Source organism: Paenibacillus sp. FSL M7-0134 (assembly GCF_038007865.1).
Taxonomy (GTDB): Bacteria; Bacillota; Bacilli; order Paenibacillales; family Paenibacillaceae; genus Paenibacillus; species Paenibacillus polymyxa_B.
The window spans coordinates 1,903,157-1,960,827 of sequence record NZ_JBBOXV010000002.1 but is presented as its reverse complement, the minus strand read 5'-3'; the positions used below and the strand labels follow the sequence as shown (position 1 = coordinate 1,960,827).

Genomic DNA, 57,671 nt, shown 5'->3' with positions numbered 1-57,671 from the left:
CGCCTTGTTAAAGCTCCCATAATGATTCACGTATACAAAGGCTTCCATATTCTCGATATTCATACGTAAGTCCCCCAGTAAGTTTTATATACATTTATCCAATATGTTAACTTGGTTTTTTTGTATCATAAAACTCACTGAACGACCTGTCAATGGAAATATTGAAAATATCTATAATTTTAATAGCTCATTTAGTTCTTTAACAGAACGTTCCAACCGTGCAACCAATTCTTCGGACAACCCGTATGCTCCATCTGGTAGACGTTCGACCCACTGATCCACTGCATACACCCCGCCAAGAATATGTCTTCCGCCCAGTGCATTAATAACCGGCTTCAAGGCATAGTCAATGACCAGCAGATGAGCCAGCGTACCTCCGATAAATAAAGGCAGGACAGGTTTCCCTCTTAGCCCCTCCTGCGGAACCAAATCCAGGAATATTTTCAATAATCCTGAATAGGACGCCTTATAGACTGGAGAAGCCACAATAACGGCATCCGCTGCTGCAATCAATGCAAGTGATGCTGTGACGTCGGGGCTGTTAAAGTTAGCTGTGACCAGATCCTCCGCCGGCAAGTCGACCACATTCAGCAGTGTGACCTCCGCTCCAGCCTGCTGCAACTGCTCCGTTGTATAGTTAATCAAGCCGTATAAACGGGATTGTGTAGACGGACTGCCTGATAGGATGACAACCTTGGACATATTTTTTCCTCCTTCTGTTATGCGTCAACCTTCACTTTAGATTTGGCTGCTGTATAGCGGTTCTCAGGAATAGGCACGCCCAGGTTTTCACGTAGTGTGCTAAATTCATAATCCTGACGGTAAATACCGCGTTCCTGCAAAATAGGCACAACCAGATTTACGAAGTCATGCAGACCCGAGGGTACATCAGAACCAATGATGAATCCGTCTGCTCCTTTTCTTTCAAACCACTCCTGCACTCGATCCGCCACCTGCTCAGCGGTTCCGATAAAAGAGGTTCTCGGCGTAGCTGAACGCAACGCAACCTCGCGTAAGGTCAAATTTTGTTCCTTGGCTACTCGTTTGATTTTATCTGTACCGCTGCGGAACGCATTGCTGCCAATACCATCAAGCTCAGGGAATGGCTCATCCAGCGGATATTGTGAGAAATCATGATGATCGAAGAAACGTCCCAAATATTTTAACGCAGCCTCAATCGTCACCAGATTAGTGATCTCTTCATACTTACGTTCCGCTTCCTCCGTCGTGCTGCCAATAATCGGCGATATGCCCGGCAAAATGACAATATCCTCTTCGGATCTACCATAGCGTACCGCACGTTCTTTCACATCACGATAAAACTGCTGCGCTTCCTCTAACGTTTCATGTCCTGTAAATACAGCATCCGCTTCCTTGGCGGCCAGGTTTTTGCCATCCTCCGAGGAACCTGCCTGAAAAATAACCGGCTGTCCCTGCTTGGATCGTCCAATGTTCAGTGGGCCCTGCACAGAGAAAAACTCACCTTTATGGTTCAATGTATGCAGCTTTTCAGGATCAAAGAATACGCCGGCTTCCTTATCACGAACGAACGCATCCTCTTCCCACGAGTCCCACAGTCCTTTGGTAACCTGTAAATATTCCTCTGCAATTTTATAGCGCTGCGGATGCGACGGGTGCTCGCCTTTGCTAAAGTTAAGGGCAGAGCCTTCCAGCGGAGAAGTTACCACATTCCAGCCTGCACGACCTCCGCTAATATGATCAATGGAAGAAAACTGGCGTGCTACCGTGAACGGTTCGCTATAGGAAGTCGACAGTGTGCCGACCAGTCCGATATGCTTCGTCACCCCAGCCAAAGCGGACAGAATCGTAATTGGTTCAAAACGGTTCAGAAAGTGGGGAATAGATTTTTCGTTAATGAACAGGCCATCTGCGATAAATACGAGGTCAAACTTTCCTTCCTCTGCCTTTTGCGCCTGCGTTTTATAAAATTCAAAGTTAACACTCGCATCCGCAGGTACTTCAGGGTGACGCCAAGTCGTCATGCTTCCCCCAACACCGTGAATAATCGCACCAAATTTAATTTGTCTATTCTTAGCCATAACTCTTCCACCTCTCTTGAACATAATTGTTATCCTACGGCTATCATTTTTTTAGGGCAGCTAGGCTGCTAATGGTTTGTAGGGCAGTCTCCGCTACTTATTTTGTATAGGCAGCGGAGTAACTGATCCTTTTCCTATTGGCCTATACTACTTGATTGTAACTTTCCAGCACTTTACCCAACTCTTCCAGATCCGGGTTGAGCAGTGCTTCATATTTATTATCCCCGCCTACCTCGACGACAGGGACATAACGAATACCATATTTGGTCTCCAGCACGTCACGCAGCGCATCATTTCCGTCCACTTGGATATTTTCATACGGCTGATTTTGGGATTCCAGGTACGATTTGATCTCTCCACAAAAATGACAGCCGGTTTTACTCCACAATACAACTTTAGGTTTGGACGACATATACATACCTCCGTGAGCTTAATGTTTATAATCCCGATGAATTAAATAAGAATTATATCTATAATGTATCCTCCCCCCTCCTTTCCGTCAATCGCTTGTGCAATAGACAATGATAATTCATCGATAGAAAATTTTAATTATATATTGTATTTCATCGCTTATTGGCAGCTTGGTTATTTAAATTTAGGGGAATTGGAGTTTAAATGTGCCTTGACGCGGATATCCTTGGAATAGTAGCGTCCTTGTGGCGAAATGAAATGAGGTTGAGCAAATGCAGGATTGGGCCGAGGTTGCTATACGCACATTAATGGCTGTCGCTATATTATTTTTAATCACCAAAATTCTTGGAAAACGTCAGGTATCCCAGCTTTCCTTGTTCGAATATATAACAGGAATCACGATAGGTAACCTGGCTGCTACCATTCCTATGGAGCGTGAATCCACCTGGTATCTAGGCCTCATAGCCTTGTCAGTATGGGTACTGACAACACTTGGCATTGAATATTTGCAAATTAAAAGCAAGAAAATCAGAGATATAACAGATGGAAGGACAACAATCCTGATCAAAGACGGCAAAATTTTAGAGGATAATCTGAGAAAAGAACGGCTCACCCTGGATGAACTCATGGAGCAGCTTCGAAGCAAAAATGTATTCAAAGTATCTGACGTGGAATTTGCTCTTATGGAAACCAGTGGCGAAGTCAATGTGCTGTTAACCAAAGACAAGCAGCCTGTGACACTTAAGGATTTGAATATGCAGCAATTACCGGAGAAGGAACCAACAGCAGTCATTATGGATGGACAACTTATGGAGCAACAAATGGCATATATGGGGATCACTCAACAATGGCTGGATGCCAAGCTAAAGGAAAAGAGTTTAACAGTCAAAGATGTGTTTTTCGCGCAGGTGGATCCGCAAGGAGAACTGTACATTGACCAATATAGTGACAATGTACAGCTAAACAAGGTGCAGGATTCGAATCAAACCGTGCTGACTTTGCTGGAACAATGCACAACGGAGTTGCAAAAACTCGCATCTGGTTCCAGTGAGCAACAAAGAAAACAGCTATATGAGCAATGCTCACAAAGCTTGAAAGAAGCTATACAGGAGATGAAGCCGGTAAATACATCTAAGTCCTGAGCACATACGCATATGCCATAAGAGTATAAGTATGGGAACTAAAAAGGAGCGTCCTTCAGCCGTTTGTGGCTTTGAAGACGCTCCTTTTTAAATTACTGTGCCGTTGTACATTTCACAGTTGCTGCTGCCTTTCATTACTTTCTGGCGCAGCGGCAGCATAACTGTAAATACCGTTCCTTCTCCCACCTTGCTGGATACAGAGATAGAGCCGGTATGCATCTCTGTTATTTTATAAGCAATGGAAAGTCCCAAACCACTGCCTCCTGCAGTTCGGGCCCGTGACTGGTCTGCTTTATAAAAACGTTCAAAAATGCGCTGCTGATCCTGTTCGTTGATGCCCTGTCCCGTATCCGCAATGCAGATAACCGCCTGATCACCGTTACTTGAAAGAGAAACAGATATGCTTCCACCCTGTGGTGTAAACTTAATGGCATTGTGAAGAAGATTCACCCAAACCTGGCCCATCAGATCCTCGTCCGCGTTGACCTCAACTATATCCACCTCAACAGTCATCTCGATTTTTTTAGCCTCCCATTGCGGTTCGCAGGCGAGAATAAGCGAAATCAGCTGCTTGTCCAGCCGATAAAGGGACGGACGAAACGGATGCCGCTCCGAATCCAGAATCGCCAGCTTCATGAGATTATCGCTTAGCTTGGATAGACGAATACACTCCGTCTCGATGATCGACAAATACCGGTCTCGCTGCTCACGATCCAGATTCTCATCCTTAAGCGCCTTGGCGAATCCGATTATCGAGGTCAGTGGTGAGCCGATTTCATGGGATACGTTCGAAATAAACTCCTCCCGCAGTTTTTCCATAGCCTTCAGATTTGCAGCCATATCATTGATACTGTCCACCAACTGTACATAAGGATGCGGCCTCCGATGTTTTCCGTTCCGCCCGCCGAGGTCCCAATCCAGATTAATGTGAAAGTCTCCTTGCGAAATACGTTTTAAAGCATCGATCATTTCGGTAAAAGCGTGCTGCTCTCTAGGTTGGATGAAGCGCCTTACCGTCATACTGAAAATACCGAAGAAGAAAAAGCCAAGCGTCGCATTAATAAGAAAGACGAACAAATCATGAAAAGCCCATGACATGCGCGAATAGATCGCCGCCGTAATAAAGTACGCGGCAGTCCAGCTGAGATACAGCACCACTAACACCAGCATGAGTCTCGCAAGGATATGGAGGAATCCCGGTTCCCGCTTCATTGCCTTACCTCCAGCCGATAACCCAATCCCCGGATCGTACTGATCCGGAAGGAGTGCCTTGCCTCCGGAAACCGTTCCCGAAGGCGCTTGATATGGACATCAACTGTTCTTTCGTCTCCCTCATAATCATAACCCCAGATCTGTTCGATCAACTGGTCGCGGGTAAAGGTTTTGCCAGGATAGCTGGCCAGCTTGAAGAGCAACTCAAACTCCTTGAGCGGCAGGGTAATCTCCTTCTCTCCAGCCCGACACTCAAATGTATCGCTGCGCAGGACAAGATCTCCGACAGTCACTGATTTTGAAGCCATGATACGATAACGTTTTAATAAAGCCTTCACGCGTGCGACAAGCACCATGGGGTCGAATGGTTTGACAAGATAGTCGTCCGTTCCGAGCGCGAAGCCTTTCACGATCTGTGACGTCTCGCCTTTGGCTGTAAGCATAAGCAGCGGCAGGTCGGTCTGCTCTCGCAGCTTACGGCACAGCTCCCAACCATCCATTCCCGGCATCATGATATCAAGAACAAGCAAATCGACCTTGATTTGATCAAAAATGCGCATCGCGTCCAAACCATCCACCGCCTCGACTACCTCCAGACCTTCCATTCTCAAAAAGTGTCCGACCAGTTCACGAATATGCGGATCATCATCAACGACTAATACACACGTCATTTCAATCCCCCCTAACTAACTCTGCCTTAAATCTCTCGTCCTCGTCAAGAAGACCGCCATCTTATGCTTTACGCATATAAGCACGCACCGTAAGCGGCGCGAAGATCGCCACAATGACTGTAGCGCCAAGCAGTGAGATCGCCAGTTCCTCGCCAATCGTTCCCGTATTCGCAAGCTCCCTGACTGCGTTCACAAGATGTGAAATCGGGTTGACGTTTACAAACCACTGTAGCCAACCAGGCATTGTGTCCACAGGCACAAATGCATTGGAAACAAAAGTGAGCGGAAACAGAACAATCATGGAGATGCCCTGTACACTGGAAGCAGTGCGGGCAATCACGCCAAAGAAGGCGAAAATCCAGCTGACTGCCCAGGAACACACGATGACCAAAAGCGCGGCGATAGCGACACTCAGCAGTCCTCCCTCTGGCCGATACCCCAAAATATACCCCATGGCGAAGGTAAGTACAGTCGCAATAGTATACCGAATACTGTCAGCTAGCAGAGCTCCAGCCAAAGGCGCAATGCGTGCGATTGGGAGTGACTTGAACCTGTCGAACACTCCTTTGTCCATATCCTCACGTAGTTGGACGCCGGTAACGACGGAGGTCGAGATCACCGTCTGCACGAGGATGCCTGGAATAATAACAGGCAAATAATGCTGCACGTCTCCTGAGATGGCGCCGCCAAAGATATAGGTAAACATAAGGGTGAAAATGATCGGCTGGAGCGTGACATCAAACAATTGCTCGGGAGTATGCCGGATCTTCAGAATGCCCCGGTAGGCCATCGTCATGGAATTGAAAAACGCCTGCCTGAAACTCACAGACTTCCTCAATGTGCGATCAGAACCTGTCATAACAGTAGTACTCTTCATGCTCTCGCCCCCTCCACAGCATGCGCTCCTTGGGACGTCTGCTGTCTGTTTACTTGTGCCCCATGACCAGTGATGGACAAAAACACCTCGTCGAGCGTCGGCTTCTGCACACTCATCTCTGCTAGACGAATCTCTCCGGTACGGAGGGCGATCAGCAGGTCCGTTACCCGATCTGCGTTGGCCATCGGAGAGATAATCTTTCCAGCTTCCACTGACACGCTGGACTTAACTGAAAGCACCTGTTCAACGATCTGAACAGCTCTCTCGATGTCCTGTTGATTTTGCACTTTGAGTTGCAGAGTCGACGCCCCCACTGCCGCTTTCAGTTCATCCACCGTACCCTCAGCGACTACCCGGCCATGATCGATCACCGCGATTCGATCAGCAAGTTGATCCGCCTCGTCGAGGTACTGGGTTGTGAGCAGTACGGTGGAACCGGTCTTGACCAAACTCCGGATCGTGTCCCACATCTGGACACGCGTGCGCGGGTCTAGTCCAGTAGTCGGCTCATCCAGGAAAATCAGCGGCGGCTTGGCAATGAGACTTGCAGCCAAATCCAGCCGACGGCGCATACCTCCGGAGAAATGCTTTAGCGGTCGTTTGGCCGCTTCGGCCAAGCCAAATTCCTCCAGCAGCTCCGCTGCCTTATGACGCGCCTCGGCACGTCCCAGTCCAAGCAGTCTGGAGAAGATGATCAGGTTCTCGGTAGCGCTAAGAGACTCATCGACCGATGCATACTGGCCTGTCACCCCGATCAACTGACGCACAACCTGCGGCTCCTTTACTGCATCGTGCCCGAAGATACGGGCTGATCCCCCATCGGGCCGCAATAACGTTGACAGCATTCGGATGGTAGTCGTTTTGCCTGCTCCATTAGGACCAAGCACTCCGTAGATCGTGCCAGCACGCACGTTCAGGTCGACACCGTCAACCGCCTGCTTGTCACCAAAAGCTTTTACGAGTCCCCTTGCTTCAATGGCCAAGGTCTCTTTTCTGTCTGTATAATCCACATTCATATCCTCCCTGTACGGTTTCTATAGAGAGGATAACCCACGTTTATGAACTGAATATGAATAGAACCGTTTACGTTTCACAAAATGGTCGACGATGCCTTTCTGACAGAGAAGCCAAAGAAGTCCCATATGGGACCTCTTTGGCTTCAACTCATGGATATCCTTTTAATGGAATAATGGAATTAAACCTTTATTTCCAGATTTGGCCTCATGCTAAGCACTAACTTTGATATTGAACCTATTTACACTGTAAAAAAATAATCTCGTTCTACCTTGCTCACTCTTAACCCAAATGTTTTATACCACTCGGATTTCCCTTTTTCCTGCGCTACCTTGTGCAGCTCGTTATGTTTCCAATTTTTTATAGCGTCCAGAGACTCCCAATAGGAAACTGTAATGCCTACTCCATTGTGGTCACGAACACTTTCCACACCTAGAAAACCAGGCTGTTGGGCAGCCAGTTCCACCATTTTGTCTCCCATCACTCCATAACCGCCATCTCCTTCCGTACGTTCAGAAGTAAAGATAGCTGCATAATAGGGCGGCCGAGGAGTTTTAGCAATTGAGTTCATATGTTCCTCCTAAAATAAAATTAAATAACCTTTCTTTAATTTGATTATAATCATAAATATTAAATAAAAAAAATGAATATATCTGATATGATGCATGAATATATTTCATAAAAAAATAGGAGTGAACACGAATTTGTTTAAATATAAGATTTTTCTTTGCGTAGTTGAAATGGGAAGTTTCACAAAGGCCGGGGAAGTTTTAAAACTTACACAATCAGCAATCAGCCATGCGATCTCTGGGTTGGAACATGAACTAGGGCTGACTCTTCTGATCCGAGGTCGTTCAGGCATCAGATTAACCAATAACGGGGAAAGATTAATGAAGCGATTTAGAGAGATTGTACAAATGGACGAAAAGCTTTACCAAGAGGTAGCTTTAATTAAAGGATTGGAAATCGGAACCGTAAAGATCGGTACATTTTCAAGCGTCTCTATTCATTGGCTGCCGCGTATTCTAAAAAAATTCAATGAGCAGTTTCCTCTTATTGAAGTAAAACTGCTCGATGGGAACTACCATGAAATTGAGAGCTGGATAGTCAGTGGGGAAGCTGATTTCGGCTTTGTGAACCTACCCACGTTAGACACATTAGAGGCGTTGCCATTAAAAGAAGAAAGCATGCTTTGTCTACTTCCTTCCGATCATATTCTTGGAAAGCAAGCCTCAATTCGAGTAGAACAGCTCAGAGATGAGCCTTTCATTATGCCTGTTGCAGGCTGTGACACCGATGTAAGAAATATTTTTTCACAGCATAATATGTCACCTAAAATCAAATATGAATTAGAAGATGACCATGCGATTATGGCTATGGTGCAGAATGGCCTAGGCGTGAGTATTCTTCCTGAAATGATCCTGTCTCACATTCCTTACGACATCTCTATTCGACCTTTGGACGAAAGGCATTCCCGTACTATCGGTATCGCTACCGCTTCCTTAAAAAATGTTTCTCCAGCAGCTAAAAAATGTATGGACTTTATTACTGAATGGATCAACTAGCTTCAGCATGTCGGCCAAGGAAGCGGATTCTCAAAACTGGACCAGTCCATATCCATTTCGTTATCGTTCAGTAGACATTCATCTAGCTCTTCTTCCAAGTCCGATCGATTCATTTCGATACCTATCATGACGATTTCGTTCATACGGTCGCCCCATTGTTCATCCCAATGGTCCAGAGCCTCAGGGTCGGCTGCGACGATCTCCTGCCGTTCTTCTTCAGATAACGCAGCAAGCCAGCTTCCCGCAGGGCCAAATTGAATAGATGGTCCAGCTTGGCTAATACTCGCTGCCCAATCCTGCGGGGTTGCAATCCAGGCCAAACCTTTGGCGCGAACGACCTCCTCCGGCCAGTAGTTCATAAATTCAGCCAATCTCGCAGGATGAAATGGTCTTCTACGGCGATATACAAAGGAATTGATCCCATATTCGTCCGTTTCTGGTGTATGGCTTTCAAGCTCCAGCTCACGAATCCATCCAGCGGATTGACTAGCCTTGTCAAAATTGAATAGCCCTGTATTCAAAATGTCCGAAGGAGCGACCTTTCCCTTGGAAGTACGAATGATCCGGGCTTCAGGCTGTAATCTCCGCAGCACACCCTCCAGCTTGTCCAGCTCCGCAGGCTGAACCAGATCGCACTTATTCAGAATCAATACATCACAGGTTTCAATCTGGTCAATCAGCAAGTCCGAGATATCACGCGTGTCGTCTTCACCAGTAGCCTGCCTGCGATCCAGTAGCGTTTCTCCTGATTCAAAATCATGCCAGAAACGATTCGCATCAACTACGGTCACCATGCAATCCAGTTTTGCCAGCGATGCCAAATCAATGCCAGTTCCTTCATCAACGTATGTAAAAGTTTGAGCGATTGGCACGGGTTCACTGATGCCTGTAGATTCGATTAAAATATAATCAAAACCGCCTTGTTCCGTCAGCTTCTTGACCTCCAGCAATAAATCTTCACGCAATGTGCAGCAAATACAACCATTAGACAACTCGACCAGTTTTTCTTCTGTTCTGGACAAGCCGCCCTCTTTTTTAACCAGCTCAGCATCTATATTCACTTCACTCATGTCATTGACGATGACTGCCACTTTCATTCCGTCCCGATTGTTTAATACATGATTCAAAATCGTTGTTTTTCCTGCACCCAAATATCCGCTCAACACTGTTACCGGTATTGCTTTCTTATTCATCGTCGTTGCGCTCCCTTGAATATTGGCTTTTCATTTTCATTCTTTTTAAATCGTAATAATTACTATTAACATTAACTTTCAGTAATATACAGCATCCCTTTTACCTTGTCAACTGTAAGAAACTCTTGAATTGAATGATCTAAAGTTATTAATATGAGAAATAACGATACTTAAAGAATTAGGTGAATGCTATGCGCTCAATCTGGTTAGGTGTGTTGGCGGCTTTCTTTTTTGCTTTTACATTTGTTCTGAACCGGTCTATGGAACTGTCTGGCGGGAGCTGGATCTGGAGTGCTTCATTGCGATATCTGTTTATGGTTCCTATTCTAGTCGTCATTGTGATGACCCAACAAAAGCTTAAGCCTCTTTGGAAAGTCATGAAGGAACAACCAGGAACGTGGTTGTGGTGGAGCTTCATCGGATTTGGCTTATTTTATGCTCCGTTATGCTTCGCATCGGCTTATTCACCAGGGTGGTTGATCGCGGGAACCTGGCAAATTACCATCATTTCTGGTTCTTTGCTTGTCCCTTTATTTGCTGAGGTTGTCCAAACGGAGAACGGCCCTGTCAAAATACGAGGAAAAATCCCCCTCCAGGGACTGTTGATGTCTCTCGTTATTTTAATCGGCATTATTGTTATGCAAGTCGAACAGTCGCAATCCATTTCTACCCAAGATTTTTTATTCGGTATTCTGCCTGTCATACTCGCCTCATTCGCCTATCCATTAGGTAATCGTAAAATGATGGAAGTCTGTGCAGGACGATTGGATGCCTATCAGCGTGTGCTCGGGATGACATTAGCCAGCTTACCCTTCTGGTTATTGCTTTCGTTATATGGAGTTTTCAGCGCGGGAATGCCAAGTAAGGATCAGACGATACAGTCTGCTTTGGTGGCTGTGTTTTCAGGGGTGATCGCTACGGTTTTATTTTTTAAAGCTACAGATCAGGTTCGTGGAAATATGCAAAAGCTGGCGACCGTAGAAGCAACACAATCTCTGGAAGTTCTTTTTGCATTTATGGGAGAATTAATCTTTTTGTCTATCCCCATGCCGTCTCTTTTATCATGGATGGGTATGTTCATCGTCATCCTCGGCATGATTCTGCACAGTTATGCAACACATCATAAGAAAACCAATCAGCAAATCATATCTAAAAAGATAGATCCCATTTAGCGCATATTTATTCTTGTCACGGTCGTTCAAGTGTGGATCAGGCACCAGAAAAAAAGCAGCAGATCAAAGAGGAAGCTCCTGATCTGCTGCTTTTTGCCGATTATTTCTCACAAAGAATGATGTTTTATTACGAGTACGAAGTATTATTACCAAGCGTAGGCTTCTGGCGCAGGTTTTCCCGGACCGGGGAAAATCTCATTCAGCTTGTCAAGCACATCTTCGCTCAATTTGACCTCAGGTACCCGTAGAGCATCCTCTAACTGTTCTAAGGTCCGTGGTCCGATAATTGGAGCCGTTACGGCCGGATGGGACAGTACCCAAGCCAGTGCAATCACGTCTTCCTTTTCACCCAGCTCGCGGGACAATGCTGCAAATTGCTCCAGCTTCGCACGATTCTGCTCCACCTTTTCTTTGGCGCGTGCGCTGCGAGAACCAGTACCTGCTAACGCATTCCGTCCCAACAGTCCGCCCGCCAGCGGGCTCCATGGGATCACACCCAGACCCAGCTCTTGAGCTGCTGGTAATACTTCAAGCTCGGCGGAACGTTCGTTCAGGTTGTACAAATGCTGCTCGGATACAAGCCCCAGAAAACGCCGTGCCTTCGCTTCTGCCTGCGCCACCGCAATATGCCAGCCTGCAAAATTACTGGAACCGATATAATCAACTTGTCCCCGATCCACCACGGACTCAAATACGCCCCACAGTTCATCCCATGACACATTTCGGTCAATGTGATGCATTTGATATAGCTCTACATGGTCGGTTTGAAGACGTTTCAGCGACGCATCCAAATGACGGCGAATTTTGTAAGCAGACAAGCCTGATCCTGCATTGGGTCCGTCATGTTCATTTTTCATGTCTCCGTATACCTTCGTTGCCAACACGACCTTCTCGCGTCTTCCGCCGCCCTGCTGGAACCAACGTCCGATAATTTCCTCTGTCCAACCTTTACGATCATGGCCATATACATTAGCCGTATCAAAAAAGTTAATGCCCGCATCCAGTGCGGCATCCATAATTTTAAACGCATCCTTTTCTTCGGTTTCCGGTCCGAAATTCATCGTCCCCAGACATAACCGACTAACCTTCAAGCCTGACTTTCCTAAGTATGAATACTCCATACTGCTTCCCGCCTTTGCCTAAGGATTTTAAAAATTCCGCAAAATTACATGCCAAAAAAGACCATACTCCGTTTATTCACCAGAAAAAACCACATTGAAACAACCCCAAATGCAATTTAAGGTTGGATAGCGCATGCAAAAAAGCCCCACGCACCGCCGAAGCATTAAACGCGAGGCCATCTCCCCTTATACTACCCGCCGAATATTAAAAGAAGTGACTTTACGGCGGTTGCAGCGGAGCGGAGAATTTGAATCTGGAGAAGCGAAGCGTTCGCCTTTGCCATGGGATTCTTACCTTGTCATGTCCTAATCCAATCCAAAGAATCCCGTGGCAACAGCGATCGTAAGATCAAATCCTTCGCGGAGCGGCTCACTTCAGCCACCGTAACTCATTCTTTTTTTACCATCAAGGAATCAATTTCGTTTCTTTTGCTCGCTCGGCCATTTTTTTCGTATGCTTGCTGAGCGGCTTCTTAAACACCAATCCAAACAGGAAGCAAACACCGATAAATACAAACAGCATCACCACATCTCGTATCACCGTTGAAGGCAACATCCCTCCTACTGTCTCTCGTAACAGACTAACCGCATAGGTGAATGGTACGAACGGATTCAGCGCCTGAAAAAACGGTGTACTCGTCGCAATCGGGAATGTCCCTCCTGAACTGGAGAATTGAAGCACCAGCAGGATGACTGCCAGTCCCTTGCCGATATTGCCGAACACAGAAACTAGTGTATAGGTCATCGCCGTAAACACCAGACTGATCAGCATAGACGATAGTACAAAAGCTACTTTGGCATCCACATACGCCCCGAGCAGGAACAAGTCACCGAGAGATACGCTCAGCGCTTGAAAAATGCCAATCGTGGAGAATGTCATAAGCCGTCCGAAATACACTTGGTAGCTTTTAAATTGTTCTTCCGGGTCATCCACATCTACCCTAAACATCGAGACCAGTAGCATCGCACCTACCCAAATCGACAATGTAGTGTAAAAAGGTGACATCGCAGAACCATAGTTGGGAATTGGGTATATCCGCTCCTGCTTCAACGATACCGGACTGCCGAGAAAATCACTTTCCTTTTTCACATCCCCCTTGAGCAATGCAATAGCGCGTCCGAGTGCATTTTCGCCCTTAAGCTTGCGAATTGTGTCTGCAGCCTGACGTATGGAATCCTCGGCAGCTGGAAGATCGGTCCTTACAAAATTGGCTACTTGGTGTACCGCTTTTTCTGCATCAGGAAATTTATTTTCTATTAAGTCAGCCATTTTGACAAACTGCTGTTCCGCTTTAGGCAAATCATTACGCACAAAATCTGCGGCCTGATGAATTTTACTTTTAACCGCTGGCAAATCGTTATTTACAAAGTCTGCCGCTTTGTTCACAGCATTCGTAAACTCGCCCATGCGCCCCTGAATCGTCGTCGCCGCTTCATGCAGTTTTTGACGGTATTGTGGCAGATTCTGCTGGAGACGTGTTAGCTCTTGCTGACCGAATTCTGCTGCAGCCTGTGCGTCATTTAATAGCTTTTCAATATTCGGTAGCTGCTCTTGAGCTGTAGTCAGCACATTGGCAGAATTGCGGGCAACGGATTTGATCTGATCCAGCGCCTTTTGAATGGCGGGTGCATACTCCGTATCATAATTGCCCAAAATGCTGTCAATTCCGCTACTGATTTCTCCTGCAAGGCGATCAGTGTCATCCAGCAGATTTTGCGCAGGCTTTTCGCCGCGCTGAATGGCATCCCCGATGCTAGTTACTGTGCTATTCAGACGACGGAAACGATCCTCTACCCCGCTCACACGGGAAATAAGTGAATCCAGAGGTTGACTTGGCAAGTATCCGTTCACACGCTTCAGCAATTGAGAAATATGATCCAACACTCCCACGGCAGTTGTCAGCCTACCGCTGACACGATTCACCGCAGCTTGTGCTGCTTTAGGATCAAAATCCACACCACGAACAATGTCTGTAATCTGAGAAACTTCATTCGCGATTTGTTGTACCAGTTGTAAGTCTTCTTTAACTACTGTACCAATCGAATCAAGCGCACCCTCGTTTTTGTCCAGAAATTCGAGTAAACCGGTTGTAAAATCCTTGCCTGTGTCCGCTATTTTCTGTACTTCTGGCAGTGCTTTCTGGGCAGCATTAATGACTTTAAGAGCCGTTTGCGTGTCCTCTAGGGCTGTGGCCAGTGCGCTTTCTACCTTGCTGAAATTTTGATCTAGTTCAACAATTCGATCACCGGCCTTTTGAATATCAGGTAGTCTTTTTTGGATATCCAAAATAACAGCGGCTACCTTGTCCAGCTCAGGCATGTTTTTGTCAATTTTGAGCACCAGGTCACCGGCACGGTTAATTTCAGGAATTTTCTCCTTCAATGCAATGATCTTTTGTCCCTGTTCCTTAATTTTGGGCAGATTTTGCTCCAGCTCCAATGCCTGTTTGCCCAACCTATCGATATCTGGTAATCGATTATTAAGTTCCAACACCCGGTTCTCAATGTTACGAATCGTCGGGAGCTCCTCCTCCAGCTTGACTCCGGCTTCCTTCAACTTCGTCAATACCGCCTGGCTGGCAGTTTCTATAAAGTTTTGGCTAATCTGGTTCGTTAGAGAGGTTGCCCCCGAAGATGTAATTTTCGGAGCTACTGCATTAATCTTTTCATTTACGGCGTAATCAATTTCCGGCTTTTGCGGATTTTCCGTCAGCACACTCGTAATTTTCTCTGAAAAATCTTTCGGGATCAGCAGGCTGGCATAATAATCACCATTCAACACACCTTTTCGTGCTTCCGCTTCATTGACAAAAGTCCAACCCAGCTTCTTGTTATTTTGAAGGTTATGCAAAACCTCATCGCCGATATTAATCTTTTTACCATTCACTTCTGCACCCTGATCTTGGCTGGTTACTGCAATTTTAATCCCAGATGTATTCGCATACGGATCCCACATCGCTTTCAAATTCACCCATGCATAGACAGAAGGCAAAAGAATGATGCCAATGACTAATAAAGTCCCGGTCGATACTTTGAATACATTTCTCCAGTCTGTTAAGTAGATTTGCCATATCTTCCGCAACTTCATCACTCCTTGTATGTACATTAACCTGTCGTCCATTGTTGTATGCACACGTATTGTAAACGATTCGAGCGAATGAAGCCAATCCTGTTACAAAATATGTCAAAAGCGTATGCCTCTTATAGAGATCATACGCTTTTCAATAAAATCATTCTGCTTAATTTCGAACTCCATTCGCGGGCATAGCCTCTAGGGAATAAAATGCTCCTTTTTTATTGATTTTTCCCACCACAGTAACTGCGCCTTTTTGGGAGAACGTATACTCGTTATCCTTAATTTTTACGGTATATCCTTTTAGGTTAATTCCAAAAAGAGATTGCACTTTCGACTTCGCGGCTGAAAGAGCCTGAGTTTGGCTGAGCTTTGGCTTAGCGAATGCTTTGACAAAATCCTTTTCCCCCGTCCAATCCATGCCAAGCTCGTTTTTTACGGCCCACACTTTACCGGTTTTCACGCCAATCAGCACGTTGTTTAACTCATTATCGTCTCGGAAATTCCAAACGGTATCATTGCCTTCATGCTGACGAAACACATATTCAAACGGATTGCTCGAAGGAATACCAAGTGTTTTGAGCGAACGATTCGCTTTGTTGGTCAGTGAAGCTTTAACGTCTTTGAGCGAATACATTATGCTGGCCGTTATTTTATTTCCTTGATCAAGGTCAATGTAGAGACTCTGGTCATGCCCCCATAGCACCCAATAATTTTTGAGTTCTCCTTCGTCATCCGGGGAATATACACGCCAGACAGCATCCGTTTTAAACACTCCATCAGAATCAAATGTTTTCAGGAACGATGCAACCTTGCTGCGTAGATTATTGTCCATAACTTTGTTGAGATCAGCCGCATCATAAATAATGCTGGTGGATTGCACGATTCCCTTTTTGGAATCGTAATTTTGGATGAAATCAGCATTAGCTGTCCCGCTCAAAGTACCGTTTACCGTCCATGAGTCAAAAGCAGTATCAGCGCTTGTAAACTTTATTGTTTGTTTCCCCGCTAATGTGTTCAGCACATCTGTTAAACGCTTAGTGGCGGTTGGGTCCAAGTTAACAGAAGTTTGTGCGTTTTGAGCTATGGCAGCGGCGGGCTGCTGTGCCCATGCAACTGGAGCCGTTCCCAAAAGCATGGATATTGCCGCAACTGTTGCAGTGATAGAATTCCATTTTTTCATGGGGCAATTCCTCCTGATGTCTCAAAAGAGACTTAAAAGAATGGATACATATATTCCTTAGACGTAATACAAAAATAAAAGTTGCTTGCCCCAACTCAAAGAAGCCCTTCGGACCTAATAAATAGGCTCGAAGAGCTTCTTTCTTATGCATCGTTATCCATTCTTCAGCAGTCTGGCCGCCGAAAATGCTGCACCATGACGCAACTTCCGCTTTTCCAACCGTTTGTGCAGCGAACGATTATACAGAACCTGAATGACAAAATACGAGATAATGCCCAGCACCACACCGAAAATCGACATGCCGATCAGGATGTGCAAGCCTCCGTGCAGTAAGTCTCTGAATACAGACCAGTTGCCGTGAAACAGCTCCATAAAAGAATGCTCGTGAAGTCGTCCGCCCCTGACATGTACCGGATAATGGGATGGATAAATCCAAGCCCCCACTTGCTTGGCGAATGGCATCAGTACAATTGGCAAAAAGGTCAGTTTACCTACAACGTTACCCACAATGGCCGCAGGCAACGAGCCGCCGGACAGACGAACAATCGGATAAAAAACAAGGTATACCAGAGAAGCCGTGGAAATCACAATCATCTCCAGCGCAAAGCCAATGGCGAAGCCCAAAGAGATCTTTTTAACTCCACCAGGGGCGCGCAATAGCTTGATGAAATTCAGCCGAATCGCACGCCATATATTTTGAAACATATTATATTTCTTCTTCGATTTATGAGGTTTGAGCCTTTTCGGATTGAGCTTTATCAATAGGAGGACTCCTTCAACAGTACAATTCAAGTTCAGGAATGAGTATATACAGTTCCCATCCTTACTTATGTCTATACTGTCATTATAACCCTCAGCGTTCGAAAAGCAATGTTATTCCGCCTGTTTCGCCGTTTTAGGACAGAATTCGCTTGTTGACATCGTTTTGGAGAGGCACAATGTCCCAAATCTCAGCCGCGTATTGCTGAATCGTACAATCACTAGAAAATTTACCAGAGTTCGCCATATTGACAATAGCACGCCGAGTCCACTCCGAGGGATTCCGATACACTTGTTCAATATGAACCTGTGTATCCACATAGGCTGCGAAGTCCTTGAGCACAAAGTATTCATCATTATGATCAATCAGGGATTGATAAATGGCCTCAAATTCCCGTTCATGCCGCGTAAAAGGAGCATCGTTCACGAGTTGATCCAACACTTCACGCAGTCTTTCGTCGCTATTGGCTGTTTTGCGCGCCGAATACTGGCCGTCCCGGTAATATGCCTCGATCTGATCCACCTTCAATCCAAAAATGAACATGTTGGCATCCCCTACCATTTCATGCATTTCAACATTGGCTCCGTCTAATGTACCTATTGTGAGCGCACCGTTCATCATAAATTTCATATTCCCTGTGCCAGAGGCTTCCTTGCCTGCCGTGGAAATCTGCTCACTGACATCCGCCGCAGGAATAATCAGCTCCGCTAGCGAGACAGAATAATTTTCAAGGAAAACGACTTTCAGCTTGTCCTTGACATCTACATCCCGATTGATCGTGTCCGCCACGTTGTTAATGAGCTTGATTGTCTGTTTGGCGAGAAAATAACCGGGAGCGGCTTTGGCTCCAAAAATAAACGTGCGTGGCGTCACATCCAGGCCAGGATTACTTTTAAGCTGGCTGTATAGATGCATCACATGCAAAATGTTGAGCAGCTGTCGCTTATAACCATGCAACCGTTTGACCTGTACGTCAAAAATGGAGGACGTATCCAGTCGCACGCCCTGTTTTGCAAAAACATGCTCAGCGAGCCTGACTTTATTATTTCGCTTAATCGCCTGTATCCGTTCTTTGAACGACTCGTCCCCACTGTAACGAAGCAGGTCGATGAGCTCCCTTGGACGGGTCCTCCAACGTGTGCCGATGGTCTCATCGTACAAGCTTGCCAGCTCCGGGTTAGCGTGCATCAGCCAGCGGCGATGGGCAATCCCGTTTGTTTTATTATTAAAACGGTCAGGGTACAGCTCGTGAAACGACTTCATCTCTCGTTCCTTTAATATTTGCGTATGCAGCGCAGCCACCCCATTAACGCTGTAGCTGCCGACGATTGCCAAGTGAGCCATACGGATTTGTTCACCATGAATAATCGCCATTTCACCAATTTTGATGTCCTGGCCTGGGTAACGCTCCAGTAGCATAGCGCAATAACGTTTGTTAATTTCTTCAATGATCAAGGAAATACGAGGTAGTAGCTCCCGTACCATATTGACAGGCCATTGTTCCAGCGCCTCACTTAATATCGTATGATTCGTATATGAAACGGTTCGTGTCGTAATATCCCATGCTTCGTCCCAGCCCAAGCCCTTCACGTCCATCAGAATACGCATCAGTTCCGGTATAACCAGCGTCGGATGTGTATCGTTAATGTGCAGTGCTATTTTATCGGGCAACTGGGCGTAAGGTAAACGAAGCTTCTCGAACGTACGCAAAATACTTTGCAGGCCGGCCGAGCACAGGAAATACTGCTGCTTCAAGCGAAGCAGCTTCCCCTCATAATTGGAGTCATCCGGATATAGAAATGCCGAGATGGATTCCACCGATCGATTGTAGTCGAGAAAGCGGTAATAACCGCCCTCGCCTCGAATCGGTCCTCGAACGGGATCAAGCGCTGATTCCGCACTCCAAATCCGCAGCGTATTCACCTGCGCATGACCATAGCCCACCAGCGGAATATCGTAAGGGGCAGCCCAGACCGTTTCGGCATCCTGTGTCTCGAATACAAGACGTCCCTCCTGTTCACGGGTTTCCACTCTTCCCCAAAAATGAACCTCGACCTTTTTGTCAGGACGGCGTTCCTCCCAGACATTCCCTTTCTGTAGCCAGTAATCCGGCAGTTCAACCTGATTGCCGTCCACAATACGCTGTTCAAACAGACCATATTTATATCGGATACCGCAACCATGTCCTGCATAGCCAAGGGATGCCAGCGAGTCCATGAAGCAAGCCGCCAGACGGCCGAGGCCACCATTGCCTAGCCCCGCGTCCGCCTCCTGTTCTTCAATTTCCTCCAGATCCCAGCCCAGTTCACCCAATGCCTGCCGAACCATATCCAGTACGCCCAAATTCAACAGATTACTGCCCAATAGACGACCTATCAAAAACTCCAGTGAAAAATAATAAATCTGCTTCTCTTGTCCTTCTTTGTAGGCTTGGTTCGTTTCTGCCCAATTCTTTCCAACTTGTTCACGAATCATGCCACCCAAAACCTTATATACATCTTCCGACTGAGCCTCCTGCATCGGTTTGCCCAGCCTTCCGACCAGTTGCTCTCGAAAAGCCTGCTTAAATGCTTCTTTATTGCTGAACAAAGTTGTACCTCCTGTTATTTCCGTTTTAATGGCTAAGTATATCCTTTAAATTACGCTATTCTTGGCAATGACATAGGGAACTCTAATGTCTCCAATCAGAGTTCGATCTGGTGAAAGCTGTACATCTTTATCTAAAACCACATTCTCCACAACTGCCCCTTTACGGATGACGCATTTTTGCATAATAATCGAGTTGCTTACCCGCGCACCCTCCTCCACCCGTACTCCACGGAAAAGAATACTGTTCTCGACCTTGCCCCCAATGGTGCAGCCATTGGCAACAAGTGAATGATCCACCTCGGCGCTGTGCGTATAACGGGTCGGGGCTTCATACTTGATTTTGGTATGCACCGGCTGATTCTGAAACAGTGCATGATACTGCTCCTGATCCAGCAGCTTCATGCTATTTTTATAGTAGCTCTCGATAGAATTAATGACCGCATGATAACCTTCATAACGATACGCATAAATGCGCAGTCCACTTGGGTTTTTCTGGATGGCATCGCGAAAGAAATGATTATCCTGATGGGCAATGCAATGCTTCACCTGATCCAGATACAAGCCTTTGTCCATCACGAACATTTCCAGATAAATATTATGATGATCCTGCTCCTGATGAATACCAGTCACTCGTCCGTTCTCATCAATCTCCAGTCGTGCACAAGGAGCATGCTCAGATTCGAGCTGGTCTATGGGTTTATATACGAGGGTAACATCTGCATTTTTCTCCCGATGATAACGGTATACATCCTCGATATCAACCTTATTGACATGCTGAGTTCCTGCGTGAACAATGGTTTGCCCCGATGAGCGATGGAAAAAGTCCAGATTGTTGTGCACATGCTGCAAATCCCCACGTGATGCATCCGTCGGATCATTCCAGTCCGGTGGCAAAATAAACAACCCGCCCCGTCTGCGGTCTAAATCCCAAGGCCGGCCTTCACCCAGATGATCCAGCAGCGAACGGTATTTGCGGCGGATAAACAGTGCAATATCATGCACCCCTGCATGCATCATGTTGGATAAGGTAAAATCAATGAGCCGATATCGACTGGCAAAGGGGACTGCGGCCCCGCACCGGAAATAGGTCAACTCCTTCAACTGATCCAGTTCGTGATCCAGGTTGATAACTCCAATGAGTCGGCTCATAGCAGACACCGTCCTTATCCGGGTTAAATTCGTGCATGAAGCTGGCTTTCCTGATCGAACAAAATAATCTCATCAGAACTATCTTCAGGTCCGATAAACGCGTTGTCTTCAATAACGATGTTCTCATTCACGATAGCCCGGTGGATACGTACATTGCGCCCAATTTTTACGTTTGGCATGATGACAGAATCGGTAATAACGCTCCCTTCACCTACTTCGACCCCATAAAATAGTACAGAATGCCTTACTTCTCCATCCACCATGCAGCCTTCATTTACAATGCTGTTTTTGAGGATTGCCCGTTGGGTTATATACTGGGCCGGTTGATTAGGACTGCGGGTATAGATGCGCCAGAAAGGATCGTTCAGATCCAAAGGCGGATCCTGAACCAGAAGATCCATGTTGGACTCCCACAAGCTCTGAATGGTACCTACATCCTTCCAGTACCCGGCAAACGGGTACGCATACAACGACCGACCATGCTGAAGCAGCAATGGAATGATATCCTTGCCAAAATCATGTGAGGATTCAGAATCGCTTGCACTTTCCAGTAAATAGCGACGTAACACCTCCCATTTGAACAAATAAATGCCCATGGAGGCCAATGTGCTTTTCGGCTGATCAGGCTTCTCCTCAAAGTCATATATTTTCAGATCATCATCGGCGTTCAATATCCCAAATCGTTTGGCTTCCTGAATCGTGACATTGATGACAGAAATGGTGCAGTCTGCTTCCTTCTCCTTGTGATAGTGGAGCATTCGACTGTAGTCCATTTTATAAATGTGATCCCCTGACAGAATGAGTACATGCTCTGGGTCATACTGATCCAAGAAATGCAGGTTTCGATAAATTGCATCCGCCGTGCCCCTGTACCAGTTGTTTCCATTTTCTTTCTCGTGCGGTGGTAAAACAAAAACTCCTCCATCCAGGCGATCCAAATCCCAGTCGCTCCCAACGCCGATATAGGAATGAAGCACCAACGGCTCGTATTGGGTCAGTACGCCTACGGTGTCTATACCAGAATGAGTGCAATTGCTGAGAGGGAAATCAATAATGCGGTAAGTTCCTCCAAAAAATACTGCCGGTTTGGCTAGTGTACGGGTAAGTCCTTTGAGTCTTTTGCCTTGTCCGCCGGCGAGCAGCATGGCAACCACTTCCTTCTTTCTCATAACAAAGACCTCCCTGTCATGTGCGTCTGAAGCAATTGTGGCGGGATATTTAATAATATCCATTAAACATGAAAAGACAGTCGTAATCGTTTCATTGGCGAAGGAACGGGTAAGATTTGATGGAGAAGGGTAAAATCATAGTTATGCGGAACGAGTGCAAGGAATCACTAAATCGTAAAATCCCGTTCATCTTTTCACATTTTGGATGCTTTTAAAGCAAGCGTGTATGACAACATGATCATAAGGAGGCGTTATTCATGAAGAATAAAAAATGGGTGGTAGCCGCATTGGGAATGGGTGTTACGTATCTGATGAAAAATAAAGGGGCACGCGATAAGGTATTGAATAAGGTACAGACTATTGCCAATCGTGCGAAAACATCTGCAAAATCGTAAAATGTTAAAGCTAGAAAAAAGCGAGCCTCTCTGAAGCATGGTTCAGGGAGGCTTTGCTCTGACTTTTCTCTGCGTCTACGAACAAAATATTGTTCGAGGCTGTATCCGTAGACGGTCAGGCGTTCTCCTTATGTTCTTCTACTTCCATGATATGTTCAACGGTAAAGGTTCGATGCGTCCATTCGGAAGAACGGTAAGCCTCTAGGAGACCAAAGGTACGAATTTTCTCCTTGTCCACCTTCTTAAAGGTATGAGTAATCCCTACCTTGCCCCTGAAAGGAAAAAAGGAAAGACCTACAGTCTGATCCGATAGCCACTCGGCCCAAACTCGCCCGCTTTCATGTCGAACAGCCGGGAAGCTTAAACCTTCAGCAAACCATTCATAATCTGCTGTAGGCGTGCCCGGCTCTCGGCTGCACAAAAACAGACTCAATTCGTCACAAAACAACATTCTCCGTACATCCGTCCGCACTTGATGGTCGAAGGTTACGCCACATGCCAGCTCCTGTTTGAGCCTCTGACGACGCTGTGCCTCCGCTTCCTGATAAGCATGCGTAATCTGCTTGTCCTGAGCGTTTTGATGCTCGGTCCGTCCGACTAGCTCCTTGTACATCAAGCTACACAGCAACGCCGCATACGTATTACCTTGTTCGACTTCATCAATCCCAAGACGATAGAAAACAAAACGAGGATTGAGCGGAAAATCAATAAACGTATAAGGTGCAGACACATGATCATTCCAGAAAGGAGCAGCGTCTAACTGTATCCAGCCCCGATCATGCTCCCTTGCTGCATATACAAAATCCTGCTTATGACGTCTATTCTTGAAGGCACTCTCTTCCCATTGTGAAGCCAACTCACCTGAAATATGGGCATGGTCATGCTGCGTCGTCATGATATAAGCTTGGTCCGTTTCATAAATAACCATATGCTCTCCCCTTCCGTTCGGCGATTCGTGTGATTGTGTACAAACTCTCTGATTGAAGGCGATGGTTATGCTTACGTTTATTATATCAGGATAAGGTTAAAAAGGCAGTGAAGTTTTCCGCCTCTTTATATCTAATTACCCCTTTGATTCTGCACTCGAAACTGTTGCGGGGTCATCCCCTCCAGCTCACGAAACACTTTGTTAAAGTGCTTTGCATTGTCAAAGCCCACGTTAGCCGCAATTTCATAAATCTTGCCCCCTTGACACTCCAGCAGCTTTTTGGCTTCTGTAATGCGCAGCCTTTTTACATATTGAACAAAGCTAAGGCCTGTATAGGCTTTGAACGCCTGACTAAAATACGTATAATTCAAGGATACTGAATTGGATACTACTGCCATATTCAAATCCTCGCTGTAATGAGCATGGATGTATTGGATAGCACGTGTCATACTACCGCTTCTATCGACGATGGCACTCGCGCCAGCTAGTCTATCTTTATCTACGCTGACAACACCATCGTATATGAGGTGGTTCCTCTGCTTCAATTCCTCATTCAAAACTGCCAGCGCACCGAACAGTTCCTCCCTTACGATCGGCTTGAGCAAATACTCCCGTGCCCCACAGCGAATCGCTTCGCGCGCATACTGGAACTCGTCATATCCACTGAGAATGATTACCAAAGGTCTGCGACCCGGCTCCAGCTCGTGAATATGCTGCATCAGCATAATGCCATCCATAACAGGCATACGGATATCCGTTATCACCAACTCGGGCAAAAACTGCTTCACATGCTGCCAGGCTTCCATTCCGTCCTTGACCAGTACACATTCATAGAGACCGGAAAATTCCCGTTCGATCATAGCTTGAAGTCCCATTCGAATATTTTTCTCGTCATCCGCAATCAACAGCTTGGTCGTCATGGTCTGCCCCCCTCATCATGTAACGTTTAGGCAAAATCAGGGTCACTGTCGTCGATTGTCCGGGGATGCTGTCCAGTCTTATGCCATACTCTTCGCCATACTGCATACTCAAACGGCGATGCACATTATACAAACCGATTCCCCCATTCATCCCGGGCTCGTGGGAATCCATTTCCGTTCGCGCTAGACCAGCCATGATGGCGTTTCTTCTTTCTTCAGATATCCCCACTCCGTTATCCTGTATGCGCAATTCTATAATATCCTGCTTAGGGCAGGCTTCAATCGTGATGCTGAATGGGCTTTGCAATGCACTCCAACCGTGCTTGATAGCATTTTCGACTACAGGCTGCAGCGACATTTTCAGCATCTCCAGTTCCATAAACGCCGACGATAGATGAATTTCCAATCCAATTTGGTTATCGTGGCGAATGTTCATGATGGCCACATAATGCTGAATATGGCGGATTTCATCCCGCAAAGCAACACACGATCCCGACCATTGGAGATTATAACGCATCATCGAGCCAAGGGAGGTAAGGGCATCCGACAGCGGATACTGTCGTTCTATCTCCGCCATCATTTTTAAATTTTCCAATGTATTATAGAGAAAATGGGAATCAATCTGATGCTTGAGCGCTAGCAGCTCAGCCTCCTGAGCAGCGGCCTGCTTGTGTACTGCTTCGGCAATGAGTCCGTTTATCCGACTCAGTAGACTGCGAAAATATAGAGCCAGCTCAGCCACTTCTCCCCGCCCATATACTGGAATTCTAAGCTGAAAGTCACCCTCCTGCTCTACTTTTTTCATGGATTCACGCAGTGTATGTAGCTGTTTGAGAATGAAGGCATGCAGGGTATAAGAAATGACGGACATAAACAAAATCAGCAAACTAATAATGAGCAGCATGGCATTGCGTTTCTGACGGAGATCACCCAGCGGACCGTCCAGCGCCACCACATTTAGCAAATAGGCGTCCAACCCTTCTATATAACGGTACATGCCGAGATAAGGCTTATTCTCATAGGAAAAATCAAAAGCACCACCCGGTCCCTGAACCTGGGACTGAAACAGATGGTGCACATGGGACAGAGGGATCGAAATTGAATCTGATTGAGAGGAAGCTGTAGCTATATCGGTAGAAGACATTGGTTTATCAGCGTTCCTTGAGCTGGAATCGTCGCCGTCTAGAATGAACATTTGCCATGCGCGGTCACGTTGTGGGATTCCAAATACTCTAGGTGAAAATAGCTCCAGCCTCATGTTTGTTTCTACCAACCCTGCGTGTCTTCCTCCGGTAGACTGAATTTCACGCAGCAGTGCCATATACTGCACTGTCTCACTTTCCTGCCGGGATTGCCCCAGAAGTAAGCTTTTCGGCCCCTTGTACATTTCCCACCATATTTTCCCTTGTCGGAGTTGGGCCGTTTTCAGCCAGGAAGCTTTAGGCAGTCGTGATTCATTAAAAATCATCGGCCATATTTCATGTGCCTGAGGATTACTCGTATACAGTCGAATGTTCTCTACATTGGGATTACTGTACAGCAAGTGCTGTAAATTTGGAAACACATTCAAGTTGAATTGGACCAGCTCATCGCTGCTTATTTCACGTTCCTCGGTCAGATAACGAAGTACGTTGCGATCTGAGATCGCAAGCTGTGCGGTTCGCTCCATAATTTCCATATTGCTGTGAATATGGGCCAGCTCTGTATCCAACACATACTGATTTTGTACGGTAATGTCTTGCATGGTATTCTCGTACAGTTGGTGAAAGGTATATAGCGAAAACAATACCACCGGAATTAAAATGACTCCGATATACGCGACAATGAGCTTAACTTGAAGAGAGCAACCGCCAAGCCGATCGGCCGTCCCCTTCATCCACTGCCATATAGTGCTGCGCAGCAGGCTCTTCATCTGTGAACGTGCACGGCCTGGCATGAAATCACATCCTTAGGGGTTCAATAGATTAAGTCATCGAATTAAATCATTTGGTGAACTGTTCAATTTTCTTAAGGTTTTCCTCATAGGCTTTTTGCTGATAGGCCATAACTTTGTCATATCCTGCTTTTCTGCGATCTTCCAAAAAGCGAGCAAACAGCTGGTCGAATTCCTCATCTGAGGAAGCCAGCAGCAGCTTCGGCAATGTCTTGCCCCAAATTTTATCTATCTGGCCTGACGCAATGCCCTCCGCCGAAGTTCCGGTCGGTTTGATATTGTCATATTGGGAGAAGCCTTTCGTCTTGCCTTTCGTCCAATCCTCTGGCTGCTTATACGGCTCGACGCTGGGCGGCGCCCACTGCAAATTCATATTCGTATCCATCAGCATCCAGAAGGTGAAGGAGGCTCCATATTTTTTATCAAAAGCAGAACGATCCTTGTTCAGCAGCTCCTGCACATCTGGCTTGAAGGCTGGCTTACCGTTAACCATGTCCCACAGCTTGCCCTGCTCCCCCAGATACAGATCGCGGTTTCCTTCCTCGCTAATCAGATAAGTCAGAAATTCAATAGCCCGCTCCTTGTCTTTGACATCCTTCGAAATAAGCGTCACCGTCCAGCCGGAAATACCCGGCCCAGCCAGCGTCGGCGGGTCCAGCTTACTGTTCGAAGGTCCATCCACCGCGATATAGACGGAGTTCGGGTCCTTCGCATATAACATTACCTGTTGTGTGGCAAAGTCAGAGCGCTGATATAACATGGCAAAATAACGGCCCTGTGCCACCTTTTCCTCCATTTGCGGACGTTTGTCGATAAATACGTCCTTGGCGATCAGGCCCTGCTCATTTGCTTGACGGAATGTTTTGAGCCAGCGAATATACTCTTCGTCCGAACGACGATCGTATAGCTTGCCGTCTTTTTCATGAGGAATGGCTAGGAAGTTAAGTAAATAGTCTTCAAAAGAATAATTTCCGTTATCCGTAAATTCGTGGAATCCCATCGGGATAAGAGGCTGACCGTTCACCTCTGGAAATTTCTCTTTCACTTTTTGAAGCGCTTTCAAAAATCCTTCCGGTGTTCTCATATCCGGCTTGCCGATCGCCTCGTACATATCCTTCCGAACCATAAACGTCTGGTTGGAAACAAAATTTTGGCCGTATTTTTGATAATCCTGTGGCGAAGAAGAAGCGTTAGGATACCCGTAAACATTCCCGTCCGTTTGGCGATACCAGGACATTTTCGCCGGATCAGCTATTTTAATCAGATACGGATCGTATTTCTCGGCCAGCTTGTTGAGCGGAAGCACCATCTTGCCCTCAATCATTTTTTTGACCGCGTCCTCTCCCCAACCAAGCGTGACAAAATCAGGCAGCTTGCCGGAGGCCAGCATGGTGTTGAGCTTTTCATTTTCATTCCCTGCGGGTACGATAAAATTGACGCTGACCCCGGTCTTTTGCGTAACATACTTCGAGGTCATATCCGTCCCCCACTTGTTCGGGAACCAGGAAAAGTTCAAATACCAGTCAAACGTAATCGGCTCCATATCCGCCTTCCATCCCGGTGCATCTGCCGTAGCCTTGGTCTTCTCGTCCTTCAATTCCGTGACAGTACCGCCTCCACCGGACGTACATGCCGCGAGCAAACCCACCAGCAGAACAGAGGCCAACAGCCCCTTCTGCCATTTGCGAATGTTCATTATAAATCTCCCCCTTGGATGATGTGCTAACCCTTGATCGAGCCGATCATCAGACCCTTGACGAAATATTTTTGCAGAAAAGGATATACCAGTACAATAGGCAGTGTCGTCACGACCATCGTCGCCAGCTTGATCGATTGCGAAGTGACGGACTGGGCAACAATTCCCGGTGCAGCAGCCATCATCTGATTAGAGCTGGATTGGGCAACAACCCGGTACAAATATGTTTGAATTGGCTGAAGATCCGTATTATTAATATAAATCATTCCGGTAAAATAATCGTTCCACTGGTATACCCCATGAAACAACGCAATCGTCGCTACTACCGGCATGGATACAGGAAGCACGATCCGGCAAAAGATACCAAAATCATTCGCACCGTCTATTTTCGCCGCCTCTTCCAGTGCATCCGGCAGTTCTCGGAAAAAAGCCATAAAAATAATAAGGTCAAAAAAACTGAACATCGCAGGAATGATGTACACCCAAAAGCTGTCCAGCAGTCCAAGATCACGTATCAGCAAATAGGTTGGAATCAATCCCCCACCGAAAAACAGGGTAATGGTGCCAATCAGCATATACAACTTGCGCCCGATCAGCTCCCTACGGGAATATGCATATGCAATCATGGCAGTAAAAAACACATGAACAATCGTGCCGATAAGCGTCTTGGCAATAGTCACCCCCATCGCGGTCATAATACCGTTGTTGGCAAACACAGCCTGATAGCTGCCCAGACTGAAGACCCTCGGCCACCAGTAAATGCCGCCCCGCATAGCGTCTGCTCCTTCGTTAAAGGAGTTCACCAGCACATACCACACGGGATACAACGTGACAAAACAAATGATCAGCATGAAGACGTTGTTCATGAAATCGAATATCGCTTCGCCTGCTGTTCTGCGTTGCAATAGCTGCATGCAGCCGTCCTCCTTCAAAATAGGGATGTATTATTCACCCGCTTGGTCACCGAATTGGCAATTAGCAGCAAAACGAGAGCAAGAACCGATTTCAGCAAACCCACCGCGGTAGAATACGAGAAACGGCCCTGCTGAATGCCCACCTGATATACATAAATATCAACTACATTACTTGCACTTTCATTCAGCGAGTTACGCAGGACGAGAATTTGATCGAAGTTGGAGTTCAATATGCCGCTAACCGCCAAAATAAATAAAATAGATATTGTCCCCTTGATAGCGGGAAGGGTGACGTACCACATTTTCTGAAACCGTCCGGCTCCGTCAATGGTGGCCGCTTCATACATGTCCGTAGATACCCCCGCCATTGCTGCCAAATAGATAATAGCTGACCATCCAAGCTCCTTCCAGATATCCGAGCTAACGACGATAGCCCAAAAATAGCTCGGCTCTGCCAAATAACTGATCGGCTGGTCAATCCAACCCCAGGCTAGCAACAGTTGATTAATCATCCCGGTATCTGCCAGCCACGTCGTTAAGATCCCGCCAAGAATGACCCAAGATAAAAAGTGAGGAAGGTATGAAATGGTCTGAATAGATTTTTTGAACCGAGTAGATCGTATTTCATTCAGGAATAGAGCAAATACAATAGGCAACGGGAACCCGATGGCCAGCTTGAGCAGGCTAATGCCCAGTGTATTTTTGACAATGTACCAAAAGTTATCATCCTCCAAAAAGGCCCGAAAATGCTCTAACCCCGCCCAAGGTGCGCTTGATAGGGTACCAATGATGTCAAATTGTTTGAAAGCAATCAAAATGCCGTACATCGGAATGTAATGGAAAATAATCATCCAAACCACCCCAAGCAGCGCCATAGTCTGCAAATGTCTTTGTTGAACCCATTTGCGCGCTAGTGATGCCCCTCTACCCGATCGAACCGGTGGCTGTGGCTGCGGATTCTTCCATCCTGTTCTCATACGAAGACCTCCCTTCTTTGTAATGTAAGCACTTACATTTATTATTTTAGAGGCTTCTGCTTCGAATGAGTAGTACTGGATTTTTTGATTTTGGTATCTAAAGTTCAGGTGGGGATCTGACTATACGCGAAAACCTTCTTCCAGCCTTTGGATTTTTACATCTATTAATTTACGAAAAAGACTATCAGATGGTACGATAAGACTATATGTGATTCCAATCATTACCTATACACCTAGATCAGGAGGATTAAGAATGGAAGAATTGGTTCGTTCGATTCAGAAACAGGTTCGAATTAAAAAGGTTGCCTGCTGGGCGGGGCTCATCATGTTTGGCCTGTGTACTTTAGTTGGCGTTGCAGCTCAGGAATGGCTTATGACGCTCTTGGCGCTCGCGATGACAATTTTATCCGTCTATGGATTAACCATGATGCGTGGTATGACAAAGTTTACCAAAGAGTATCAACCGGGAAAGGGCTACGGTTATTATCGCCGTACGGTACAACAAAAGCTGCGCTATCTAACTTGGGGACAGTGGTTAGTAGGCGGCCTTATTGTCCTGATGTTCTTTATATTTAATGTCCGACTTAGCGCTTTTCTCATAGCTATCTTGGGCATCCTGACTATTCAGTTCAGTATCAAAAAACGAATTAAAAATCATCAGGAACCCGATGTCACTGAGCTGGAGGAGTTTGTACGGATGGGGATTGTTTCTCCGCATGAGCAGACTATTGGGGTATATAAAGATTTTCTACACCTGAGTCATACATTTCGGGGTAACCAAATTGTTATCGTTACAGACAAACGCCTGATTTCTGTATTTGTAGAGGAACAGGGGCGTGCGGTGAAAACGGAAATGCTACTCTCGGGTATAAACAAAATACGCGCAATCGGTACGGGTTTCCAGGGTCAAGGTATATTGCTGTCTGTAAGCAACCGTGACCATAACGAGCTTCACATTCATATGGTCGGGAAAAGCATTTTCTTTTCTCCAGAGCAATTCATAGGTTCCTTGCTACGGGCACTGGATGCAGCGTTAAAAAGCAGATCATACAGTACGGAAGAACCATTCCCCGTTTACCAACAGACAAGAATTTCATTGCATCCATCAGAACAAGGTTTGCTGCATAAACCTACAACAGCTTAAATATTTTTGGGACATGTGCCACGTTATATATACGTTATGATCGGTCTTCATAATACGCCAAATAGCAAGTAAGCCCTGATCTTAATGAGCTTACTTGCTATTGAGTGTACTTCTACTTTACTTCTGCCTTCTTAATGATTGGCTCCATGATAAAACACCGTGATGAGGTCATGACTTGTAACAAACACTAGCAAACTAAACAGACTGAGCGACAGAGGGCGTGAAATCAATTTTTTCATCCTTTAACACTCCTTTTAAAATAGTTATATATTGGTCTTGCTGTGTTGCTGTAGCTTGGGATCTGAAAATTTCAAATATAGCGGTACATTTCCTAAACTCATGTTCATGTTTCATACCCAGGGTATCAGACAGCATAAGAGATTGCAGGATATAGCCCAACGCAACCGTAAACTGTTGTTGCTTGATATAATAAAGAGCCAGTTGATAGCAGAAGCGAAAATAATAAGATACATTCACAGGCTCTTCAAAATATGTAAAACCTTCAATTTGTTCGGCAAATGATTCTAGCACAGCCTCTAAAGGATAATCGTATCTCGACGCTCCCTCAACGATGGAAAGAAGCCCCGGTAACAGCTCTTCCGGATTGTTACGAAGAAATTCGATGTATTCCTGCAACACTTCGGCATTGCCTGACAAAATATCAAGGGCATACAAATTAGCTCTGGCAGCATAGCGGTAATATTCTACCTCTGCCTCCCCATATTGATCGAGACCATTAAACCAGCCCAATTCTGCATATTTTTCGATGCAATCGCGAGCGGCCTCATACTTGCCCTGTTTTTGGAAGGCCATGCCTTTCATGAGATGACTGTAGCCGTAGTAGTAGACTAGCGGCCGTTTGGTATGTATGGGTTGTATAGGTTTCTTGCGCGCTTTGTAGAGCTGCAATTCCTGATACTTTTGGTTGACATGGCTATACAGCTGGTCGCATAAAGCAATCATATTGGCACCATCCGCAAATGAAAAAGACAGCTTAATCATGTTAACAAGTGTGTCTAGATCTGTGATGTCGGAGTGAACAAGATCATCCACCGTTCCCGCCTCCTTGTCCGACTTTCTATATTCACCAAATAAAAGTAAGATCTAAATCCTATCTAAAAATAACTTAATTACGTATTTATTACGTAATTAAGTTATACCATAAATTCAAGCATGTGACAAGTACATTATGATAATATATTCCAATTTTTCTAACATGCTTATTTAGAAGCATACAAACTCAAAAAGGGAAGCGGAATAATTCCGCCTCCCTTACACTTCAGCCTTTTACAACGTAACACCGTTTTTAAAAATAGCGAGCTCTCTGAAATTATTTTTCTCATTGTTCACCCAGGTTCCGCTGGCTACATCGACGATGTAATCGACAAAGTTGCGGAGCGCATCTTCCATACTGACATCCTCCACCAATGAACCGGCGTTATAGTCGATCCAATGAGGTTTAGCCTTATACAACGGCGAGTTGGTTGAGACCTTCATCGTCGGAACAAAGGAGCCAAACGGCGTACCGCGTCCGGTTGTGAAAATGACAAGCTGGCAGCCTGCTGCGGCGAGAGCTGAAGATGCCACTAGATCGTTCCCCGGCGCGCTGAGTAGGTTGAGTCCCTTGGTCTTGAGACGCTCCCCGTACTGAATGACATCAGTGACCGTGGAAGACCCGGATTTTTGCGTACAGCCCAGTGATTTATCCTCCAGCGTCGTGATGCCCCCTGCTTTATTGCCCGGTGACGGATTTTCGTATACTGGCTGCTTGTAATCCAGAAAATATTGTTTGAAATCGTTAATCAGATGTACGATCTTATTAAATACTTGCTCATCGGCAGCGCGCTCCATTAAAATCGTCTCCGCGCCGAACATTTCAGGTACTTCTGTTAATACCGTTGTTCCACCTTGCGCGGCCATATAATCCGACAATCGTCCGAGTAGTGGGTTGGCAGTAATACCCGATAAGCCATCAGATCCACCGCATTTCAATCCGATGTTCAGCTCTGACAAAGGTACAGGTTCCCGCCGATCTTCTTGCACGGCCGCAAAAATTTCATGAAGCAGCCTTACCCCTTCCTCTACTTCATCCGACACATCCTGGGAAAGCAAAAACTTTACCCGCTCCGAATCATATTCTCCGATGGCTTCCTTAAATTCTTTCATCTCATTGTTCTCACAGCCCAAACCCAGTACAAGTACACCACCTGCGTTCGCATGTTTCACAGCATCGATCAAAATCGTGCGCGTATGTGCATGATCGTCACCCAACTGAGAACAACCATAGTTATGCTTGAGCACCAGTGCATTTTCAAAAGGTGAAATATCTCCCGCTTCCTGCTTGAAACGGTTTAAAATAAGTTCAGCGATCCCGTTCACACAGCCGACCGTCGGCACAATCCACAACTCATTGCGAATCCCCACACGGCCGTCCTTTCGCCGAAAACCTTGAAACGTACGACTCTCCTGTTCATATAAATGAGGAGCTGGCTTAGGCTTATAAGTGTACTCCTCCACGCCTGTCAGGTTCGTCTTCGTATTATGCGTATGCACATGCTGTCCTGCCTGAATGGGCTGAATGGCATGACCGATGGGATATCCGTATTTCAGAACATGCCCACCTTCAGCTATATCCTGCAAGGCGATTTTATGCCCACGTGCTACATCCTCGGCTAGCTCCACTCGTTGTTCTTCTTGTGCTCCCCACGCCAGTGTCTCTCCCTGCTTGTAATCACGCAAGGCGACAGCCACGTTATCTTGATCATGAATTTGAATGAACTCCAGCATTCCGGTCTCCTCCTTGCTTATGCTCTGGGCACGCTGTTCCCGGTTAGAGAATCGAGCGTCTCCTTCATTCCTCTGCTTGTAATTTCATACACGTGCTGTGCCGTTTGTTCAGCCAGTCCTTCGATCTGGTTCAGGTCTTGCCCCCACCATGTCTGCCGGCCAAGTACCAGCGCAGTCAATTGCTTCGCCCCGGCGAGAGTACCGTCATATTTACTCCACAGTTCACCAAACGTACTCAACACTTCAGCTTCGTCTGCCAACGCAATCGACTCGCCATTTCTGTCACCCCGGTAAAATACGAGCAAGGACGCCAGCGAAAATACAATTTTGGCAGGCAACGCCTTACGCTGTGTCACATACTGGAGCAAGGATGGCAAGTTCCGTGTCTTGAACTTGGACACCGAATTTAGTGCGATACTCATAACATAATGACTTACATAGGGATTACGGAATCGTTCAATAACATCGTCGGCATATACATTCAATTCCGCTTCTGGCGAGTCCAGTGTCGGAATAATTTCTTCTCGAATCAGCGACTGGATAAAGTTTCCCATAATATCATGCTCGACCGCCTGCCCCACCGTGTCCAGGCCATATAAATAAGCTACAGGGGTAAGCGCCGTATGTGCTCCATTCAAAATGCGTACTTTCCGTGTACGGTATGGCGCCATATCGTCGACAATCAGTACATTCAATCCGGCCAAATGAGCAGGTAATTCTTCTTTAAGCCACTGTGGCCCTTCAATAACCCATAAATGATACTGTTCGCCCACAACAACCAAATCGTCCTTGTAACCCAATTCTGCTTGAATCTCATGAATCCGGTCTTTGGGATAACCAGGTACAATCCGATCGACCAAACTGTTGCAGAACGTATTCGATTCCTCCAACCATGCAATAAACTCGGCCCCAAGCTTCCATTGGTCCGCATATTTCAGTACGATTTCCTTGAGAGCGTCTCCATTACGGTCGATGAGCTCGCACGGAATGATCACCAGTCCCTTGCTCTGATCGCCCCCGAAGAATTGAAAGCGCTTGTACAGAAAGGCGGCTAGCTTGCCTGGAAAGCTCTTTTGCGGACGATCTTCCAATTGATCCTCTGGTGCATAAGCGATCCCCGCTTCCGTCGTGTTCGACACGACAAAACGCAGCTCCGGCTTTTGGGATAATGCTTCATACTCGGAAAAATCAGAGCCGTATGGATTAATCCCACGAGTGACGCACTCCACAACGGTATGCTCCTTCATGGCCTTCCCATCCTTAATCCCTTCAAGAATAACCGTATACAGGCCATCCTGCTCGTTAAGCTTCTCCACGAGGCCTCCTGGCTGCGGTTGTACAATCACAACTCCCGTATTCCATTCTGCCAGCTTATTCATTTTGTCAAATTGCCAGTCTACAAAAGCACGCAGGAAGTTCCCTTCCCCGAATTGCAGCACCCTCACAGGATGCGGGTCTGTTACGATAAAGCTTTTTCTGTTTAATTGGTCTAATTCATCTACTTGTTTCATCCGGAGTAACCTCCCACAATTACCATAATGATTTCATCGTTATTTTATCACAATGCACACGTTAACAAAATAGTTTTATCAATATTTTTAGTTTAAAAAAATAATAATGACAATAATATGAACACGTTAACATATACGTTTATATAAAAATTTGCAAGTATATCGTCCTTTTTCTGTTGTTTCGCACCTGATCCAAGACGGTTAAGGCTAACTATCACCCTATCCCGAGACCTTGTTCTTATATACATTTCAGGAGAATAGACGCAAGAAAGCACGGGCAGGATAACACTACTTACTAGGCAGGAGGAACATCTATGAAGACAATCGCAGATACTATTGTACAAGTTTTGGTCAATGCAGGGGTCAAGAGGGTTTATGGCATTGTTGGAGACTCTCTAAATAATATGGTTGATTCCATTCGCAGCAATGGTCAAATCGAATGGATTCATGTAAGGCACGAAGAAGTGGCTGCCTTTGCAGCCGGAGCGGATGCTGACCTTAGTGGTAGCATTGCTGTATGTGCTGGAAGTAGTGGTCCCGGAAATTTGCATCTGATTAATGGTTTATATGATTGCCACCGCAATCGGGTGCCTGTACTGGCTATTGCCGCTCATATTCCAAGCGACGAAATCGGAAGTGAATATTTTCAAGCTACGCATCCTGAGCATCTTTTCGGAGAATGCAGTCACTTCTGTGAGGTTATTACGACACCGCGTCAAATTCCCAGAACGGTGACCATGGCCATTCAACAGGCAATTTCACGTTCAGGTGTCTCCGTCATTGTTCTTCCCGGTGATGTAGCAGCTTTGGAGGCGGAAAAGGTACCCGTCCCTGAACATGTCTACCATCCCACTGCACCTGTAGTGCATCCGTCAGCTTCCGAAATTTCCAGACTGGCCGAATATTTGAATAAAGGCAAACGAATTACGTTACTATGCGGCGCCGGCTGTGCACAATCTCATGAATTGCTCATGCAGCTATGCGACAAGTTAAAATCCCCTATGGTATCTGCTCTGCGAGGCAAGGAATATCTGGAGTATGACAACCCTTACTATGCTGGATTGACGGGACTGATCGGGTATTCTTCCGGGTACCATGCGATGATGGATTGTGACGTCCTGCTTATGCTCGGAACAGACTTTCCTTACAGACAATTTTACCCTGAAGATGCGATTGTCCTACAGGTAGACATAGAGCCAGCCCATCTCGGCAGACGTACTCCGTTGACGTATGGTTTATGCGGGGATGTAAAAGCCACATTGGAAATGCTGCTACCGCATTTAACGTCAGAGCATGATTCCAAGCATCTAGAGAAAACCGTCTCCCACTATACCAAGGTACGCCAGGAGTTGGATGACCTTGCCGTCGGTAAACCAGGTCATACGCCGATCCATCCCCAATATCTCGCCAAGGTCATCAGTGACGCCGCGCAGGAAAATGCTATTTTCACCTGTGATGTCGGTACTCCCACTGTATGGGCTGCGCGTTATTTGCAGATGAACGGTCAGCGTCGGCTTCTCGGCTCGTTCAACCATGGCACGATGGCAAATGCGCTGCCGCAGGCAATCGGAGCGCAGGCTACTGAGCCTGACCGACAAGTGATTGCCCTCTCAGGCGATGGCGGGCTCACGATGCTGATGGGCGACCTGCTCACTCTGAAGCAGCATCAGCTGCCTATTAAAGTCATTGTTTTCAATAATGGCGCTCTCGGTTTTGTCGAGCTGGAAATGAAAGCAGCCGGATTCCTGGAAAACGGCACTGAACTGGTGAATCCTGATTTTGGTGCTGTAGCGCAAGCCATGGGGCTCAAGGGCATCCGGGTTGAAGATCCAGCAATGCTGGAGGATGCCATTCAGCAAGCATTGGCTCATGATGGCCCTGTTGTGGTAGACGTGGTGGTGAACCGTCAGGAACTATCTATGCCACCCAAAATTAATCTTAAACAAGCAGAAGGATTTACACTGTGGATGATGAAAGCGATGTTGAACGGACGCGGTGACGAGATTGTGGAACTGGCTAAAACCAATCTCTTTCGTTAAATCCGGACGAAGCAGAGCGCATTTCAACCTAAAAGGGGCAGAAACCATACATTTAGCATGGTTTCTACCCCTTTGGCCTGCCTGTTAATAAAACGAAACTCAGCGTGGTCTGCCTGCCGTTGATTTCCGTTTCATAAGCGCAGTCTCCATAAATATAAGCTCACCCTCATTGGACGGTGACTGAATTCGTTCCAGAATGCAGGCGGCTCCGCGCTCACTTATCTGCTCAATCGGTCTTTTGACCGTTGTTAACGGTGGAGTCGTATACATTGAGAACCCGATATCGTCAAAACCAATGACTGAGATATCCTCTGGTACCTTCAAGCCGTTTTCGAATACCGCATTCATGGCCCCAATAGCCATATCATCGTTAGAGCAAAATACCGCTGTCGGCGGCTCCTGCAAGGAAAGCAGTTGCTTCATTGCCTGGCTTCCGCTTTCAGTATCATAATGACCTTGCACGATATATTCATGTCGAATCGGCTTACCACTATCAATCAACGCATTCATAAAACCCTCACGGCGTTGCTGGGTAGACTTGAAGCCTTCTACCCCTTCGATGATCGCAATGCGTTCATGCCCGCTTTCAACGAGAAAGGAGACCGCTTCATAGGACCCTTCCTTATCATTAGAGATCACATTTACAATCCCCGCACCGGACACCTGCCGATTCAGTACAACAAGCGGAATACCTTGACCGAGCACATGATAAATAAAAGGGTTGTCCGCCTCGCTCTGGCTCATCAGAATGATACCATCAAAACGCTTGTGGTGAATGGCCGAAAAATCGGCGTAATCGTCAATTCCTCGCACAAACAAATTGTAATCCACCCCGATGACATGATTAACTCCGCGGATGGTATCCGCAAAAAAACTGGAGCTGGTGCCTTCTGAAATACTGGTGAAAAACAGGCCTATCGTATGCGAGCGCTGGAGAACCAGGCTTTTGGCATTAAAATTTGGAATGTAATTGAGTTGCTCTGCCAACTCCATAATTTTGCGTTTCGTATCTTCTTTAATCAGCGGGCTATTATTGAGCGCCCGGGAGACGGTTGTATGGGAAACATTAGCCAATTTGGCAATGTCTTTAATGGTAGCTGCCATATACGTATCCTTTCCTTAGTGAGGCTCTAAAAAAATTATATACCCACCATACCACAGGAGCCGCCCGGAAAAGAAGACTTTCACAAATTATACGCGGTTGTCCGCATGTCGACGCTGTAACTCTTGAACCATTTCTGCATGTCTACTGTCAGTCAGCTTGTACATTTTACCGATGACCAGCATGGCCAAAGCCAGGGCAACAGCCGGATAGAGACAAAGTAATGCCTTGATCCCAAGCAGCGTTCCAGAGGACTGAACCACATTCGGAACATACCCGATGAGCGCTAGTCCAATACCCGATAGAAAGCCAGACAAGGATTGAGCCAACTTACGTGAAAAGTTAAATAACGAGTAAGTAATCCCTTCCTTACGCTCCCCGGATGACCATTCGCCATAATCAATGATATCGGACACGAATGCCCAGGTAACCCCGTTAGGAATACTAATACCAATGAACGAAATACTGGCCAGGATTGTGAAAATATATACATTTGAAGGCATGAAAAAGTTAATAGAGTCGGCAATGACACTAACCAGCATCCCCAGTATAGCTGTTTTTCGTTTACCGAAGCGCCGTACCAGCTTGGGCAGGAACAACACACCCAGTAGCGACGAACCGATAATAATAAAATTCATATAAGCCATTAATTCTACATGCCCCAAGTTATATTCGGCAAAATAGATCAGCAGTGCGGACTTAATATTGTACGCGGATATGGTGAAAATCGTCATCAAAACGAGTACCAGCAAAGGCTTGTTATTCGTAAAGGTATGCACGATAACGCCTATAGATAGCTTCTCTTTTGGCCCGGACTGGCTAATAATACGTTCTTTCGTTCCTCGGTAACATATGATGAAAGCGATCACACCAATGAGTGACATAATCCCCATCACAACCGGATAGCCAACATGATGGTTAGGAAACAGTAAAATAAGCGGCATGACAACGACACTGGTGACAAATAATGCGCCCAGAGATCCTGCCTGACGGAAAGATGACAATGAAGCACGCTGATGAGTATCCTGCGTAATGGCGGCACCCAGCGAGCCGTATGGAATGTTTACAATAGAGTAGCCGATCCCCCAGATCATATAGGACGCATAGGCGTAAATGAGTTTTCCTGTGGGGGAAATATTCGGCGAAATAAAGGTTAGAACCGTAAGAATTGCAAGGATAACGCTTCCAACGATAAGAAAAGGCCTAAATTTTCCACGTGCACCGATATGTTTGCGATAATCAACAAAGGACCCGACAATGGGATCACAGATGGCGGCAAACAGCTTGCTGACCAAGAAAATGCCTGCGGCGGCTCCTGCAGAAACCCCTGCTACATCTGTAAAAAATTTCAGCAAATACAACTGCCCCAAATCAAACATGAATCCGTTTCCAAAGTCACCCATACCATACGAAATCTTTTCTTTCAGGCTAATATGCTCGCCTGTCTTGTTGTCAGTTTGGACGCTCTCCTGCACGATAGGCACTCCCATACCTACACACTCCTCTATGTTTGTAATTATTTTCACATATCTAGTTCAGGATTTTGCAAAATTCGATTCCAGTCGCTCCGAAGTGCAAGATACAGACGAACTAAACCATTTCGATCTATATCTTGTTCATTGGAAGTCGCTTATGGGATTTTTGCAAAATCCTCAGTTGATAACTATTTTGTTTTCAATTGCTCTTACCGGGAGTTTGAAACAAGCTCCTGGCAAGAGCAATTTTTTATAAAGTTAGTGAGTTCTCACCTTAGGCGGTAGCTTCACTTACTATGAACAACTGTTGGGAAATTAAAATATTGCTCAGCGTTATTGTAGCAAATGTTTTGTACCATTGCTCCGAGCAGTTCCAGATCCTCAGGCGCCTTACCCTCCTGAACCCACGTCCCAATTAAGTCACAGAGTATACGGCGGAAATATTCATGGCGTGTGTAGGAAAGGAAGCTGCGGGAATCCGTCAGCATACCAATAAAGCGGGACAGCACCCCATAGTTAGCCAGCAACTTCATCTGCTCCTGCATGCCTTCGATATGGTCGTTATACCACCATGCCGTGCCAAACTGGATTTTCCCTACAGTTCCACCGGATTGGAAGCAGCCCGCGAGACTTGCCAGTACTGGATAATCAACCGAATTAAGCGAATACAAAATGGTTCTCGGTAATCCACCTGCCAGCTCCTGTGCGTCCAGCAATGCCGCCAATGGACGAGCGATAGAGCCATCATTTACGGCATCGTAGCCTGTATCCGGTCCTAAATGACGGAACATAGCCGTGTTGTTGTTACGCAGCGCGTGAATGTGGTATTGCATAGCCCAGCCATGTTCTGCATACTGTTTGCCAAGGAAAACCAGAACGTATGATTTATATTTCGCCTCCTCTAAAGGAGTCACATGGCCTTCCTCCAGCGCCTTGCTGAATATGGCTGCCGCTTCCTCCAGTTTCGTTTCTTCATAGACTACAGTATCCAGCGCATGATCAGATACCCGGCCTCCAGCAGCATGGAAATGGCGCACCCGGCTCGCCAGCGCATTCAAAAATCCTTCCAGGCCAGAAACATCCAGTCCGCTGACTTCACCCAACCGAGCCACCCAAGGCTGGAAAGTTTCACGATTAATTTCCAAAGCTTTATCGGGGCGGAAGCTTGGCAACACTGCCACTGGGAAATCGGTCAGCTTGCTGATTTGTTTGTGGTATTCGAGATGGTCCGTCGGATCATCCGTGGTGCACACCACAGTTACCTTCGAGTTCACAATCAGATCACGTGCGCCAAATCCCTTTCCCTGCAGCTTTTGGTTTACCTTTTCCCAGATCACTGGTGCGTTCTGTTCATTCAGCAGCTCATAGACACCAAAAAAGCGTTGAAGCTCCAAATGCGTCCAATGGTACAGCGGGTTGCCTATTAGTGTAGGTACGGTTTTGGCCCAAGCCAAAAACTTGTCATAATCTTCACCATCCCCCGTAATCAGGCGTTCCTCAACCCCATTAGCCCGCATAAGTCTCCACTTGTAATGATCTCCGTACAACCAGGCTTCCGTAATATTTTTGAACGCTTTATTTTCATAAATTTCTTGTGGACTTAAATGACAATGATAGTCGATAATCGGCATATCCTTGGCGTACTGATGGTACAAGATTTCAGCCGTTGGATTGCTCAACAAAAAGTTTTCGTCTAAAAACGCTTTAGTCATTACTCTCTCATCCCTTCTATAATCGTGTTTCCTAATAAATTGTTAACGTTAACAAAAATGTTCGAGATACTACTTGCCTTTTAACAATTACATTCCCCATAGCAGTGGGAAATCCATATGATTTGTACAGGACAATACAACTATAAAATGATACCTGTACATCATGTCATACTGGTTTGCTTCACCTTAAATTTAATGTTTACGTTAACAACAATTACATTGTAACCGCTATCCTTTGTAGAGGAAAGTGATTTTTATCATGTGAGCGGATAAAAATGATCTGCCTCCATTTGGGACAGATCTGTTCTATACCTTCTCGATGACCGACACCACAAGAAAATTCCACAATTTTAATTTTCCGTGATAGATCAAACTTTGAAAACGTTTTATATATTTTTCTCTTTTTTTCTGAAAATTTCTTTCTTGAAAATACCAGTTATTGTATTATAATTGCAATATACATCCATTGATTTACATTAAAAGTATTTCATTAGTTATTTCACAGAGAAGAAGAAGAGGTGGTAGCATTGAGTACAAAAGTGCAAGCTGTTCAAACTAAAACTATATCCGATACAAAAGGAGCCGACCTTGTTGTCGATTGCTTGATCAAGCAAGGGGTTACCCATATTTTTGGCATTCCAGGTGCCAAGATCGATTCTGTTTTTGATGTTCTTCAAGATCGGGGGCCCGAATTGATCGTATGTCGTCATGAACAAAATGCCGCCTTTATGGCAGCGGCAGTCGGTCGATTAACCGGTAAACCGGGCGTATGCATTGTTACCTCAGGTCCAGGCGCATCTAACTTGGCGACAGGACTTGTCACCGCTAATGCAGAAAGTGATCCTGTCGTCGCCATTGCGGGTGCAGTCCCAAGATCCGAACGCTTGAAACGCACGCACCAATCTATGGATAACGCCGGACTATTCGAACCCATCACCAAATACAGTGTAGAAGTAGAACATCCTGATAATGTACCGGAAGCAATTGCTAATGCATTTCGAATTGCGACCTCAGCCCAGCCTGGAGCCACATTCGTCAGCCTGCCGCAGGACGTGTTGACTTCGTCATCTGAAGTAACAGTCATTGAGAAGGTTTCTCTTCCCCAACTCGGAACCGCACCCGCCGGACTCATCAAACAAGTCGCAGAGCAAATCAAAAAAGCCAAGCTGCCCGTACTTCTTCTCGGCATGAAAGCCAGCACGCCTGAAGCCACCGCAGCTATCCGTGCTCTCATCCGAGATACAGATCTGCCTGTTGTCGAAACCTTCCAGGCCGCTGGAGCCATCTCCCGTGAACTAGAAGACCACTATTTTGGAAGAGTGGGTCTGTTCCACAATCAACCGGGTGATATGCTTCTTGGAGCCGCAGATTTGGTACTGACGATTGGCTATGATCCTATCGAATACGATCCAAAAAACTGGAACATTCCGGCAAACCGAACACTCATTCATCTGGATGACCATCAAGCCGATATTGATCATGATTATCAACCGGACTACGAGCTAATCGGAAATATAGCCCTGATTGTGGGTAGCCTTGCAGAAGAATTACCTACCTTAAAGCTACCTAAATCCTCCTGCGACCAATTGAATCGTCTGCGCCATGATCTAAACGAGCAAGCGGCTGTTCCCGCACACAAGCATGATTTTCTGATTCATCCATTGCAATTTATTCGTACACTGCGCAGCCTGATTGATGATAACGTCACAGTCACCTGTGATGTCGGTTCACACTATATTTGGATGGCACGATATTTCCGTTCGTATGAACCGCGGCGCCTTCTATTCAGCAACGGAATGCAGACGCTAGGCGTAGCGCTGCCTTGGGGGATTGCTGCCACGCTCGTCAATCCCGGTCACAAAGTCGTTTCTATTTCTGGAGACGGAGGATTTCTTTTTTCATCCATGGAGCTCGAAACCGCCGTACGTCTTAACTCACCGTTGGTGCATATCGTATGGAGAGATGGTTCCTATGACATGGTCGCTTTTCAACAACAGATTAAATACGGAAGAACGTCTGGTGTAAAATTTGGAGATGTTGATGTAGTGAAATATGCTGAAAGCTTCGGCGCCACTGGATTACGCGTGCACTCTCCTGAAGAACTAGAAAGTGTATTGCAGCAGGCACTTCATACCGATGGTCCTGTGGTCGTCGATATTCCGATTGATTATCAGGATAACATCCAGTTGGGACGTAAACTGCTGCCTAACCAATTAAACTAACCTTAACCATGCCTCAGTCGTGACGGCTTTATGACAATTATGGAGTATAACGTTTTTTTAATGATTTTTTTGAGTTATTCATGTTATTTACTGAAATTTTACGTTTATTATTGAAAAAGAAAGAAAATAAATGCATACAATTATAAAAGGAAGTGTATTGCCATGACCGTTGCGCAATTGGAAACCAAGCAAGAAGCTGATCATGATATTTACCAAACATCCACTATGCTTGCTCTATTAGATGGTCTTTATGACGGAGTTGTTGCCTTTGAGGAGTTGCAAAAGCACGGGGATTTCGGAATTGGTACCTTTGATCAACTGAATGGCGAGATGATCGCGTTCGATGGTGAATTTTATCACTTGCTTCCAGACGGTACGGCCCATCGCGTAAAACCGGAAGAAACTACACCTTTTTCCACTGTCACCTTTTTCCAGGAAGATTTCACATATACTATTGACCGCCCTATGCATCGTGAAGAGCTGGAAGCTCTGCTGTTAACGTTGTTTCCAAGCCGTAATCTGTTCTATGCCTTCCGTATGGATGGTACTTTTCGTGAAGTAAAGACACGGACCGTGCCTCACCAAGTTAAACCATACAAACCGTTTATCGAAGCGACCAAGTCACAGCCTACCTTCACTTTTAATGAGGCTTCCGGCGTGATTACAGGTTTTTGGACACCTTCCTATGCTCAAGGTATTGGGGTAGCTGGATTTCATCTGCATTTTATTAACGATGAACGCACCGGAGGTGGGCATGTCTTTGATTTTATCGTCGAAAAGTGCACCATCCGCATTTGTCAAAAATCCAATCTGCACCTGGTCCTGCCCGATACCCCGGACTACTTGAAGGCCAACCTATCCAGAGAAAACCTGGAGAAGGAAATCGCCGTTACTGAAGGTGCACAGTAATCGCAGTTATTTAACTCATCAAGTTACGGACCCCATAGCTAAACAATAAACAGCAAAAGATCACAGTCAGAGAGAATTATTGCTCTCTGACTGTGATCTTTTTATTTACGAGCGTATATACACGTTACTGCTTATGCTCTCACTCCGGTTCACCTATGCCTCGATCTGATCCAGTTTATCTGCATAATATTGAATGGCACGTGAGTACTCCTGTGTAGATAAATCCGAGGTCGTCTCAGCCACCTCCATTAGCAGCTTCTGCATGGCTTTCCCGTATTCCCCCAGATTATACAACACCATCGCGTAAAATACCCGAAACGGTCTGTAATCCGGAAATTCGTTCATTCCTGTTTCCAACCACGCTTTCGCCTTGGCGTAATCTCCCAATACACGATATGTACTGCTTAGTCCCAGGATGGCTCCTTTTCTTGATTCTGCGGATAACGCCATACCTAGGCTTTTTTCATAATAGGCAACCGCTTCCCTCTCTAAGCCCAATGAATCATGCGTCCAAGCTGTCTGATACCACAATTCTGCATCATTTTGCTGCTGTTCTGATGCCTTTAAAAGAAGCTTACGTGCTTTCTCTGCTTGCCCTGTTCGTCTAAGCTCGTCAGCTTGCGCCATGATATCGTTCATATTCATCCTCCACTTCTGACTCATGCCTATCTTTGAGGTATATGTTACCCGACATTTGAATGCAATGTAAATGGAGTTTTTCCTAAGATTTGAAATCCAAAAAAACGACCCTCCCTTTAGGAGAGCCGCTATATTTCCGAATTGAAGTTACGGTTTATTTAACCTTCAATGATCCTACAGTTAGTATTCCCGCTACACGCTGCGCGTCGAAAATACGAGAAAGCTCCTCCACTGCCGTCAAGTACAGTAGACCGTTGCCCTCCAGCTTAGGAGAATTGCCCAGTGGAATCGTGCGTTTGATGAGTTGTGCGTATAATTCCGGTTCGGTGAGATCACGCTCAAAGCTCGCATTCGCCAGCTGCTTAATCAACGCCAATGCACCTGCTACGTGCGGTGTAGCCATCGAAGTTCCGCTAAAGGTCGCATATTTGCCGCCCGGAACGGTGGACAAAATATCTTCTCCCGGTGCAACCAAATCCACCTCATTATTAGAATTACTAAATTCTGAGGTGTGCCTGTCAAAATTGATAGCACCTACGCTAATCACTTCATTATAACAGCCGGGGTAGCCGAGCTCGTCCGTTCTGTCGTCACCGTCTCCCTCATTTCCAGCTGCACAGATGACTAAGATTTGGCTAGCTACAGCCTTTTTTACTGCTTCATGAAGCTCTGGCACATCCTCAGGACCGCCAAGTGACATCGATATGATATCTGCCTTTTGCTCAATCGCATAATAGATGCCTTGAATAATCCAGTCATATTGACCGGAGCCCTGCTTGTTTAGCACTTTGATGATGAGTAGGTCTGCCTCTGGAGCAACACCCACGACACCATCCGCATTTTCTGCTGCCGCAATGGTTCCTGCCACATGCGTACCATGACCGTTGTAATCCTTGAAAATTTCCGGATCACCTTGATCATCATCCGTGAAATTCCGGCCGCCAATAATGCGCGCCTTCAAATCGGGATGGTCCGAATCACAGCCCGTGTCCAGCACCGCCACCTTCACGCCTCGGCCTCGAGTCTGGTTCCATACCGCAGGAGCCTGAATCAGCTCTACACCTCGCGGTATTTCATTCACTTGTTGCTCCTGCTTGATCACTTGGTAAGGAATGATATGCACTTTACGTTCCATCTTATTCCCTCCTTCATGGATTCAATCGGAAACCATCCGTCTTTGAAACTTTGAAAACCTCTACTACATTCGAGGTTACTATATTCTAGCAATTTTTGAAAAGTTTGAACATCCCCATTTTGCTTATTTTTGTAAAAAAAACAGACATCCTCCAATTCGCTTGAAGAATGTCTGTTGTAGAATCTCTTTCAGCCTTAGGCTGATTCCGCCTGAAGTTCAGCCTTAGATAACAGCGATTTGTGCTGCCATTTCCGCCCCTTCCAGCGTAAATAGTGGAAAATGCCTCGTACCCACTCATCGCAGGCATGTGCAATCCACACTCCCAGCACACCATATCCCATATGAATGCCCAGCACATATGCTAGCGGGATTTTAATCCCCCACATTGAAATAATGGCCATCATTAACGGGAACTGAACATCTCCCGCTGCTCGCAAGGAGTTAATGACAACATGATTAAACACTCGGCCCGGCTCCAGCAATATACAGAAGAGCAAAATTGCTGCCCCTAATTGAATGATCGCCGGCTCATCTGTAAAGATCGCCATCACTTCATATCGGAAAAAGGATACTACCACGATCACAGCAATCGTAATGACCAAAGACCATTTCAGGCTCCGTAAAAGTTGATGATAGGCCTTTTCCTTGTCTCCTGCTCCAATCAGGCGGGCAACAATAATTTCTGTCCCCTCACCTACAGCCATTCCAAATACCATAAAAAAGTACACAATTGTATTCGTATAAAAATGGGTTGCGATCGCCGTTGTACCCATAAAGCTGACAAACCGGGTCACCATCATTTGGCTAAGCTGATAAGACAACCATTCCAGCCCGGCAGGAATACCAATCTTCAGGATGGCTACCAGCTTACTCCATTGAAGCTGTACATAATACCGGATGCGAATCGGCGCACTTACACGCTTGTACAGCAGTAGAAAAATCCAGACACATGCTACAGCACGGCTAATAACCGTTGAAATCGCTGCTCCCGCCACTCCCATCTGCGGCAGACCAAACCAGCCATAAATGAGCAGCGCATTTCCCACGATATGCAATATATTCATACCAATGCCCACGATCATCGTATCTTTAGTAAAACCATGCGATCGAATAACCGGACCTGCAGTTAGCATGAGCGCTTCCAGAAACAACGAACCCCCTGCCAGCATCATATAAATCTCTGCATTTTCCTTAATCGTCGGGGTAATATGGTAAAAGGATAGTAAAAAATCCCGGCTCACAATAAACATCAAACTCAGCGCCAGACCAAACACCAGATTAAAGGTTAGTGCCGAAGCCGTAACACGGCTTGCATCCACATGCTTTTGCGCCCCCAATAGCTGAGCAATGATCACACCTACACCAAGACCAAGCAGATTGAAAAGTATAATCGTAAATTCAATCAACTGTCTTGATACACCCACAGCCGATACAACCTCATCAGAAACATGGCTTAGCATGAACGTATCCACGCTACCCATCAAAATGTGAAACAACATCTCTATAAAGATCGGCCAAGTGATTGCAAAAACCGTCATCGTTTTAACGGCTTGTGCTTGCTTGGAACCGTTTTCCTGAGACAGTGACATCCTTCCGTATTCCTCCTAAATGCGACCCAATTATTACTTAATACCTACACGTCAATATCGATAACACTTACTCAATCATAAAAAGTCATATGCTTTTTATCGTTTCTATAATAGTCCAAGCGGTCCTGCAATTGTCCTGTGTGGAATTCAAACTTATGTCCGTCTGGATCTGTAAAATAGACCGACCTTTTGTCCTGTTCATTCCGCTCTCTTCCGGGCAAAATGGTGGCATTAAAAGTTCTCAGCTTGTTAAGCATGCTCTCAAAATCCGCTTCCGCTACCGAAAATGCAATATGCGTATAGGATTGATGAATTTCATTTCTTGGGATATCCTCCTCCACATTGAGGGCCAGCCACATTCCCAAGCAGTCCAGGTAAGCCAACTTACGTCCTTTAACGAGCAGTTTTCCATCTAGTATATTCTGATAGAAATGTATAGACTTCTCCAAATCAGACACCGAAAAGCAAATATGATTCCACCCTTGTATGCTCATGTTCCCTATTCCTTTCAGCAAATCCTGTCTAGCCAATAGGTCCACGCTTCTATATATTGATCTAGATCTCCCGGATGATGCCGAATGCAGGTAGCAATACGAAAGTATAATCCTTGTAGTACCTCCCTGTTCAGCTCGTATTCCCCTGTCATCTCTGGCCCAAGCTTCTCTAAGGCAGGCAAAATAGTATCGACGGTCAGCCTATCGGGTGAAGAACAAAAGGCGTATATCAGATCATACAGAGGCTCTCCCACGACTGGGTCAGGATCAATAATGCCTGTCAACGTACCATTTTCGGCAAACACAAAATTATGTACTCCACAGTCACCATGAAGCAAATATTTAATATTCCGTTGCGGCGATCCGGCCACAAGGGTATGGACGAACCGATGATCCTCTGGGGGTAAAACGTCTTGTATGATCTTTTCAGATTCCTTCGTTCTGTGCAGCAGAAAATCTCTCCATTCCACAAACGGGTGGTCCGGATAACCATAACGACGTTCCTCACCAAAAGGCTTATAGTGCGAGATCACCTCCGTCGCCAGACGAAGTAACAAATCGCTTTTGTTTCGTCCATGATACTGTGTGAGCCCTGACCTAAACGTGTACACCAAATAACGGTGCAACGGATCTACATAAACCAAACGCGATAGTTTCTCAACCTGTACATAGGTATGTAAGAATTCTGCCTCGGCTTCTACGACAGCGGGATCATTTTGCTTAATCACGTATCGCGGCTTAGTTCCGTCCATGACAACAACCACTTTGCTCGAAGTTCCGCCGGTCAGCGGTTTGAGATTTCGCATATGGCTTTCAAGCACGCCCATTTCGTGAAGCTCATTCAGGATCAGTTGAACATCCATCTTACGCCCTCCCTTCATGCGTCTGATCGACAATGCGGCTGGCGATTTGGATATTTCATTAAGATCCAACACGTTCGCCAGCCGCTCTTCTTTTAAAAATAAATCTTTTCATGCTCCGCATAGATTTCAAGCGCCCGCTCCATCTTATGCACATAGGTCTCATCCTGACTAGAACATAGAAATGTAATATGTCCCTCCTGCGATGGACCGGATTTTGGCGAAGGCTCCAGCAAATTACGCTCAGACAACACCTGTTTCAACCGTCTGACTGTTCCCTGGCTCCCGTCAATTAACTGAATATGAGAAGGCAGTAGTTCCCTGAGAATTTCCTTATAAAAAGGATAATGAGTACATCCCAATACCACCGTACCATATATGTCGAGATTGAACGAAGACAGCTCACGGTTAAAATATTCGGACATTTCTGCCCGGTCAAAATTCAACTGTTCGCAATACTGTACTAACTCCGGCAGAGGTAGTGAGTCCACGCTCCCATGATCGTCAACTCTGGATACCAGCGCTGCATAACAGGATTGTTTCAACGTCAATGGTGTGGCTAACACCAGAACTCTTTTACCATTGGCACGGTTCATCTCGACCGCTGGCTTCACAGCTGGCTCCATACCAATAATCGGAATAGGATATTCCTTCCTTAGCTCCGCAACCGCGATACTTGTAGCCGTATTGCAGGCAATTACCAATGCCTTAACATCTTCTTTTAGAATCGTTTGTACTGAAGCCTTGACATAACCAAGCACCTCTTGGGGAGTTTTCGTCCCGTAAGGCACATGAAGGGTATCCGCCATGTATACAAAATTTTCGTTTGGCAAACGTCTTAGTGCCTCGGACAATACTGTAATTCCACCCAATCCTGAATCAAAAAAACCTATCTTCAAGCTACTCACCTTTTTTCGTTCAACTATTGTGCTATATCTTGCTGGCACCATGTTCATTTTCTTCTTCGCCTACTCAAACCATTCTCTTCATTAAACTTTACATTTAAATTTTACCGCAAAACTGATATTTTGCAAAAGAAACACGTAAAATTTTCAGTGTAAAAAATAAAGTAGCTTTTCAAAGTAAATTTAATATAAAAGTGTTGACAGATATTATCTTTATATTGTAATATTACTTGGTAACTTACTAACTTAACTTACTTATTCAACTTACTTAGGGGGAAATAAATCATGTCTAAAGTATTATTTGTCAAAGCTAATGATCGTACAGCTGAAGAATCTGCAACAGTTAAATTGTATAACGCCTTCGTAGAAAGCTACAAGTCTTCCCACCCAACTGATGAAATCACTGAGCTGGACCTGTTCTCCGTCGAGCTTCCTTATTTGAACGCTAACATGATCAACGGCACGTTCAAATCCGCTAGAGGCATGGAGCTGAACGCAGAAGAAGCTCGCCTGGCAAACATTGCTAATGGCTACCTGGATCAATTCCTGGCAGCAGACAAAGTCGTATTTGCTTTCCCGCTCTGGAACATGACGATTCCAGCTGTACTGCATACGTACATTGACTATCTGAACCAAGCTGGTAAAACATTCAAATACACTGCTGAAGGTCCTGTTGGTCTCGTAACTGAAACTAAAGTAGCCCTGCTGAATGCAAGAGGCGGCGTTTATTCCGAAGGACCAGCTGCTGCAGCTGAAATGTCTTTGAACTTCATGAACAACATCTTATCCTTCTTCGGAGTGAAAGACATCGTGAAAGTTGTTCTGGAAGGACATAATCAATCTCCAGATCAAGCACAAGAAATCGTTGCTTCTGCTGTACAACGTGCAGTAGACACAGCAAAATCGTTCTAATCATATATTATGAAGAGAAGAGGATATCCGCGCCCTATATGGGCTGGATATCCTCTTTTTTTGTTATAAAGTATAAAAAAACACGTGCTCCCCTGATCTATAATCAAGTGAAAGCACGTGTTTGTGAAATGAGATTACTTCTATTTTAAGGAATGAATTGCTGCACGATTTTTATAACTTTACCCTCACGAAGCGTAATATGGTATGGAAATTGACTGAGGTCCAGAACGTCCTTTTTAGCAAAATCTTTCTCAAACTGTGCCAGAGGAATCGATTCGTTCCATTGCACGTCTGTATCTTCTATGTTACCCGTGTGATCATAAATCTGCACCTCTACTGAAGCATCTGGTGCAACCTGATACACGTCATTTTGCACGGAATTGTTTACGATGTAGTAGCCATCCGGAGCTCCATCCAATCCTGTATTTCCTTCATGCTCCACAAATGCTTTGTCAGCTGCCGCGCCTTCATACCATTCAATCGGGTCTGCCGACAAATAAATTTGTCCGTCACGAATCTCCATTTGGTTTATATATACGGTCTCCTGATTTTCAGCAGCTGCTACAGGCGTGTAGCCTTGCGCTGTTGCCCCTGCCGTCGTAATCAGCATCATCATTAAAGCCAATACGGTCCATTTCGAAGCTAGTTTCATCATGTCTGATCTCTCCTTGCCGTTTGGGTATGTACACGGTGTCTGTAAGCTTCATTACCCTTGTGTACTTATCATAAACGTTGCACGGTTAAAAAGTGTATCAGATACATAAAAAAGAAGTTACGATTTTTTAAGACTTGGTCTTAAAACTTGATAACATGTCCTATTTGTCTTTGCTATCTTAATAATCCGACCTGACGTGCCTGTTCTTCGGTGAGAATAAACTCTTCATTTTGCCATACTTCGTCCTCTTTGGTCACAGCAAACATCCCCATGATCTCTGTCCATATTCCTTTGTCGACGGCTTCCTTTTGCGTAATGATAATTTTCATTTCGTTTCCTCCTTTATATACTCTTATCGGTCTGTGAGGCCCACTTCGCGATCAGATGGTTTCTCCGATCGCTGTTGGAGCTTGATTTTTTGAATATATTTTAATGGTTAAAATCAAGTTCCAAAGGCGAACGCTATCGCTTCTCCGAAATCCATCTGCCCGCTTCGTTACTCAGTTTATCCTTGCCATTGCTCATTTTTCATGAGTTTGCCTCTAAAAAAGCCAACGACCTAAACTAATACTTAGGCCAAATATAATACTTTTATTTTAAGCCTCTAACCCTTATATGGAACTCACAATGCTTGTCCTAGATTTGCATTATCGGATTGAGAGATTCTTGTCCCGCTTATAACATATGTACCCTTTTCCTGCCGAGATTATTCGTATCTTATTTGTAACCATAAAATTTTATATTATTTTTGTAGGTAGTGACTTCTTTTGAAATGACTAAGCCCTAAAATAAAAACGGCTGTAGGTTATCCTACGAGCCGTTTTCACTAAAAAATTTTCTATGCTTGGTTAATCTATCAGTACCATCAACATATACGTATTCATTTATTGTTTCTGCATAAAAAAATGGTCGCCAAAAGCACTAAAGCAGCGGAGAGGACGGAATTGTTCTGAAGAAGCGGAGCGTTCGCCTTTGTCCCCGGATTTCTACCCTTGAACATACAATCGAGAAATCCGGGGGCAACAGCGACCGGAAGAATGATCCGTTCTCGTAGCGACCATTATCCGCATCACTATCACTTAACCACTCCGCATGATATAAATGTAGCGCTCCTTTTACACAGAAAAGTAAAAAGGCTGTACGCATACTGGCTTGGACACGGTTACTTGTTGCCCAGTGTAGGTCAAGCGTCCACTTGCCTTGTCCACTTTGAACGTAACAATGTTGTTGGTGTCGCGGTTGGCCACGAGCATATGGTCACCATTTGGAGTCAAAGCAAAATGGCGTGGATGCTCCCCTTCGGCAGATACATGCTCGACCAAGCTCAACTTGCCATTTGCTCCGTCTACAGCGTATACCACAATGCTGTCATGCCCGCGGTTGGAACCGTACAGATAAGCTCCATCCCCCGAAATCGCAATTTCAGCAGTTGTGTTTTCACCTGTAAAGTCAGACGGCAGTGTCGGTACGCTCTCAAGCTCAGTGAGTTTGCCAGCCTCTGCATCAAATGCAAAAGAAGTAATGGAAGAATCCACTTCGTTAATGACAAAAGCAAATTTACCATTCGGGTGGAACGTCAAATGACGTGGACCTGCACCTGCATGGGTTTTCGTTTCACCATGAAGCACCAGTTGTCCTTTGCTGTCATCAATGGTGTAAACGCGGATCAGATCCAGGCCGAGATCTTGTACGAACAGGAAGCGGCCATCCGGACTAAAGAAACTGGAATGTGGATGTGGACGATCCTGACGTTCAGGATGTGCTCCTTTGCCCTCATGCTGTTTAACATCCAGCAACTCACCGATACGTCCGTCCTCAGTCAGAGACACCAGTCCCACCATACCTCCGTGGTAGCTGACTACAATAAGGTAACGATCAGATGGATCACGCTGAATGTGGCAAGTTGTTGCACCCACGTTTTCCGCACGATTCAGTAATGTAAATGTTCCTTTAACTGGGTCAATTTCGAAAGCAGAGGCTTCGCCTACTTTCGCTCCTGCAGCAGAAGTCGTCTCTCCAATGGAATACAGCTTCCGATTTTTGACGTCCACATTCAGGAATGTAGGATTTTTCAAGCCGGAGAACTCATCCTGTAGTGTAAGTGCTCCTGTCTGTTCATTAAAAGTGTACGAATAAACTCCGTTACCTTCCAATTCGGCGTAAGAGCCTGCGAATACGAGCAATTTTTGTTGTGCTGTCATGGTTGTGTCCTCCTTGGATTAAAAAAATGATGGGCAATTGGAATGATTGCTCCTGTTACAAATATCGCTTTAAGAGGCGCGCTCCACCACGGGCTCTGTGGACAACGTCACATTTCCCGCTACGGCACGCGAGATCATGCATGAGGTTTCTGCCTGCTCTGCCAGTCGCAATGCTTGTTCGATCTGCGATTCTGTCGCATCGGCGGCCAATTGAACCTGCGGACGATGCACAATTCGGCGATATGTAAAAATATTGTTCGTTACATCGACAATCCCTTCGGATTCCAGCGCCAGTGATGCCACCGGGAGACTCGCGCGCTCCATCATAGCCGCCAACGTAATCAAATAGCAGGTAGCAGCGGCACCGAGCAGCATTTCATCTGGATTGGTGCCCACACCAGGGCCCCCCATCTCAGCTGGGATCGAAATTGCAGTCCGCAACTGTCCAGCCTCAATACGGCCGTCGCTGTTGCGCCCCCCGTTCCAGTCTGCCTTGAGCAGAAAGGTATGCTCCATTTCAGGTCACTCCTCTCTCTTATATTATGAATCTTTACACAGGTGAATGTAAAGGTTAGTCAATCTCCTGGTTTTTGGTTTCCGTACCCAGCAACCATACAGCCGCTGCTCCGATCAAGATAGCTACGAAGAAAATCACAAAGATAGATGGTAACGCTACGCCTTGTCCTACGAGTATACCGACCGCAAAAGGCCCGATAACGCCTCCAATACGGCCAAACGCAGCCGCCATACCCACACCGGTAGAACGGACCGCTGTCGGGTACAATTCCGGAGTATAAGCGTACATGGCTCCCCAAGCACCGAGATTAAAAAAGGACAAGCAGATACCAGCAGCTAGCAGCATTCCCGCCGTTTCCGAGGTGCCGAACCAAATGGCGGACACTGCTGTGAGCAGCAAGTAGATGATCAGTACGAATTTGCGCCCCAGCTTTTCAATTAGATAGGCGGCGGTAAAGTAACCTGGTAGTTGCGCAAGCGTCATAATCAGTACATATTCAAAGCTTTTAACCAGTTCGAAACCTTTCATAAACATAATGCTCGGTAGCCACAGGAACATGCCGTAGTATGAAAATACAACTGTGAACCATAAAATCCACAGCATCAGCGTAGACTTGCGATTGGGTCCCGACCAAATCGAAGCCAATCGTGCACGCAGCGGAAGTTTAACGCTTTGCTGCTTGTAACGCGGTGAATCCTCAATAGCTCTGCGCAGATAAAGAGCGTACAGCGCAGGTACTGCGCCGAGAATAAATGCCATTTGCCAACCATACTTTGGAATAACAAAATAAGCAATAAGAGCCGAAAGGATCCAGCCTGCCGCCCAGAAGCTTTCCAGCAGCACAACCGCTCTTCCTCGTTCTTTCACAGGCACTGATTCTGACACCAGCGTCGAAGCAACAGGCAATTCCCCGCCCAAGCCTGCACCAGCAATAAAACGCAGCACCAGCAGCATTCCGAGACCTGTCGCAAAAGCGGATAAGCCGCTGGCAATAGAAAAGATCAACAATGTCCACACTAATATGGCGCGTCTGCCGTAACGATCCGCCAAAATCCCCGCCAAAGCGGCTCCGAACACCATTCCTATCGAATTCATTGCAGTCAGCAGTCCAATTTGCTCAGATCCCAGATGCCACTCCTTTGCCAACGCTGCGACTATAAATGAAAGCAGCCCCACATCCATAGCATCAAACAACCAGCTGAGCCCTGCGCTAAACAGCAATTTTCTTTTTTTGGCTGGTGGTAATGAAGTTAATTCACTCATGATTCGCTCTCCCTTAAAAATATATCGTATGTAGACGTATATTCAGGTGTCTTGTCACCTGTAGCCTAGCATCTATTGTACCGTAAGCTTCCTTAATCTGCGAGCTTTTTAACACAGAAAAAAACGGAAGATTGCCTACGGCAATTCTCCCGCCTTCTGGAACCTGCCACTTACCGGTTTTGGACCAGACCGATGATCGTCACCATGAGCACTAGCAGCTGGATGAGTGTATCGTTACTCATTCCAATCGCCTCCATCCCACATGAGATACTCCTTCGGCCGTTTCCCCTCTCCCCGGATCATGACGCTTGTTCCCCAATACATACCTATGCAGGTGGCGGGAAGCTTATGATCAATCATGGATGAAAATCTCCATACGTTTAAGGTTTAATCCAGGACCACTGCAAATCCATTTCCTGAATACATTCACGGTTATCATGTTCATCATTGGCCACCAGTGGGGTCACTGGATAGATACTCATGTCTCCTTGCTCATACGTGCGCAGTAGAGGCAACAGCTCATCTATGTTCTGGACAGACGGGTCCAACCATGAATCTATATGATCAGCTTCCAAAATAGCCGGCATACGGGTATCGAATTCACGTATATCCGTATTGGCATGAACTGTCATCATCGTACAGGTGCGTAAAGGCTCCTTACGACTATCCTGCCATACTTCATATAGCCCCGCGACCGCAAACATCTTCTGTTCCGGCAGTACCACCCGTACAGCACACATGCGTTTACCCAATTTGCGCCAATAATAAAATCCATTGCATGGAATGATACAACGTCGGGTTTCCGCCATCTTGCGATAACTCGGATTTACCCGAACCGTATTCAAGTCTGCATTGACACAATCCTTGCCCCAGTAGGGAATAAATCCCCAGCGAAATTCATCAAGTACCCGTTCTCCATCCTGATGCAGCACAATTGGAATATGCTGGGTGGGACTCATGTTATAACGCGTTTTGTAATAATACATCACCCGTTGTATACCAAAATGATCCCTTACCTCATCCAAATCAGCCGATAACGAAAACCTTTTGCACATACGCTATTCATCCTTCCGCCTTTTTCATCTATTGTGCGGATATACAAGGAAAAATATGCATATGCAGGTTTTGCAAACATCCAATAAACGACAAAACATATAGCAATATCCCCGCAGTTGTGAAGCTACGGGGATAGATACTAGCTTATATCGTTATTACTTCTTTTCTACCGCGTGACCGCCAAATTCATTGCGCAGCGCAGCAACCACTTTCCCGTTGAACGTGTCCGCATCAAGAGACCGGTAGCGCATCAGCAGGGACAAAGCAATGACTGGAGTTGCAGCCTGAATGTCCAGTGCTTCCTCAACCGTCCATTTTCCTTCACCAGAAGAGTGCATAACCCCACGGATTTCGTCCAAGTTTGCATCTTTGGAGAATGCACGTTCAGTCAAGCCCATCAGCCAAGAGCGAATAACAGAA

Annotated in this window: 53 protein-coding genes (2 of these 53 running past the window's edge); 10 read left to right on the top strand and 43 right to left on the bottom strand. The window is 45.9% G+C overall.

What is annotated here, in order from left to right; translation table 11 throughout:
• The 4 genes from NSQ58_RS24640 to NSQ58_RS24625 all read right to left on the bottom strand — a co-directional run.
• On the bottom strand, nucleotides 1–63 hold the start of the coding sequence (locus tag NSQ58_RS24640; RefSeq protein ID WP_013310069.1) for a LysR family transcriptional regulator. 828 nt of this gene lie to the left of the window's left edge; only the first 63 of its 891 coding nucleotides appear in the window; its start codon is at nucleotides 61–63; its stop codon lies beyond the left edge, outside the window.
• A gap of 108 nt (nucleotides 64–171) precedes the next feature.
• Nucleotides 172–702 carry an NADPH-dependent FMN reductase gene (ssuE, locus tag NSQ58_RS24635; RefSeq protein ID WP_029519116.1) on the bottom strand — a complete coding sequence of 177 codons (531 nt, stop codon included), beginning with the start codon at nucleotides 700–702 and terminating at the stop codon, nucleotides 172–174.
• 17 nt (nucleotides 703–719) lie between these two features.
• A complete protein-coding gene (locus NSQ58_RS24630; RefSeq protein WP_023988352.1) occupies nucleotides 720–2,060 on the bottom strand; it encodes an LLM class flavin-dependent oxidoreductase in 1,341 nt (446 codons plus the stop codon).
• A gap of 142 nt (nucleotides 2,061–2,202) precedes the next feature.
• Nucleotides 2,203–2,472 carry a glutaredoxin family protein gene (locus NSQ58_RS24625; RefSeq protein WP_023988351.1) on the bottom strand — a complete coding sequence of 90 codons (270 nt, stop codon included), beginning with the start codon at nucleotides 2,470–2,472 and terminating at the stop codon, nucleotides 2,203–2,205.
• A gap of 271 nt (nucleotides 2,473–2,743) precedes the next feature.
• Between NSQ58_RS24625 and NSQ58_RS24620 the strand changes: the two genes are divergently transcribed.
• Entirely contained in the window at nucleotides 2,744–3,613 is an 870-nt protein-coding gene (locus NSQ58_RS24620) for a DUF421 domain-containing protein (protein WP_068940750.1), read from the top strand.
• A gap of 87 nt (nucleotides 3,614–3,700) precedes the next feature.
• Here NSQ58_RS24620 and NSQ58_RS24615 read toward each other — a convergent pair whose 3' ends face one another.
• From NSQ58_RS24615 to NSQ58_RS24595, 5 genes are all read right to left on the bottom strand, one after another.
• Nucleotides 3,701–4,825: a sensor histidine kinase gene (locus NSQ58_RS24615; protein WP_023988349.1), complete on the bottom strand. Its 1,125-nt coding sequence runs from the start codon at nucleotides 4,823–4,825 to the stop codon at nucleotides 3,701–3,703.
• On the bottom strand, nucleotides 4,822–5,496 hold the full coding sequence (locus tag NSQ58_RS24610) for a response regulator transcription factor (RefSeq protein ID WP_023988348.1): 675 nt from the start codon (nucleotides 5,494–5,496) through the stop codon (nucleotides 4,822–4,824). The genes NSQ58_RS24615 and NSQ58_RS24610 overlap by 4 nt, the downstream gene beginning before the upstream one ends.
• Nucleotides 5,497–5,557: 61 nt before the next feature.
• A complete protein-coding gene (locus tag NSQ58_RS24605) occupies nucleotides 5,558–6,373 on the bottom strand; it encodes an ABC transporter permease (RefSeq protein ID WP_341058360.1) in 816 nt (271 codons plus the stop codon).
• Nucleotides 6,370–7,389: a daunorubicin/doxorubicin resistance ABC transporter ATP-binding protein DrrA gene (locus tag NSQ58_RS24600; protein ID WP_023988346.1), complete on the bottom strand. Its 1,020-nt coding sequence runs from the start codon at nucleotides 7,387–7,389 to the stop codon at nucleotides 6,370–6,372. The genes NSQ58_RS24605 and NSQ58_RS24600 overlap by 4 nt, the downstream gene beginning before the upstream one ends.
• A 239-nt stretch (nucleotides 7,390–7,628) precedes the next feature.
• A complete protein-coding gene (locus NSQ58_RS24595) occupies nucleotides 7,629–7,958 on the bottom strand; it encodes an antibiotic biosynthesis monooxygenase family protein (RefSeq protein WP_025722950.1) in 330 nt (109 codons plus the stop codon).
• A gap of 94 nt (nucleotides 7,959–8,052) precedes the next feature.
• Between NSQ58_RS24595 and NSQ58_RS24590 the strand changes: the two genes are divergently transcribed.
• Complete coding sequence (locus NSQ58_RS24590) at nucleotides 8,053–8,952, top strand: LysR family transcriptional regulator (protein ID WP_341058358.1); 900 nt, start codon at nucleotides 8,053–8,055, stop codon at nucleotides 8,950–8,952.
• 2 nt (nucleotides 8,953–8,954) lie between these two features.
• Here the strand turns inward: NSQ58_RS24590 and NSQ58_RS24585 are convergent, their stop codons facing one another.
• Nucleotides 8,955–10,145: a GTP-binding protein gene (locus tag NSQ58_RS24585; protein ID WP_053325310.1), complete on the bottom strand. Its 1,191-nt coding sequence runs from the start codon at nucleotides 10,143–10,145 to the stop codon at nucleotides 8,955–8,957.
• Nucleotides 10,146–10,336: 191 nt separating this feature from the next.
• Here NSQ58_RS24585 and NSQ58_RS24580 point away from each other — a divergent pair, with 191 nt between their 5' ends.
• On the top strand, nucleotides 10,337–11,317 hold the full coding sequence (locus tag NSQ58_RS24580) for a DMT family transporter (RefSeq protein ID WP_053325309.1): 981 nt from the start codon (nucleotides 10,337–10,339) through the stop codon (nucleotides 11,315–11,317).
• A gap of 146 nt (nucleotides 11,318–11,463) precedes the next feature.
• Here the strand turns inward: NSQ58_RS24580 and NSQ58_RS24575 are convergent, their stop codons facing one another.
• Nucleotides 11,464–12,438, bottom strand: coding sequence for an aldo/keto reductase (locus NSQ58_RS24575; protein ID WP_028542385.1), 975 nt, complete (start codon nucleotides 12,436–12,438; stop codon nucleotides 11,464–11,466).
• 133 nt (nucleotides 12,439–12,571) lie between these two features.
• Here NSQ58_RS24575 and NSQ58_RS24570 point away from each other — a divergent pair, with 133 nt between their 5' ends.
• Entirely contained in the window at nucleotides 12,572–12,748 is a 177-nt protein-coding gene (locus tag NSQ58_RS24570; RefSeq protein ID WP_341058356.1) for a hypothetical protein, read from the top strand.
• Between the two features lie 96 nt (nucleotides 12,749–12,844).
• Here the strand turns inward: NSQ58_RS24570 and NSQ58_RS24565 are convergent, their stop codons facing one another.
• The 6 genes from NSQ58_RS24565 to NSQ58_RS24540 all read right to left on the bottom strand — a co-directional run bounded on the left by NSQ58_RS24565 (nucleotide 12,845) and on the right by NSQ58_RS24540 (nucleotide 22,361).
• Entirely contained in the window at nucleotides 12,845–15,520 is a 2,676-nt protein-coding gene (locus NSQ58_RS24565) for a YhgE/Pip domain-containing protein (RefSeq protein ID WP_341058354.1), read from the bottom strand.
• 157 nt (nucleotides 15,521–15,677) lie between these two features.
• A complete protein-coding gene (locus NSQ58_RS24560) occupies nucleotides 15,678–16,694 on the bottom strand; it encodes a hypothetical protein (RefSeq protein ID WP_341058352.1) in 1,017 nt (338 codons plus the stop codon).
• A gap of 153 nt (nucleotides 16,695–16,847) precedes the next feature.
• A complete protein-coding gene (locus NSQ58_RS24555) occupies nucleotides 16,848–17,399 on the bottom strand; it encodes a DUF2062 domain-containing protein (protein ID WP_028542387.1) in 552 nt (183 codons plus the stop codon).
• A 190-nt stretch (nucleotides 17,400–17,589) separates the two neighbouring features.
• On the bottom strand, nucleotides 17,590–20,043 hold the full coding sequence (locus tag NSQ58_RS24550; RefSeq protein ID WP_341058351.1) for a glycogen/starch/alpha-glucan phosphorylase: 2,454 nt from the start codon (nucleotides 20,041–20,043) through the stop codon (nucleotides 17,590–17,592).
• 45 nt (nucleotides 20,044–20,088) lie between these two features.
• Nucleotides 20,089–21,192, bottom strand: a complete 1,104-nt coding sequence (gene glgD, locus NSQ58_RS24545; RefSeq protein WP_023988336.1) for a glucose-1-phosphate adenylyltransferase subunit GlgD — start codon at nucleotides 21,190–21,192, stop codon at nucleotides 20,089–20,091.
• Nucleotides 21,193–21,215: 23 nt separating this feature from the next.
• On the bottom strand, nucleotides 21,216–22,361 hold the full coding sequence (locus tag NSQ58_RS24540; RefSeq protein ID WP_023988335.1) for a glucose-1-phosphate adenylyltransferase: 1,146 nt from the start codon (nucleotides 22,359–22,361) through the stop codon (nucleotides 21,216–21,218).
• A gap of 257 nt (nucleotides 22,362–22,618) precedes the next feature.
• Here NSQ58_RS24540 and NSQ58_RS24535 point away from each other — a divergent pair, with 257 nt between their 5' ends.
• On the top strand, nucleotides 22,619–22,756 hold the full coding sequence (locus NSQ58_RS24535; protein ID WP_341058350.1) for a hypothetical protein: 138 nt from the start codon (nucleotides 22,619–22,621) through the stop codon (nucleotides 22,754–22,756).
• A gap of 115 nt (nucleotides 22,757–22,871) precedes the next feature.
• On the opposite strand, the gene NSQ58_RS24530 is transcribed toward NSQ58_RS24535, so the two are convergent.
• The 6 genes from NSQ58_RS24530 to NSQ58_RS24505 all read right to left on the bottom strand — a co-directional run bounded on the left by NSQ58_RS24530 (nucleotide 22,872) and on the right by NSQ58_RS24505 (nucleotide 30,124).
• Nucleotides 22,872–23,684 carry a DUF3891 family protein gene (locus NSQ58_RS24530; RefSeq protein ID WP_023988333.1) on the bottom strand — a complete coding sequence of 271 codons (813 nt, stop codon included), beginning with the start codon at nucleotides 23,682–23,684 and terminating at the stop codon, nucleotides 22,872–22,874.
• 131 nt (nucleotides 23,685–23,815) lie between these two features.
• Nucleotides 23,816–24,604: a response regulator transcription factor gene (locus NSQ58_RS24525; protein ID WP_028542389.1), complete on the bottom strand. Its 789-nt coding sequence runs from the start codon at nucleotides 24,602–24,604 to the stop codon at nucleotides 23,816–23,818.
• Nucleotides 24,576–26,540, bottom strand: a complete 1,965-nt coding sequence (locus tag NSQ58_RS24520) for a sensor histidine kinase (protein ID WP_341058348.1) — start codon at nucleotides 26,538–26,540, stop codon at nucleotides 24,576–24,578. Before NSQ58_RS24520 ends, NSQ58_RS24525 begins: the two co-directional genes overlap by 29 nt.
• A gap of 46 nt (nucleotides 26,541–26,586) precedes the next feature.
• Complete coding sequence (locus NSQ58_RS24515; protein ID WP_338533509.1) at nucleotides 26,587–28,233, bottom strand: extracellular solute-binding protein; 1,647 nt, start codon at nucleotides 28,231–28,233, stop codon at nucleotides 26,587–26,589.
• 26 nt (nucleotides 28,234–28,259) lie between these two features.
• Nucleotides 28,260–29,147: a carbohydrate ABC transporter permease gene (locus NSQ58_RS24510; protein ID WP_028542392.1), complete on the bottom strand. Its 888-nt coding sequence runs from the start codon at nucleotides 29,145–29,147 to the stop codon at nucleotides 28,260–28,262.
• 14 nt (nucleotides 29,148–29,161) lie between these two features.
• Nucleotides 29,162–30,124 carry an ABC transporter permease gene (locus tag NSQ58_RS24505; protein ID WP_076264208.1) on the bottom strand — a complete coding sequence of 321 codons (963 nt, stop codon included), beginning with the start codon at nucleotides 30,122–30,124 and terminating at the stop codon, nucleotides 29,162–29,164.
• 253 nt (nucleotides 30,125–30,377) lie between these two features.
• On the opposite strand from NSQ58_RS24505, the gene NSQ58_RS24500 reads away from it, so the two are divergent.
• Entirely contained in the window at nucleotides 30,378–31,268 is an 891-nt protein-coding gene (locus NSQ58_RS24500) for a hypothetical protein (RefSeq protein WP_053325303.1), read from the top strand.
• A gap of 195 nt (nucleotides 31,269–31,463) precedes the next feature.
• Here the strand turns inward: NSQ58_RS24500 and NSQ58_RS24495 are convergent, their stop codons facing one another.
• The 3 genes from NSQ58_RS24495 to NSQ58_RS24485 all read right to left on the bottom strand — a co-directional run bounded on the left by NSQ58_RS24495 (nucleotide 31,464) and on the right by NSQ58_RS24485 (nucleotide 35,566).
• The gene (locus NSQ58_RS24495; RefSeq protein ID WP_341058346.1) at nucleotides 31,464–32,321 is read right to left on the bottom strand and encodes a DNA-binding protein; all 858 of its coding nucleotides are present in this window, start codon (nucleotides 32,319–32,321) and stop codon (nucleotides 31,464–31,466) included.
• A gap of 234 nt (nucleotides 32,322–32,555) precedes the next feature.
• The gene (locus NSQ58_RS24490; RefSeq protein WP_013310046.1) at nucleotides 32,556–34,055 is read right to left on the bottom strand and encodes a UxaA family hydrolase; all 1,500 of its coding nucleotides are present in this window, start codon (nucleotides 34,053–34,055) and stop codon (nucleotides 32,556–32,558) included.
• 17 nt (nucleotides 34,056–34,072) lie between these two features.
• Complete coding sequence (locus NSQ58_RS24485) at nucleotides 34,073–35,566, bottom strand: tagaturonate reductase (RefSeq protein WP_023988325.1); 1,494 nt, start codon at nucleotides 35,564–35,566, stop codon at nucleotides 34,073–34,075.
• Between the two features lie 314 nt (nucleotides 35,567–35,880).
• Between NSQ58_RS24485 and poxB the strand changes: the two genes are divergently transcribed.
• The gene (gene poxB / locus NSQ58_RS24480; protein ID WP_028542396.1) at nucleotides 35,881–37,605 is read left to right on the top strand and encodes a ubiquinone-dependent pyruvate dehydrogenase; all 1,725 of its coding nucleotides are present in this window, start codon (nucleotides 35,881–35,883) and stop codon (nucleotides 37,603–37,605) included.
• Between the two features lie 99 nt (nucleotides 37,606–37,704).
• Here poxB and NSQ58_RS24475 read toward each other — a convergent pair whose 3' ends face one another.
• The 3 genes from NSQ58_RS24475 to uxaC form a co-directional block, all read right to left on the bottom strand.
• Complete coding sequence (locus tag NSQ58_RS24475) at nucleotides 37,705–38,709, bottom strand: LacI family DNA-binding transcriptional regulator (RefSeq protein ID WP_023988323.1); 1,005 nt, start codon at nucleotides 38,707–38,709, stop codon at nucleotides 37,705–37,707.
• Between the two features lie 87 nt (nucleotides 38,710–38,796).
• Nucleotides 38,797–40,197, bottom strand: a complete 1,401-nt coding sequence (locus NSQ58_RS24470) for an MFS transporter (protein ID WP_023988322.1) — start codon at nucleotides 40,195–40,197, stop codon at nucleotides 38,797–38,799.
• Nucleotides 40,198–40,469: 272 nt separating this feature from the next.
• The gene (gene uxaC, locus NSQ58_RS24465) at nucleotides 40,470–41,894 is read right to left on the bottom strand and encodes a glucuronate isomerase (RefSeq protein WP_023988321.1); all 1,425 of its coding nucleotides are present in this window, start codon (nucleotides 41,892–41,894) and stop codon (nucleotides 40,470–40,472) included.
• Nucleotides 41,895–42,412: 518 nt separating this feature from the next.
• Here uxaC and alsS point away from each other — a divergent pair.
• Nucleotides 42,413–44,116, top strand: a complete 1,704-nt coding sequence (alsS, locus tag NSQ58_RS24460; RefSeq protein ID WP_172828313.1) for an acetolactate synthase AlsS — start codon at nucleotides 42,413–42,415, stop codon at nucleotides 44,114–44,116.
• Between the two features lie 162 nt (nucleotides 44,117–44,278).
• Nucleotides 44,279–45,025, top strand: a complete 747-nt coding sequence (gene budA, locus NSQ58_RS24455; protein WP_341058344.1) for an acetolactate decarboxylase — start codon at nucleotides 44,279–44,281, stop codon at nucleotides 45,023–45,025.
• A 153-nt stretch (nucleotides 45,026–45,178) separates the two neighbouring features.
• Here the strand turns inward: budA and NSQ58_RS24450 are convergent, their stop codons facing one another.
• The 6 genes from NSQ58_RS24450 to murI form a co-directional block, all read right to left on the bottom strand.
• Entirely contained in the window at nucleotides 45,179–45,664 is a 486-nt protein-coding gene (locus NSQ58_RS24450) for a tetratricopeptide repeat protein (protein ID WP_341058342.1), read from the bottom strand.
• Between the two features lie 154 nt (nucleotides 45,665–45,818).
• Entirely contained in the window at nucleotides 45,819–46,799 is a 981-nt protein-coding gene (locus tag NSQ58_RS24445; protein WP_028542402.1) for a S8 family peptidase, read from the bottom strand.
• A 194-nt stretch (nucleotides 46,800–46,993) separates the two neighbouring features.
• On the bottom strand, nucleotides 46,994–48,388 hold the full coding sequence (locus NSQ58_RS24440) for an MATE family efflux transporter (RefSeq protein WP_023988315.1): 1,395 nt from the start codon (nucleotides 48,386–48,388) through the stop codon (nucleotides 46,994–46,996).
• Nucleotides 48,389–48,459: 71 nt separating this feature from the next.
• Nucleotides 48,460–48,882 (bottom strand): metallothiol transferase FosB, encoded by a 423-nt coding sequence (gene fosB, locus NSQ58_RS24435; protein WP_341058338.1) that lies wholly within the window; start codon nucleotides 48,880–48,882, stop codon nucleotides 48,460–48,462.
• A 14-nt stretch (nucleotides 48,883–48,896) separates the two neighbouring features.
• Nucleotides 48,897–49,745, bottom strand: a complete 849-nt coding sequence (locus NSQ58_RS24430; RefSeq protein WP_341058337.1) for a phosphotransferase — start codon at nucleotides 49,743–49,745, stop codon at nucleotides 48,897–48,899.
• A gap of 92 nt (nucleotides 49,746–49,837) precedes the next feature.
• Nucleotides 49,838–50,692 (bottom strand): glutamate racemase, encoded by an 855-nt coding sequence (gene murI / locus NSQ58_RS24425; protein ID WP_048481500.1) that lies wholly within the window; start codon nucleotides 50,690–50,692, stop codon nucleotides 49,838–49,840.
• A gap of 240 nt (nucleotides 50,693–50,932) precedes the next feature.
• Between murI and NSQ58_RS24420 the strand changes: the two genes are divergently transcribed.
• Entirely contained in the window at nucleotides 50,933–51,559 is a 627-nt protein-coding gene (locus tag NSQ58_RS24420) for an FMN-dependent NADH-azoreductase (protein WP_025723667.1), read from the top strand.
• A 145-nt stretch (nucleotides 51,560–51,704) separates the two neighbouring features.
• Here the strand turns inward: NSQ58_RS24420 and NSQ58_RS24415 are convergent, their stop codons facing one another.
• The 8 genes from NSQ58_RS24415 to gnd all read right to left on the bottom strand — a co-directional run.
• The gene (locus tag NSQ58_RS24415) at nucleotides 51,705–52,214 is read right to left on the bottom strand and encodes a hypothetical protein (RefSeq protein ID WP_023988310.1); all 510 of its coding nucleotides are present in this window, start codon (nucleotides 52,212–52,214) and stop codon (nucleotides 51,705–51,707) included.
• 173 nt (nucleotides 52,215–52,387) lie between these two features.
• A complete protein-coding gene (locus tag NSQ58_RS24410) occupies nucleotides 52,388–52,543 on the bottom strand; it encodes a hypothetical protein (RefSeq protein WP_023988309.1) in 156 nt (51 codons plus the stop codon).
• A 786-nt stretch (nucleotides 52,544–53,329) separates the two neighbouring features.
• Complete coding sequence (locus NSQ58_RS24405; protein ID WP_341058335.1) at nucleotides 53,330–54,415, bottom strand: lactonase family protein; 1,086 nt, start codon at nucleotides 54,413–54,415, stop codon at nucleotides 53,330–53,332.
• A 69-nt stretch (nucleotides 54,416–54,484) separates the two neighbouring features.
• Nucleotides 54,485–54,931, bottom strand: coding sequence for an OsmC family protein (locus tag NSQ58_RS24400; protein WP_028542408.1), 447 nt, complete (start codon nucleotides 54,929–54,931; stop codon nucleotides 54,485–54,487).
• A gap of 55 nt (nucleotides 54,932–54,986) precedes the next feature.
• Nucleotides 54,987–56,195, bottom strand: a complete 1,209-nt coding sequence (locus NSQ58_RS24395) for an MFS transporter (protein WP_023988307.1) — start codon at nucleotides 56,193–56,195, stop codon at nucleotides 54,987–54,989.
• A 234-nt stretch (nucleotides 56,196–56,429) separates the two neighbouring features.
• The gene (locus NSQ58_RS24390; RefSeq protein WP_256703523.1) at nucleotides 56,430–56,555 is read right to left on the bottom strand and encodes a hypothetical protein; all 126 of its coding nucleotides are present in this window, start codon (nucleotides 56,553–56,555) and stop codon (nucleotides 56,430–56,432) included.
• Between the two features lie 20 nt (nucleotides 56,556–56,575).
• Entirely contained in the window at nucleotides 56,576–57,250 is a 675-nt protein-coding gene (locus NSQ58_RS24385) for an SOS response-associated peptidase (RefSeq protein ID WP_028542409.1), read from the bottom strand.
• A gap of 156 nt (nucleotides 57,251–57,406) precedes the next feature.
• On the bottom strand, nucleotides 57,407–57,671 hold the end of the coding sequence (gene gnd / locus NSQ58_RS24380; protein ID WP_341058333.1) for a phosphogluconate dehydrogenase (NAD(+)-dependent, decarboxylating). Its footprint extends 629 nt past the window's final position; only the last 265 of its 894 coding nucleotides appear in the window; its start codon lies beyond the right edge, outside the window; its stop codon occupies nucleotides 57,407–57,409.

What these genes read in the sequence shown, in the direction of transcription:
- ssuE (WP_029519116.1), bottom strand. Translation starts at nt 702, where the DNA reads ATGTCCAAGGTTGTCATCCTATCAGGCAGTCCGTCTACACAATCCCGT.
- NSQ58_RS24630 (WP_023988352.1), bottom strand. Translation starts at nt 2,060, where the DNA reads ATGGCTAAGAATAGACAAATTAAATTTGGTGCGATTATTCACGGTGTT.
- NSQ58_RS24625 (WP_023988351.1), bottom strand. Translation starts at nt 2,472, where the DNA reads ATGTCGTCCAAACCTAAAGTTGTATTGTGGAGTAAAACCGGCTGTCAT.
- NSQ58_RS24620 (WP_068940750.1), top strand. Translation starts at nt 2,744, where the DNA reads ATGCAGGATTGGGCCGAGGTTGCTATACGCACATTAATGGCTGTCGCT.
- NSQ58_RS24615 (WP_023988349.1), bottom strand. Translation starts at nt 4,825, where the DNA reads ATGAAGCGGGAACCGGGATTCCTCCATATCCTTGCGAGACTCATGCTG.
- NSQ58_RS24610 (WP_023988348.1), bottom strand. Translation starts at nt 5,496, where the DNA reads ATGACGTGTGTATTAGTCGTTGATGATGATCCGCATATTCGTGAACTG.
- NSQ58_RS24605 (WP_341058360.1), bottom strand. Translation starts at nt 6,373, where the DNA reads ATGAAGAGTACTACTGTTATGACAGGTTCTGATCGCACATTGAGGAAG.
- NSQ58_RS24600 (WP_023988346.1), bottom strand. Translation starts at nt 7,389, where the DNA reads ATGAATGTGGATTATACAGACAGAAAAGAGACCTTGGCCATTGAAGCA.
- NSQ58_RS24595 (WP_025722950.1), bottom strand. Translation starts at nt 7,958, where the DNA reads ATGAACTCAATTGCTAAAACTCCTCGGCCGCCCTATTATGCAGCTATC.
- NSQ58_RS24590 (WP_341058358.1), top strand. Translation starts at nt 8,053, where the DNA reads ATGAATATATTTCATAAAAAAATAGGAGTGAACACGAATTTGTTTAAA.
- NSQ58_RS24585 (WP_053325310.1), bottom strand. Translation starts at nt 10,145, where the DNA reads ATGAATAAGAAAGCAATACCGGTAACAGTGTTGAGCGGATATTTGGGT.
- NSQ58_RS24580 (WP_053325309.1), top strand. Translation starts at nt 10,337, where the DNA reads ATGCGCTCAATCTGGTTAGGTGTGTTGGCGGCTTTCTTTTTTGCTTTT.
- NSQ58_RS24575 (WP_028542385.1), bottom strand. Translation starts at nt 12,438, where the DNA reads ATGGAGTATTCATACTTAGGAAAGTCAGGCTTGAAGGTTAGTCGGTTA.
- NSQ58_RS24570 (WP_341058356.1), top strand. Translation starts at nt 12,572, where the DNA reads ATGCAAAAAAGCCCCACGCACCGCCGAAGCATTAAACGCGAGGCCATC.
- NSQ58_RS24560 (WP_341058352.1), bottom strand. Translation starts at nt 16,694, where the DNA reads ATGAAAAAATGGAATTCTATCACTGCAACAGTTGCGGCAATATCCATG.
- NSQ58_RS24555 (WP_028542387.1), bottom strand. Translation starts at nt 17,399, where the DNA reads ATGTTTCAAAATATATGGCGTGCGATTCGGCTGAATTTCATCAAGCTA.
- glgD (WP_023988336.1), bottom strand. Translation starts at nt 21,192, where the DNA reads ATGAGCCGACTCATTGGAGTTATCAACCTGGATCACGAACTGGATCAG.
- NSQ58_RS24540 (WP_023988335.1), bottom strand. Translation starts at nt 22,361, where the DNA reads ATGAGAAAGAAGGAAGTGGTTGCCATGCTGCTCGCCGGCGGACAAGGC.
- NSQ58_RS24535 (WP_341058350.1), top strand. Translation starts at nt 22,619, where the DNA reads ATGAAGAATAAAAAATGGGTGGTAGCCGCATTGGGAATGGGTGTTACG.
- NSQ58_RS24530 (WP_023988333.1), bottom strand. Translation starts at nt 23,684, where the DNA reads ATGGTTATTTATGAAACGGACCAAGCTTATATCATGACGACGCAGCAT.
- NSQ58_RS24525 (WP_028542389.1), bottom strand. Translation starts at nt 24,604, where the DNA reads ATGACGACCAAGCTGTTGATTGCGGATGACGAGAAAAATATTCGAATG.
- NSQ58_RS24520 (WP_341058348.1), bottom strand. Translation starts at nt 26,540, where the DNA reads ATGCCAGGCCGTGCACGTTCACAGATGAAGAGCCTGCTGCGCAGCACT.
- NSQ58_RS24515 (WP_338533509.1), bottom strand. Translation starts at nt 28,233, where the DNA reads ATGAACATTCGCAAATGGCAGAAGGGGCTGTTGGCCTCTGTTCTGCTG.
- NSQ58_RS24510 (WP_028542392.1), bottom strand. Translation starts at nt 29,147, where the DNA reads ATGCAGCTATTGCAACGCAGAACAGCAGGCGAAGCGATATTCGATTTC.
- NSQ58_RS24505 (WP_076264208.1), bottom strand. Translation starts at nt 30,124, where the DNA reads ATGAGAACAGGATGGAAGAATCCGCAGCCACAGCCACCGGTTCGATCG.
- NSQ58_RS24500 (WP_053325303.1), top strand. Translation starts at nt 30,378, where the DNA reads ATGGAAGAATTGGTTCGTTCGATTCAGAAACAGGTTCGAATTAAAAAG.
- NSQ58_RS24490 (WP_013310046.1), bottom strand. Translation starts at nt 34,055, where the DNA reads ATGCTGGAGTTCATTCAAATTCATGATCAAGATAACGTGGCTGTCGCC.
- NSQ58_RS24485 (WP_023988325.1), bottom strand. Translation starts at nt 35,566, where the DNA reads ATGAAACAAGTAGATGAATTAGACCAATTAAACAGAAAAAGCTTTATC.
- poxB (WP_028542396.1), top strand. Translation starts at nt 35,881, where the DNA reads ATGAAGACAATCGCAGATACTATTGTACAAGTTTTGGTCAATGCAGGG.
- NSQ58_RS24475 (WP_023988323.1), bottom strand. Translation starts at nt 38,709, where the DNA reads ATGGCAGCTACCATTAAAGACATTGCCAAATTGGCTAATGTTTCCCAT.
- NSQ58_RS24470 (WP_023988322.1), bottom strand. Translation starts at nt 40,197, where the DNA reads ATGGGAGTGCCTATCGTGCAGGAGAGCGTCCAAACTGACAACAAGACA.
- uxaC (WP_023988321.1), bottom strand. Translation starts at nt 41,894, where the DNA reads ATGACTAAAGCGTTTTTAGACGAAAACTTTTTGTTGAGCAATCCAACG.
- budA (WP_341058344.1), top strand. Translation starts at nt 44,279, where the DNA reads ATGACCGTTGCGCAATTGGAAACCAAGCAAGAAGCTGATCATGATATT.
- NSQ58_RS24450 (WP_341058342.1), bottom strand. Translation starts at nt 45,664, where the DNA reads ATGAACGATATCATGGCGCAAGCTGACGAGCTTAGACGAACAGGGCAA.
- NSQ58_RS24445 (WP_028542402.1), bottom strand. Translation starts at nt 46,799, where the DNA reads ATGGAACGTAAAGTGCATATCATTCCTTACCAAGTGATCAAGCAGGAG.
- NSQ58_RS24440 (WP_023988315.1), bottom strand. Translation starts at nt 48,388, where the DNA reads ATGTCACTGTCTCAGGAAAACGGTTCCAAGCAAGCACAAGCCGTTAAA.
- fosB (WP_341058338.1), bottom strand. Translation starts at nt 48,882, where the DNA reads ATGAGCATACAAGGGTGGAATCATATTTGCTTTTCGGTGTCTGATTTG.
- NSQ58_RS24430 (WP_341058337.1), bottom strand. Translation starts at nt 49,745, where the DNA reads ATGGATGTTCAACTGATCCTGAATGAGCTTCACGAAATGGGCGTGCTT.
- murI (WP_048481500.1), bottom strand. Translation starts at nt 50,692, where the DNA reads ATGGTGCCAGCAAGATATAGCACAATAGTTGAACGAAAAAAGGTGAGT.
- NSQ58_RS24420 (WP_025723667.1), top strand. Translation starts at nt 50,933, where the DNA reads ATGTCTAAAGTATTATTTGTCAAAGCTAATGATCGTACAGCTGAAGAA.
- NSQ58_RS24415 (WP_023988310.1), bottom strand. Translation starts at nt 52,214, where the DNA reads ATGATGAAACTAGCTTCGAAATGGACCGTATTGGCTTTAATGATGATG.
- NSQ58_RS24410 (WP_023988309.1), bottom strand. Translation starts at nt 52,543, where the DNA reads ATGAAAATTATCATTACGCAAAAGGAAGCCGTCGACAAAGGAATATGG.
- NSQ58_RS24405 (WP_341058335.1), bottom strand. Translation starts at nt 54,415, where the DNA reads ATGACAGCACAACAAAAATTGCTCGTATTCGCAGGCTCTTACGCCGAA.
- NSQ58_RS24400 (WP_028542408.1), bottom strand. Translation starts at nt 54,931, where the DNA reads ATGGAGCATACCTTTCTGCTCAAGGCAGACTGGAACGGGGGGCGCAAC.
- NSQ58_RS24395 (WP_023988307.1), bottom strand. Translation starts at nt 56,195, where the DNA reads ATGAGTGAATTAACTTCATTACCACCAGCCAAAAAAAGAAAATTGCTG.
- NSQ58_RS24390 (WP_256703523.1), bottom strand. Translation starts at nt 56,555, where the DNA reads ATGATTGATCATAAGCTTCCCGCCACCTGCATAGGTATGTATTGGGGA.
- NSQ58_RS24385 (WP_028542409.1), bottom strand. Translation starts at nt 57,250, where the DNA reads ATGTGCAAAAGGTTTTCGTTATCGGCTGATTTGGATGAGGTAAGGGAT.